The 54,163-nt window shown below is 61.8% G+C and carries 60 protein-coding genes and 1 pseudogene (2 of these 61 only partly in view); 31 read left to right on the top strand and 30 right to left on the bottom strand.

The window, feature by feature from the left end; translation table 11 throughout:
- Positions 1-20, top strand: partial view of an SCO family protein gene (locus AC1RQI_RS03460; protein ID WP_481903659.1) — the final stretch only. 580 nt of this gene lie to the left of the window's left edge; the window shows 20 of its 600 coding nt (coding positions 581-600); its start codon lies beyond the left edge, outside the window; it ends in the stop codon at positions 18-20.
- On the opposite strand, the gene AC1RQI_RS03455 is transcribed toward AC1RQI_RS03460, so the two are convergent.
- From AC1RQI_RS03455 to mqo, 3 genes are all read right to left on the bottom strand, one after another.
- Positions 5-286 carry a hypothetical protein gene (locus tag AC1RQI_RS03455; protein WP_481903658.1) on the bottom strand — a complete coding sequence of 94 codons (282 nt, stop codon included), beginning with the start codon at positions 284-286 and terminating at the stop codon, positions 5-7. The genes AC1RQI_RS03460 and AC1RQI_RS03455 overlap by 16 nt on opposite strands.
- Positions 283-1,203: an esterase/lipase family protein gene (locus AC1RQI_RS03450; RefSeq protein ID WP_481903657.1), complete on the bottom strand. Its 921-nt coding sequence runs from the start codon at positions 1,201-1,203 to the stop codon at positions 283-285. The genes AC1RQI_RS03455 and AC1RQI_RS03450 overlap by 4 nt, the downstream gene beginning before the upstream one ends.
- Before the next feature lie 80 nt (positions 1,204-1,283).
- Entirely contained in the window at positions 1,284-2,765 is a 1,482-nt protein-coding gene (mqo, locus tag AC1RQI_RS03445) for a malate dehydrogenase (quinone) (RefSeq protein ID WP_416632848.1), read from the bottom strand.
- A 238-nt stretch (positions 2,766-3,003) separates the two neighbouring features.
- On the opposite strand from mqo, the gene AC1RQI_RS03440 reads away from it, so the two are divergent.
- Positions 3,004-3,231, top strand: coding sequence for a hypothetical protein (locus AC1RQI_RS03440; protein WP_416632849.1), 228 nt, complete (start codon positions 3,004-3,006; stop codon positions 3,229-3,231).
- Positions 3,232-3,237: 6 nt separating this feature from the next.
- Here AC1RQI_RS03440 and gloA read toward each other — a convergent pair whose 3' ends face one another.
- Together gloA and AC1RQI_RS03430 are read right to left on the bottom strand one after the other, a co-directional pair.
- Positions 3,238-3,783 carry a lactoylglutathione lyase gene (gene gloA / locus AC1RQI_RS03435; protein ID WP_416632850.1) on the bottom strand — a complete coding sequence of 182 codons (546 nt, stop codon included), beginning with the start codon at positions 3,781-3,783 and terminating at the stop codon, positions 3,238-3,240.
- A gap of 130 nt (positions 3,784-3,913) precedes the next feature.
- Positions 3,914-5,038 carry a porin gene (locus tag AC1RQI_RS03430; protein ID WP_416632851.1) on the bottom strand — a complete coding sequence of 375 codons (1,125 nt, stop codon included), beginning with the start codon at positions 5,036-5,038 and terminating at the stop codon, positions 3,914-3,916.
- A 333-nt stretch (positions 5,039-5,371) separates the two neighbouring features.
- Here AC1RQI_RS03430 and AC1RQI_RS03425 point away from each other — a divergent pair, with 333 nt between their 5' ends.
- Positions 5,372-5,539, top strand: coding sequence for a hypothetical protein (locus AC1RQI_RS03425; RefSeq protein WP_416632852.1), 168 nt, complete (start codon positions 5,372-5,374; stop codon positions 5,537-5,539).
- A gap of 126 nt (positions 5,540-5,665) precedes the next feature.
- A complete protein-coding gene (locus tag AC1RQI_RS03420) occupies positions 5,666-7,021 on the top strand; it encodes an MATE family efflux transporter (protein WP_481903656.1) in 1,356 nt (451 codons plus the stop codon).
- On the opposite strand, the gene AC1RQI_RS03415 is transcribed toward AC1RQI_RS03420, so the two are convergent.
- Together AC1RQI_RS03415 and AC1RQI_RS03410 are read right to left on the bottom strand one after the other, a co-directional pair.
- Positions 6,975-7,808 carry a uroporphyrinogen-III synthase gene (locus AC1RQI_RS03415; RefSeq protein WP_416632854.1) on the bottom strand — a complete coding sequence of 278 codons (834 nt, stop codon included), beginning with the start codon at positions 7,806-7,808 and terminating at the stop codon, positions 6,975-6,977. The genes AC1RQI_RS03420 and AC1RQI_RS03415 overlap by 47 nt on opposite strands.
- Positions 7,809-7,810: 2 nt before the next feature.
- Positions 7,811-9,268, bottom strand: coding sequence for an NAD-dependent succinate-semialdehyde dehydrogenase (locus tag AC1RQI_RS03410; RefSeq protein ID WP_481903655.1), 1,458 nt, complete (start codon positions 9,266-9,268; stop codon positions 7,811-7,813).
- 215 nt (positions 9,269-9,483) lie between these two features.
- Between AC1RQI_RS03410 and AC1RQI_RS03405 the strand changes: the two genes are divergently transcribed.
- Both AC1RQI_RS03405 and AC1RQI_RS03400 read left to right on the top strand, forming a co-directional pair.
- Entirely contained in the window at positions 9,484-9,900 is a 417-nt protein-coding gene (locus AC1RQI_RS03405; RefSeq protein ID WP_416632856.1) for a universal stress protein, read from the top strand.
- A 53-nt stretch (positions 9,901-9,953) separates the two neighbouring features.
- Positions 9,954-11,615, top strand: coding sequence for a BCCT family transporter (locus tag AC1RQI_RS03400; RefSeq protein WP_481903654.1), 1,662 nt, complete (start codon positions 9,954-9,956; stop codon positions 11,613-11,615).
- Positions 11,616-11,673: 58 nt separating this feature from the next.
- Here the strand turns inward: AC1RQI_RS03400 and AC1RQI_RS03395 are convergent, their stop codons facing one another.
- The 3 genes from AC1RQI_RS03395 to AC1RQI_RS03385 form a co-directional block, all read right to left on the bottom strand.
- Positions 11,674-12,396: a 3'-5' exonuclease gene (locus tag AC1RQI_RS03395; protein ID WP_481903653.1), complete on the bottom strand. Its 723-nt coding sequence runs from the start codon at positions 12,394-12,396 to the stop codon at positions 11,674-11,676.
- Between the two features lie 9 nt (positions 12,397-12,405).
- A complete protein-coding gene (locus tag AC1RQI_RS03390; protein WP_481903652.1) occupies positions 12,406-14,298 on the bottom strand; it encodes a DUF294 nucleotidyltransferase-like domain-containing protein in 1,893 nt (630 codons plus the stop codon).
- A gap of 74 nt (positions 14,299-14,372) precedes the next feature.
- Entirely contained in the window at positions 14,373-15,032 is a 660-nt protein-coding gene (locus AC1RQI_RS03385; protein WP_481903651.1) for a hypothetical protein, read from the bottom strand.
- A gap of 144 nt (positions 15,033-15,176) precedes the next feature.
- On the opposite strand from AC1RQI_RS03385, the gene AC1RQI_RS03380 reads away from it, so the two are divergent.
- The 5 genes from AC1RQI_RS03380 to AC1RQI_RS03360 all read left to right on the top strand — a co-directional run bounded on the left by AC1RQI_RS03380 (position 15,177) and on the right by AC1RQI_RS03360 (position 18,176).
- Positions 15,177-15,728: a hypothetical protein gene (locus AC1RQI_RS03380; RefSeq protein WP_481903650.1), complete on the top strand. Its 552-nt coding sequence runs from the start codon at positions 15,177-15,179 to the stop codon at positions 15,726-15,728.
- A 133-nt stretch (positions 15,729-15,861) separates the two neighbouring features.
- Positions 15,862-16,605, top strand: a complete 744-nt coding sequence (locus AC1RQI_RS03375; protein WP_481903649.1) for a MotA/TolQ/ExbB proton channel family protein — start codon at positions 15,862-15,864, stop codon at positions 16,603-16,605.
- Entirely contained in the window at positions 16,592-16,996 is a 405-nt protein-coding gene (locus AC1RQI_RS03370) for an ExbD/TolR family protein (RefSeq protein WP_481903648.1), read from the top strand. Before AC1RQI_RS03375 ends, AC1RQI_RS03370 begins: the two co-directional genes overlap by 14 nt.
- Positions 16,993-17,409 (top strand): ExbD/TolR family protein, encoded by a 417-nt coding sequence (locus tag AC1RQI_RS03365; protein WP_481903647.1) that lies wholly within the window; start codon positions 16,993-16,995, stop codon positions 17,407-17,409. The genes AC1RQI_RS03370 and AC1RQI_RS03365 overlap by 4 nt, the downstream gene beginning before the upstream one ends.
- The gene (locus tag AC1RQI_RS03360) at positions 17,406-18,176 is read left to right on the top strand and encodes an energy transducer TonB (RefSeq protein WP_481903646.1); all 771 of its coding nucleotides are present in this window, start codon (positions 17,406-17,408) and stop codon (positions 18,174-18,176) included. The genes AC1RQI_RS03365 and AC1RQI_RS03360 overlap by 4 nt, the downstream gene beginning before the upstream one ends.
- A 30-nt stretch (positions 18,177-18,206) precedes the next feature.
- On the opposite strand, the gene AC1RQI_RS03355 is transcribed toward AC1RQI_RS03360, so the two are convergent.
- Complete coding sequence (locus tag AC1RQI_RS03355; RefSeq protein WP_481903645.1) at positions 18,207-18,932, bottom strand: SIR2 family NAD-dependent protein deacylase; 726 nt, start codon at positions 18,930-18,932, stop codon at positions 18,207-18,209.
- Between the two features lie 155 nt (positions 18,933-19,087).
- Here AC1RQI_RS03355 and AC1RQI_RS03350 point away from each other — a divergent pair, with 155 nt between their 5' ends.
- Entirely contained in the window at positions 19,088-20,674 is a 1,587-nt protein-coding gene (locus tag AC1RQI_RS03350) for a methyl-accepting chemotaxis protein (protein WP_481903644.1), read from the top strand.
- A gap of 72 nt (positions 20,675-20,746) precedes the next feature.
- Positions 20,747-21,286 carry a DUF4136 domain-containing protein gene (locus AC1RQI_RS03345; protein ID WP_481903643.1) on the top strand — a complete coding sequence of 180 codons (540 nt, stop codon included), beginning with the start codon at positions 20,747-20,749 and terminating at the stop codon, positions 21,284-21,286.
- Here the strand turns inward: AC1RQI_RS03345 and AC1RQI_RS03340 are convergent.
- On the bottom strand, positions 21,255-23,255 hold the full coding sequence (locus AC1RQI_RS03340; protein WP_481903642.1) for a putative bifunctional diguanylate cyclase/phosphodiesterase: 2,001 nt from the start codon (positions 23,253-23,255) through the stop codon (positions 21,255-21,257). The genes AC1RQI_RS03345 and AC1RQI_RS03340 overlap by 32 nt on opposite strands.
- A gap of 15 nt (positions 23,256-23,270) precedes the next feature.
- Positions 23,271-25,079, bottom strand: coding sequence for an ExeM/NucH family extracellular endonuclease (locus AC1RQI_RS03335; protein WP_481903641.1), 1,809 nt, complete (start codon positions 25,077-25,079; stop codon positions 23,271-23,273).
- Between the two features lie 189 nt (positions 25,080-25,268).
- Between AC1RQI_RS03335 and slyA the strand changes: the two genes are divergently transcribed.
- Positions 25,269-25,772: a transcriptional regulator SlyA gene (slyA, locus tag AC1RQI_RS03330; protein ID WP_481903640.1), complete on the top strand. Its 504-nt coding sequence runs from the start codon at positions 25,269-25,271 to the stop codon at positions 25,770-25,772.
- Entirely contained in the window at positions 25,714-26,718 is a 1,005-nt protein-coding gene (locus AC1RQI_RS03325) for a L,D-transpeptidase family protein (RefSeq protein ID WP_481903639.1), read from the top strand. Before slyA ends, AC1RQI_RS03325 begins: the two co-directional genes overlap by 59 nt.
- Here the strand turns inward: AC1RQI_RS03325 and yfbR are convergent.
- Complete coding sequence (yfbR, locus tag AC1RQI_RS03320) at positions 26,697-27,296, bottom strand: 5'-deoxynucleotidase (protein ID WP_481903638.1); 600 nt, start codon at positions 27,294-27,296, stop codon at positions 26,697-26,699. The genes AC1RQI_RS03325 and yfbR overlap by 22 nt on opposite strands.
- 128 nt (positions 27,297-27,424) lie before the next feature.
- On the opposite strand from yfbR, the gene pdxH reads away from it, so the two are divergent.
- The 7 genes from pdxH to AC1RQI_RS03285 all read left to right on the top strand — a co-directional run bounded on the left by pdxH (position 27,425) and on the right by AC1RQI_RS03285 (position 30,936).
- Positions 27,425-28,060 (top strand): pyridoxamine 5'-phosphate oxidase, encoded by a 636-nt coding sequence (pdxH, locus tag AC1RQI_RS03315; RefSeq protein ID WP_481903637.1) that lies wholly within the window; start codon positions 27,425-27,427, stop codon positions 28,058-28,060.
- Positions 28,033-28,740: a 4'-phosphopantetheinyl transferase family protein gene (locus AC1RQI_RS03310; protein ID WP_481903636.1), complete on the top strand. Its 708-nt coding sequence runs from the start codon at positions 28,033-28,035 to the stop codon at positions 28,738-28,740. The genes pdxH and AC1RQI_RS03310 overlap by 28 nt, the downstream gene beginning before the upstream one ends.
- Complete coding sequence (locus tag AC1RQI_RS03305; protein WP_481903635.1) at positions 28,737-29,345, top strand: DNA-3-methyladenine glycosylase I; 609 nt, start codon at positions 28,737-28,739, stop codon at positions 29,343-29,345. Before AC1RQI_RS03310 ends, AC1RQI_RS03305 begins: the two co-directional genes overlap by 4 nt.
- Positions 29,342-29,719 carry a fluoride efflux transporter FluC gene (locus AC1RQI_RS03300; protein WP_481903634.1) on the top strand — a complete coding sequence of 126 codons (378 nt, stop codon included), beginning with the start codon at positions 29,342-29,344 and terminating at the stop codon, positions 29,717-29,719. Before AC1RQI_RS03305 ends, AC1RQI_RS03300 begins: the two co-directional genes overlap by 4 nt.
- Positions 29,716-30,114 carry a fluoride efflux transporter FluC gene (locus tag AC1RQI_RS03295; RefSeq protein WP_481903633.1) on the top strand — a complete coding sequence of 133 codons (399 nt, stop codon included), beginning with the start codon at positions 29,716-29,718 and terminating at the stop codon, positions 30,112-30,114. Before AC1RQI_RS03300 ends, AC1RQI_RS03295 begins: the two co-directional genes overlap by 4 nt.
- 73 nt (positions 30,115-30,187) lie before the next feature.
- Positions 30,188-30,487, top strand: coding sequence for a DUF6482 family protein (locus AC1RQI_RS03290; RefSeq protein WP_481903632.1), 300 nt, complete (start codon positions 30,188-30,190; stop codon positions 30,485-30,487).
- Positions 30,487-30,936, top strand: a complete 450-nt coding sequence (locus AC1RQI_RS03285; protein ID WP_481903631.1) for a DUF3429 domain-containing protein — start codon at positions 30,487-30,489, stop codon at positions 30,934-30,936. The genes AC1RQI_RS03290 and AC1RQI_RS03285 overlap by 1 nt, the downstream gene beginning before the upstream one ends.
- A gap of 9 nt (positions 30,937-30,945) precedes the next feature.
- On the opposite strand, the gene AC1RQI_RS03280 is transcribed toward AC1RQI_RS03285, so the two are convergent.
- From AC1RQI_RS03280 to ectA, 3 genes are all read right to left on the bottom strand, one after another.
- Complete coding sequence (locus AC1RQI_RS03280) at positions 30,946-32,019, bottom strand: sigma-70 family RNA polymerase sigma factor (RefSeq protein WP_481903630.1); 1,074 nt, start codon at positions 32,017-32,019, stop codon at positions 30,946-30,948.
- A 163-nt stretch (positions 32,020-32,182) separates the two neighbouring features.
- A complete protein-coding gene (locus tag AC1RQI_RS03275; RefSeq protein WP_416632882.1) occupies positions 32,183-33,619 on the bottom strand; it encodes an aspartate kinase in 1,437 nt (478 codons plus the stop codon).
- Between the two features lie 92 nt (positions 33,620-33,711).
- On the bottom strand, positions 33,712-34,230 hold the full coding sequence (gene ectA, locus AC1RQI_RS03270) for a diaminobutyrate acetyltransferase (RefSeq protein ID WP_481903629.1): 519 nt from the start codon (positions 34,228-34,230) through the stop codon (positions 33,712-33,714).
- 612 nt (positions 34,231-34,842) lie between these two features.
- Here ectA and AC1RQI_RS03265 point away from each other — a divergent pair.
- The 4 genes from AC1RQI_RS03265 (at position 34,843) to AC1RQI_RS03250 (ending at position 37,535) form a co-directional block, all read left to right on the top strand.
- The gene (locus AC1RQI_RS03265) at positions 34,843-35,457 is read left to right on the top strand and encodes an RNA polymerase sigma factor (RefSeq protein WP_481903628.1); all 615 of its coding nucleotides are present in this window, start codon (positions 34,843-34,845) and stop codon (positions 35,455-35,457) included.
- Positions 35,451-36,293 carry a peroxidase-related enzyme gene (locus tag AC1RQI_RS03260; protein ID WP_481903627.1) on the top strand — a complete coding sequence of 281 codons (843 nt, stop codon included), beginning with the start codon at positions 35,451-35,453 and terminating at the stop codon, positions 36,291-36,293. Before AC1RQI_RS03265 ends, AC1RQI_RS03260 begins: the two co-directional genes overlap by 7 nt.
- Positions 36,294-36,368: 75 nt before the next feature.
- Entirely contained in the window at positions 36,369-36,620 is a 252-nt protein-coding gene (locus tag AC1RQI_RS03255; RefSeq protein WP_481903626.1) for an anti-sigma factor family protein, read from the top strand.
- Positions 36,621-36,728: 108 nt separating this feature from the next.
- Positions 36,729-37,535, top strand: a complete 807-nt coding sequence (locus AC1RQI_RS03250) for a nucleoside phosphorylase (RefSeq protein ID WP_481903625.1) — start codon at positions 36,729-36,731, stop codon at positions 37,533-37,535.
- An 86-nt stretch (positions 37,536-37,621) separates the two neighbouring features.
- Here the strand turns inward: AC1RQI_RS03250 and AC1RQI_RS03245 are convergent, their stop codons facing one another.
- Positions 37,622-39,772 (bottom strand): FAD-dependent oxidoreductase, encoded by a 2,151-nt coding sequence (locus AC1RQI_RS03245; protein ID WP_481903624.1) that lies wholly within the window; start codon positions 39,770-39,772, stop codon positions 37,622-37,624.
- A 268-nt stretch (positions 39,773-40,040) separates the two neighbouring features.
- On the opposite strand from AC1RQI_RS03245, the gene AC1RQI_RS03240 reads away from it, so the two are divergent.
- The gene (locus tag AC1RQI_RS03240; RefSeq protein ID WP_481903623.1) at positions 40,041-41,600 is read left to right on the top strand and encodes an ATP-binding protein; all 1,560 of its coding nucleotides are present in this window, start codon (positions 40,041-40,043) and stop codon (positions 41,598-41,600) included.
- Positions 41,601-41,635: 35 nt separating this feature from the next.
- On the opposite strand, the gene AC1RQI_RS03235 is transcribed toward AC1RQI_RS03240, so the two are convergent.
- The 5 genes and pseudogenes from AC1RQI_RS03235 to AC1RQI_RS03215 all read right to left on the bottom strand — a co-directional run bounded on the left by AC1RQI_RS03235 (position 41,636) and on the right by AC1RQI_RS03215 (position 47,006).
- Complete coding sequence (locus AC1RQI_RS03235) at positions 41,636-43,402, bottom strand: sensor histidine kinase (RefSeq protein WP_481903622.1); 1,767 nt, start codon at positions 43,400-43,402, stop codon at positions 41,636-41,638.
- A 23-nt stretch (positions 43,403-43,425) separates the two neighbouring features.
- A complete protein-coding gene (locus AC1RQI_RS03230; protein ID WP_481903679.1) occupies positions 43,426-43,656 on the bottom strand; it encodes a sensor histidine kinase in 231 nt (76 codons plus the stop codon).
- 191 nt (positions 43,657-43,847) lie between these two features.
- A pseudogene (locus AC1RQI_RS03225) lies at positions 43,848-44,960 on the bottom strand (GAF domain-containing protein); the annotation flags it as partial.
- Entirely contained in the window at positions 44,957-46,627 is a 1,671-nt protein-coding gene (locus AC1RQI_RS03220) for a diguanylate cyclase domain-containing protein (RefSeq protein ID WP_481903621.1), read from the bottom strand. The gene AC1RQI_RS03220 and the pseudogene AC1RQI_RS03225, both read right to left, overlap by 4 nt.
- Positions 46,620-47,006 carry a response regulator gene (locus AC1RQI_RS03215; protein WP_481903620.1) on the bottom strand — a complete coding sequence of 129 codons (387 nt, stop codon included), beginning with the start codon at positions 47,004-47,006 and terminating at the stop codon, positions 46,620-46,622. The genes AC1RQI_RS03220 and AC1RQI_RS03215 overlap by 8 nt, the downstream gene beginning before the upstream one ends.
- Before the next feature lie 458 nt (positions 47,007-47,464).
- On the opposite strand from AC1RQI_RS03215, the gene AC1RQI_RS03210 reads away from it, so the two are divergent.
- A complete protein-coding gene (locus tag AC1RQI_RS03210) occupies positions 47,465-47,968 on the top strand; it encodes a hypothetical protein (protein WP_481903619.1) in 504 nt (167 codons plus the stop codon).
- On the opposite strand, the gene AC1RQI_RS03205 is transcribed toward AC1RQI_RS03210, so the two are convergent.
- Both AC1RQI_RS03205 and AC1RQI_RS03200 read right to left on the bottom strand, forming a co-directional pair.
- Positions 47,958-48,494, bottom strand: coding sequence for a macro domain-containing protein (locus AC1RQI_RS03205; protein WP_416632900.1), 537 nt, complete (start codon positions 48,492-48,494; stop codon positions 47,958-47,960). The two genes, AC1RQI_RS03210 and AC1RQI_RS03205, sit on opposite strands and share 11 nt — an antisense overlap.
- Positions 48,495-48,568: 74 nt before the next feature.
- Positions 48,569-48,775: a DUF2905 domain-containing protein gene (locus tag AC1RQI_RS03200; protein WP_416632901.1), complete on the bottom strand. Its 207-nt coding sequence runs from the start codon at positions 48,773-48,775 to the stop codon at positions 48,569-48,571.
- A gap of 77 nt (positions 48,776-48,852) precedes the next feature.
- Between AC1RQI_RS03200 and bluB the strand changes: the two genes are divergently transcribed.
- Positions 48,853-49,512: a 5,6-dimethylbenzimidazole synthase gene (bluB, locus tag AC1RQI_RS03195; protein WP_481903618.1), complete on the top strand. Its 660-nt coding sequence runs from the start codon at positions 48,853-48,855 to the stop codon at positions 49,510-49,512.
- Positions 49,509-50,408 carry a haloalkane dehalogenase gene (locus AC1RQI_RS03190; protein WP_481903617.1) on the top strand — a complete coding sequence of 300 codons (900 nt, stop codon included), beginning with the start codon at positions 49,509-49,511 and terminating at the stop codon, positions 50,406-50,408. Before bluB ends, AC1RQI_RS03190 begins: the two co-directional genes overlap by 4 nt.
- 38 nt (positions 50,409-50,446) lie before the next feature.
- On the opposite strand, the gene AC1RQI_RS03185 is transcribed toward AC1RQI_RS03190, so the two are convergent.
- The gene (locus tag AC1RQI_RS03185) at positions 50,447-50,893 is read right to left on the bottom strand and encodes a thioesterase domain-containing protein (protein ID WP_481903616.1); all 447 of its coding nucleotides are present in this window, start codon (positions 50,891-50,893) and stop codon (positions 50,447-50,449) included.
- 203 nt (positions 50,894-51,096) lie between these two features.
- Between AC1RQI_RS03185 and AC1RQI_RS03180 the strand changes: the two genes are divergently transcribed.
- Positions 51,097-51,843 carry a substrate-binding periplasmic protein gene (locus tag AC1RQI_RS03180; protein ID WP_481903615.1) on the top strand — a complete coding sequence of 249 codons (747 nt, stop codon included), beginning with the start codon at positions 51,097-51,099 and terminating at the stop codon, positions 51,841-51,843.
- Here the strand turns inward: AC1RQI_RS03180 and AC1RQI_RS03175 are convergent.
- From AC1RQI_RS03175 to AC1RQI_RS03160, 4 genes are all read right to left on the bottom strand, one after another.
- Positions 51,833-52,270, bottom strand: coding sequence for an acyl-CoA thioesterase (locus AC1RQI_RS03175; RefSeq protein WP_416632906.1), 438 nt, complete (start codon positions 52,268-52,270; stop codon positions 51,833-51,835). The two genes, AC1RQI_RS03180 and AC1RQI_RS03175, sit on opposite strands and share 11 nt — an antisense overlap.
- A complete protein-coding gene (locus AC1RQI_RS03170) occupies positions 52,267-53,403 on the bottom strand; it encodes an iron-containing alcohol dehydrogenase (RefSeq protein WP_481903613.1) in 1,137 nt (378 codons plus the stop codon). Before AC1RQI_RS03170 ends, AC1RQI_RS03175 begins: the two co-directional genes overlap by 4 nt.
- On the bottom strand, positions 53,403-54,026 hold the full coding sequence (locus AC1RQI_RS03165) for a YbhB/YbcL family Raf kinase inhibitor-like protein (protein WP_416632908.1): 624 nt from the start codon (positions 54,024-54,026) through the stop codon (positions 53,403-53,405). The genes AC1RQI_RS03170 and AC1RQI_RS03165 overlap by 1 nt, the downstream gene beginning before the upstream one ends.
- Positions 54,027-54,149: 123 nt before the next feature.
- Positions 54,150-54,163 carry the end of a CobW family GTP-binding protein gene (locus AC1RQI_RS03160; RefSeq protein WP_481903612.1) on the bottom strand. It continues 964 nt past the right edge of the window, so 14 of the gene's 978 nt are visible here — the last part of the coding sequence; its start codon lies beyond the right edge, outside the window — the gene reads right to left on this strand; its stop codon occupies positions 54,150-54,152.

Raw genomic sequence — 54,163 nt, 5'->3', positions numbered from 1 at the left:
TGCGTCAGGGGCGCGACTGAAGCCCCAGTCCGGCCACCGCGTTAACACCACGCCCCGCAAACGCCACGCTCCGGTAGGAGAGGCGGCTGATCCCGTGGTGCATCAGCCGTACCGGCACGCTCACCGGGCGCACGACGGGGATGGCTTCCAGTATCCGGAACGTCTCGTCGGCAATGGATAGATGGATGCGTTCCAGACCCAGCGCTGCCTCCGCCACGCTGATGCCTGCCAGATCCGCCACGCCAAACCACCAGCGCGCGTTGGCTCGGGCTTGTTCGGTGGTCATGTCAGCCACTCCGTCAGTTGCCGGGCCACCTTGGGCTCATGGGCGAGCCGGACATGGTGGATCCCGGGAAAGTTCGCGACCCCTGTCAACGCCCAGCCGGAACGCTCATCGCCCCGGGCGCTGCCCTCCTGCACCAGGCCATCCCCGAAAAGCGCGTTCACCGGATGCGGCTGGTTGCGCGCCAACAGCCCGGAAACCACATAATGGGCCGCGCCTGGCAGCAACGGCGGCGCCTGTACGTCCGGTGGCGTCACCTCTCCACGGGAAAGGTTCCGTATTCCCTCACTGCGCAGGTCAATGAGCTCACCGGCCACCCGCAGGTAATCCTGTGGCATGGCCGTCAGGCGTTCGGCGGCCCAGTGGGCACCCCGCGCCAACCAGGAGCCGTCATGAGGAGAGCCAATGTACACGCAGCTGCCAACACTGTGGCACCACTGGTCCCCACGCTCGCGCCCCTGATGGCAGGCCGCACGCACCACAAGCCCCCCCATGCTGTGACCAACAAGAATCAGGTTGGCCACAGGCACCGGCCAGTTTGCCACCAGTGCCTCCAGCTCCTGGGCCAGAAGTTCGCCGTTGCGATGGATGGCTAGGCCGGTGTTGTAGCGCAGGGAAAGCGGGGTGGCGTCCAGCTCGCTCGCCAGTTCCGTTGCGTAGGTGCGCCGGGGGTCATCGCGATAACGCCAGACGGATTCCAGCTCCGTCAGGCCATGGACCAGGAGCACCACTGTGCTCGTGGCGCCCGGAACCTCAGGGGTGCTGGTATCCAGAAAACGCCCGCCCCAGCGCACCTGCATCGGCAACGCCAGCGGATGCGCCCGACTCTGGAGCCAGTCGCCGAGAAGGCCGGACGCAATGGCGGCGGCGTGTTCACGCCAGCCCGGCCCATTGGCTCTGGTGACCGTATCGCTCGTCATGATCCCCTAGTGTACAGACCGTGTCTTCCCGGCACCTGGCCCAGCAGCCTGGCCAGCGCCGGCGCCACAGTCACCCGCCGCTACTCGTTCAGCTTGAGGGTACTGAGGGTATAGGGGCGAACCTCGTTGAGAAGCCCCGCCTCATCCTTCAGCGACCGGCCATGGGAGGGAATCATCTCCTTCAGGCGGCGCGTCCACTCGCCATCCTCGGCCATCTGCCCCGGGAAGCAGCGCTCCAGCACGTCGATCATGGCCTTGGCGGCCGTGGAGGCGCCGGGCGAGGCGCCCAGAAGGGCCGCAAGAGTGCCATCACTGGCCGCGACCACTTCGGTGCCAAACTGCAGCACACCGCGGCCATTGGCATCCTTCTTGATCACCTGGACGCGCTTGCCGGCATGCTGGAGCGTCCAGTCATCGAAGCGGGCGCGGGGATAGAAATTACGCAGCGCCTCGACCCGTTCCTCCGGCGACTGGAAGACTTCACCAATCAGGTAGCGGGTCAGGTCCATATTGCTCATGCCCGCCCCCATCATCGAGGAGAAGTTGCTGCCACGCAGGGACGAGAACAGGTCGAAGAAGGAGCCTTCCTTCTGGAACTTGGTGGTAAAGCCGGCAAAGGGTCCGAACAACAGGGCAGGCTCGCCGTTGATGATGCGGGTATCCAGGTGCGGCACGGACATCGGTGGTGCGCCCACCGGCGCCTTGCCGTAAACCTTGGCGTCATGGCGGTGTACAACGTCCGGCTTGCGACACACCAGCCACTGGCCACTGACCGGAAATCCGCCATAGCCCTTACTCTCCTTGATGCCGGATTTCTGGAGCAGCGGCAGGGCGCCACCACCGGCGCCGATGAACACGAAATCCGCCTCCAGGCGCCGGCTGGCGCCAGTGTTGCGATCCCGGCAGGCCACCCGCCAACTGCCATCGTCTTCCTGATGCATGGCGGTGACCGGGTTATTGAGCAGGAGCTCGAAGTTGGGCTTGCTCTGCAGATAGCGGACCAGCGCCCGGGTCAGCGAGCCGAAATCCACGTCCGCGCCATGGCCCACCCGAGTGGCGGCCACTGGCTCCATGGGATCGCGGCCGTCAGTGATCAGCGGCATCCACTTTTCGACGACCCGTGGGTCCTCGGAGAATTCCATCTCCTGGAACAGATGGTGGGCGCTCATCAGTTCATGGCGCTTGCGCAGGAAATTCACATGATCCTTGCCCCATACGAAGCTGCAATGGGGCGTGGTATGGATGAACTCCTCGGGATTCAGCTCCCCCTTGCTCACCAGGTAGGACCACAGCTGGAGCGAAACCTCAAAGGCCGCATTAATATCCAGGGCACGGTCAATACTGATATTGCCCTGCTCATCCTCGGGCGTGTAGTTCAGCTCACAGTAGCCGGCATGGCCGGTTCCCGCGTTGTTCCAGCCGTCAGTACTTTCGTTGGCAACATGGTCGAGGCGCTCGACCAGCGTGATATTCAGGGAAGGATCAAGCTCCCGGAGGATCACCCCGAGAGTGGCACTCATTACGCCCCCGCCTACGAGGACGACATCCGTGGTGGTCGTCATGAACACACTACCTCAGCCTTTTGGGCGACACGGTGCCGCATGGTAACAGATGTTGACGGGTAATTTCCCGGCACCGCGCAAAGATTAACGGGAACCCCTGGGTTCGGGTATTCAACCTTCGTAGTAGAACGGCTGTGACACACGGACACATTCTGGTAACGAAAGCACCGTATAAGCAGGCAGTAACCCGCGCCAGAATGGATGAACAAAGGGTTGTCGCGATCAGCACGAGGTCGGTATGGCGGTCAACGAGGAAACACTGGAACGCATCCAGGGCTACAGCATCGTCCGCATCACTGAAACGGACGGCCAGGGCAAGCCGGGGCTGGAAACCTATGCCCTCCGGCATGAAGCCGGGGGGCAGCTGGATGAATTCGCGGACTACGTGGACGCGGTGAGAACGCTCAACCGGATCCTCTTTCCGCTACCGGGACTCCCGGAAACCAGCCTGCACCAGGCCGGCTGACGGGGTTCAGGCGCGGCCCATCTTCGCCAGCGAATCCGGCTGGAAAAGCTCCACCCAGTAACCATCCGGGTCCTTCACGAAGGCAATGCCTTTCATGCTGCCGTCATTGGGCCGCTTCTGGAAGGCCACGCCCAGCTGCTCCATGCGCTCGCAGGCGCGGTCCACATCCGGTACCGAGACCCCAATGTGCCCATAGCCCTTGGGCTCGTCGTTCCCGTTGTGGAACTGCTTCTCCGGGTCGTTCTCATCTCCCCAGTTATGGGTGAGTTCCAGCAGCGCCTCGCGCCCGAAGTTATAGGTGGTGCGCTCGCTGGGATCGGAAGGCACTTCGGACTCCGCCCCCTCCGGAAGGTAGCCCAGAAAGTAAAGACTGAAGGCCATATCCTCGAAGTCCAGCCGGCGGATCAGGCGCATGCCCAGGGCCCGCGTATAGAAATCCAGGCTCTTTTCCGGGTCCTTGATGCGGACCATGGTGTGGTTGAGCCGATACTGCTGTGTCTCGGCATCCGGCTCGTGGCACAGCCCCGGGGCGTCGTCGAAATGCTGTGGCATGGTGCACTCCTGTTGGTGGGTTTACGCAGAAGATGGGTACGATTGACGAGGATTCCAAGCCCACCGGGACTGCAACCAAAAACGGCACCCGAAGGGTGCCGTTTCAGCGCACTGCATTCTGACCGGGTGATCAGAAGTTGTGCTGCATACCAATCAGCGCCACCGTAACGCTGGAATCACCCGCGTTATCGTACTGGATGTTTTCCAGCTCAAGGCGGACGTTGGTGCGGTCAGACAGCGCCTGCTTGATGTAGCCGTAGCTGTTCAGGTCAATGTCTGGTGCATTCGTGTCATCAGAGGCTTGAGAGAAGCCGAGATGACCGGTCAAGCCATTGCCAAAGTCCATCATGGACGCAACCGCGATGCTGTCGACCGTGTCGTCAGCGGCATTGTCCAGATCAACCGTGGTGTAGTTGACGTCCAGTTCCAGAGCATCCGTCACGCTCCAGCGCGCCCCCACATTCATCAGCGTCGGCTCCTGGTTCAGAGCAGCTGCCGACGTTCCTCCCGAATAGTTGATATTACTCCGGTAGGAATTGAACTCCGTAGCATAAACCGCGTTAACACTGAACTGTTTGGCCATGCTGTACTGGAATGCTGCCTGCAGGGAAGTGATGCCTTCCTCATTCTGAACAGTATTACCAGCGCCAGAAGTGGCGGTACCTTCACCCACACCAAGGGTCACCTGAGCGGCGAAGGGGTCGGAATGGCCCCAGGCGCTGCCATACTCATAACTGATCGCACTGTCCTGGCGGAACCCGTATTGCTGGGAGTTACTCAGGTAACTGGTAGTACGGTAATAGGTACCATAGCCGTGAACGTCCGTACGATGGGTGTTCCAGCCACCGAATTCATACAGTGCCTGCCACTGTGAACCGACCTTGATCTTACCCCAGTCACCGCCAAGCGCGGCCCAGCCAAGGCGGGTAAAGGTGTCATTGCTGCCGTCATTGAGCACGTCAATGCCAAGCTCAATGTTGTAGGAGGCTGTCAACCCACCAACATCCAGGTCTTCGTTGCCACGCACACCGAGCCGCGAGTGCAGGCCGTTTACCAGCGCGAAATCGCGTTCATCGCTGTTACCGCCCACTGACTTGGCACCCGGGAATATCTCGGCAGCAATGCCGTCACTGTTGGAAAACTGCTCGATACCAATGTCCACAATGCCGTAAACTTCCGGTTTTGCCATGGCTCCCATCGGTGCAGCCGCGAGACCGCCGCTAACCGCCAGGGCCAGAATTTTCTTCTTCATCATCAATATCCTCTACTGGTTTCTTGGTCAACTTCCCGGTTGCGTTTTTCTTGTCCGCCCCCGGATTTTGCCTGCTCCTGCACTCACTTGGGCGAGTATGCTTAGAGCGTATATCAGGATTCGCCGTTAAGCAAAATTAATTGGGCATTAAACCAGCATCCCGTTAGTACGTCGCTAGCTAGGTACGTCTCCGTATTTTCCAATACGAAACAAAACGCCATGATAGGGACGTCGTCGGGGACAGTCAGTTTGGCGCCCTTATCAGACAGCGTCATTCTGTCCCAGTCGAATGACACGCCAATGACCATCAACCGGAAACCAGACAGGAGGCGATTCATGCGCACCAGGTTGATTCCATCCGCCACTCGCCGCCGTGGTACTGCGCCGGTTGAAGCGTCCCGTCGGGCTGAGGTTAATCGCCCCAATAACGAGCACATGACGCTCGAAGCCCTGACTCGCCCCGCTCAAACGCGCAGCCTCAAGGCGGCCATCCGCCGCAAATGACGGCGTCAAGGCAACCGCAGGGAAGGCCCCGGAAAGGACCTTCCCTGATCCCTGTGTGAATACCCCGCCATCTCCGCTAGCATATTGCGTTCTTCCACAGCGCCCGTGTGAGGTATTGCCATACCCATGAACAATACATCCGTGGACAGCGCAGGTCCCGGCCGCGAACTGTTCCATCTCACCTGGCCCATGCTGTTCGGTGTGCTTGCGCTGATGAGCTACCAGCTGGTGGACAGCGCCTTCATCGGCCAGCTTGGCGTCAAACCATTGGCCACGCTCGGTTTCACCGTGCCACTGCAGATGTTCATCATTGGCGTCCAGGTGGGCATCGGCATCGCCACCACCGCCGTCATCTCCCGGGTGCTTGGCGCCCATGATCCAGTGCGTGCACGCCGCCTGGGCGGACTCGTGGTGCTCTCCGGCGCGCTGCTGATTGCCGTCCTGGCGGCGGCCATCTGGCTGAGCCGCCACCTGATCCTGGCCATGCTCGGCGGCAGTGCCGAGCTGCAACCCCTGATCAACGTCTACTGGGCACCCTGGCTGCTCGCCGCCTGGCTGGGCGCGGTGCTCTATTTCGGTTACAGCCTGTGCCGCTCCCACGGCGATACCAAGCTCCCCGGCGCCATGATGGTGGTTACCAGCCTGATCAACGTCGCCCTGGACCCACTGTTCATCTTTACCTTCAACTGGGGCATTGCGGGGGCGGCCTGGGCCACGGTCGCGGCCTTCGGGACAGGGATCCTGGTGGTCTATTCCCGGCTGTTCGCGCGCCAGTGGCTGACCTTCCTCCTGTCGGATCTGGCCATAAGGCCGGCACTGGCACAGCTTGGCGCCACCGCCGGCCCAGCCATGCTGAGCCAGTTGATGCCGCCCATTGCAGCGATGCTGGCGACCGGGTTCGTGGCCACCTTCGGGGAAGCCGCCGTAGGGGCCTGGGGGCTGGGGTCACGGCTTGAGTTCTTCTCGCTGGTGGCGGTGCTGGCGCTGACCATGGCCATGCCGCCCATGATCGGGCGTTACGTGGGCGCCGGGCGCCCTGACCGGGTCGCGCTGCTGGTGTGGCTGGCGGTGCGGTTCGTGATCCTGCTGCAGCTGGGCATCGCCGCAGCCTGGCTGTTGCTGTCCGGCAGGGTAGCCCCGCTGCTGGCCAGTGACCCGGCAGTGCAGGCCCATCTCTGGGACTTCCTGCTTCGACTGCCGGTGAGCTGGAGCGGACTGGGCGTCTGCATGCTGATGGTCTCGGCCTGCAATGCCATGGGGCTGCCCATGCGGGCACTGGTCATCTCGGTGCTGCGGCTGTTCGCCTGCTTCCTACCACTGCTGTGGCTCGGTGGCCAGATCGGGGGCCTGACCGGGCTATTCACCGGCGCCATGGCCGGCAACATCGCCGCCGGCCTGACCGCATGGCTGCTTTACCGGCGCGGGATTGCCCAGCTCAGGCAGCAAGCCGGTCAATCAGGGCGCGCACCATCGGCTTCATGAACCAGGACTCTTCCGGCATCACATCAGGCTCAAGGCCGTATTGGGCGAGCTGGTCGGTCACCACTGGCCCCACGGAGACCACCAATAGCCGCTTCAGGGCCTGCACCACTTCATCCTGTTGGGCCATGCCCTGGGCAACGCTCATCAGCCGCTTGACCTGGGCCTGGCTGGTGAAGGCGATGGCATCCAGGTTGCCTCCGGTAAGCCCTTCAACAAGGCGGGCGACCGCTTCCCGGTTGCTCTCATCGGCGTACACATAGGGGGCGACGGGGTCCACATGGGCGCCTGAAGCCCGCAGGAAGTCCTGGAGGCGGTGATTGGGCTCCTCGCCATAGAGCTGCACGCCCACGCTCCGCCCGCCCAGATCCTGCTCCTGAAGAACCGCAATAACCCCTTCCGTGGTGGCCTCAGAGGCCGTCAGGTCGTTTTTCAGGCCCAGCTCCCGCAGGGCGTTCACCGGTTTGGGCCCACGGGTGACCTTCCGGACATTCTCCAGCGCCGCCACAAACGCCGCATGGCAGCCCTCGCGCTCGGCCGCGGCGGCCAGGCGACGCAGACCCTCGCCCGTGAGGAGGATCAGGTCATCCATGCCGCCCGTATTGAAGCGTTCCAGCCAGGCGCGCACGGCCTGTTGATCCGGCGTATCCAGGATCGAGACCAGCGGGCAGCGCCAGGTTTCGGCGCCCCGGCGCTCCACCATCTGGGCCAGTACATCCAGCTGGCGGGTCTCCGGAATCGCAATACTGAGCCCCGCCAGCGGTTCACCCTCAAGCACGTCATCCGTCATGCTCACTCACTCCTGGGGACGGTCTGTGGCTCAACAAACTCGAACAGCCCTTCCAGGCCCCCCTCGCGACCAATTCCGGATTGCTTCATGCCGCCGAAGGGGGCTTCCGGTGTGGGGCCGGTGCCGGTGTTCCACCCCACATGACCGAACCGCATGGCCGGAATCACCCGCTGCGCCCGGGCTGGATCCTGGGTGAACAGGTAGGACGCGAGACCATAGTCCGTATCATTGGCCGCAGCCAGCACTTCCTCTTCGGTGTCAAAGGTGACCATGGGCACAAAGGGCCCGAAGGTTTCCTCATCACAGCACTGCATCGCCGAGGTCACGTCCGTCACCAGGGTGGGGGGATAGAACAGACTGCCGGATTCGGGGAGCGTGTCCGGGTGCGGGCCGGCCTTGAGCTGGCCGCCCTTGTCCAGCGCATCCTTCACGTGGCGGCGCACCTTGTCGAAGCCGGCCTGGTTGATGAGCGGCCCGATGTCGGTGCCTTCCTGCATGCCATCGCCGACCGTCAGGGCTTCCACCTTCTCAGCCAGACGATCCGCAAAGGTGTCCGCAATACCGGACTGCACAAAGACGCGGTTGGCGCACACGCAGGTCTGGCCGCCGCCCCGGAACTTGTTGCCGATGAGCTGGGTGATGGCACTCTCAATATCCGCATCATCAAACACAATAAAAGGCGCGTTGCCGCCCAGCTCCAGCGCCAGTTTCTTAACCCTGCCGGCAGACTCGCGCATCAGGTGCTGGCCAACACCGGTGGAGCCGGTAAAGCTGATCATGGTCACCTCCGGATGTTGGCACAACGCATCACCAATGGGTTTCGGCGGCCCCATCACCAGGTTGATCATGCCTTTGGGAAGCACATTGCGATCATGGATCGCCCGGAAAGCGGCGATCATGGTCAGCGGCGTGTCCTCGGCCGGCTTGATCACGCTCGGGCAGCCACCGGCCAGTGCCGCGGAGAGCTTTTTGGCGATCATGCCAATCGGGAAGTTCCAGGGCGTGATCAGTCCCGCCACCCCGATGGGGCGATAATGAACGGTCCAGGTGCAGTCCTTGGGGGTTTCCGGGATGGTATGGGGCGCAAGGTGCTCAATATAGCGGGCGCAATGGTTGAAGAAACCCGCCGCATAGTCCACCTCCCCAACGGCTTCCTTCAGCGGCTTGCCATGCTCCAGACAGAGAATGCGACCGATTTCCTCGCGCTCCGCCTTGAGGGCATCCCGCACGCCCTCAAGCCAGCCCCGGCGCTGTTGCAGGGAGGCCGGCTCCTGAAGGTTCAGGGCGCGGGAGGCAGCAGTGACAGCTTCCTCGGTCTCTGCCGCCCCCAGGGCCGGAACCTGGGCCAGGGTCTCGCCAGTGGCCGGGTTGGTGACCTCCAGCGTGCCGCCGCTGCCCTTTCCAACCCACTGGCCTCCAATGTAGCCTTCCGCGCGCTCGAGCAGTGGTGATTCAATCATGCCGTATCCCCTGTTGTGCCGGTTGCCATGGTATGTCTTGACTATAACAGGGGTTCCGGAGAGGGGCATCCGTCGTTGCCGCAGTGACCCAGCACGCACTGCCACAACGCTGATGGGCCAGAGACCAGCCCCGGGTAGCATTAAAGGGCGCAACCTAGTAGCCTCACTTGCGCAGCATTAAATCTCTTTCACGAGCTAAGGAAGGAGCAAGACCGATGTATCGGAAAATCATGGTTCCCGTGGACTTGGCCCACGTGGAGGCGCTCAAGGGAGCGCTGACCGTGGCCGGCGATCTCGGGCAACACTACGAGACGGAAATCTGTTATGTCAGCGTCACTCATTCCTCCCCGGGCACGGTAGCCCACAGTCCGGAGGAATATGAAGAGAAGCTGGAAAGCTTTGCGCAACAGCAGGCCCAGCAGCACGGCAGGCCCGTGTCGACGGAGGTCATTGTCTCCGCCGATCCCGCAGTGGAGCTGGATGACCGACTGTTGCAGGCAGTGAAGGACGTGGGGGCCGATCTCATCGTGATGGCGACTCACCTGCCGCGCAAGCTCGACGCGATCATGCCCGCGAATGGGGGCAAGGTGGCCAAGGAGACGGACGCGTCCATCTTCCTGGTGCGCCCCTGAAAACCTGATCCCGGGATCTCCAAAACGTCAATTCATAAACGGAGTGTTTTCTAATGACGCAGGATCCGAAGCAATCCAGCGACAGCAGCGAGGGCGTCGACGGCGTACCCGCGCCGGAGGGAGCGGCGAACCTGATCGATACGGATTACCAGATCGGTCAGGATAACTTCTCCGGCAAGGTGACGCTCGACCTTGACCTTCACGGCAAGGTGTTCGGCATCTCGGCTGCCGTCATCCTGTTCTTCGTATTCATTACCCTGGCATTGCAGAGCCAGGTTGAGCCGGTCTACAACGCCGTCTTTGACTACCTGACAAAGAACCTCAGCTGGGTGTTTCTTTTGTCCGGCAACGTCTTCCTGGTTCTCACGATCGTCCTGATTTTCACGCCCCTGGCCAAAGTCAGGCTGGGCGGAGCCAAGGCCAGGCCGGACTTCTCCTACATGGGGTGGTTCTCCATGCTCTTCGCAGCCGGCATGGGCATCGGCCTGATGTTCTACGGCGTGTCCGAGCCGGTCACCCACTATGGCACTGCCATGGGCGGCACAACGGTAGAGGACGGCGCAAGAACCGACTGGGCCCCGTTGGGTGCAGCGGAAGGTGATCAGCAGGCAGCCCAGCGCCTGAGCATGTCGGCCACGATCTTCCACTGGGGTCTGCACCCCTGGGCGATCTATTCGGTGGTCGCGCTCGCACTGGCGCTGTTCTCGTTCAACAAGGGGCTGCCACTGACCATCCGCTCCATCTTCTACCCACTTCTGGGTGAGCGGGTCTGGGGTTGGCCGGGTCATATCATCGATATCCTGGCGGTTTTTGCGACCCTTTTCGGCCTTGCGACGTCTCTGGGCCTCGGCGCCACACAGGCCACAGCCGGGTTGGAGCATCTGTTCGGTATCCCGAACGTGGATGCCACCCGTATTGTGCTGATCATGTGCATCACGGCCGTGGCCCTGGCCTCCATACTGCTGGGTGTGGATAAGGGCGTACGGCGCCTGTCGGAGATCAACCTGGTTCTCGCCGCTATTCTGCTGCTCTTCGTGATCCTGGTGGGCCCCACCATCGCGATTGCCGTTGGCTTTTTCGAGAACCTGGGCGCCTACCTGGTGAACCTGCCGGCCCTGTCCAATCCCTTCGCCCGTGAAGACGCGAACTTCAGCCAGGGCTGGACCGCCTTTTACTGGAGCTGGTGGATTGCCTGGTCGCCCTTTGTGGGGATGTTCATCGCCCGGGTCAGCCGCGGCCGGACCGTGCGGGAATTCCTGATCGCCGTGCTGCTGATTCCCTCCACGGTCTCCGTCCTCTGGATGACCGCTCTGGGCGGCACCGCGCTGGATCAGTACCTGAACCACGGTGTGGAGGCGATTGCGGACGCCGATCTGGACCTGCAGATGTTTGTCATGCTGGAACAGCTGCCGCTGGCGGCGATCACCTCCTTCGTCGCGATCACGCTGGTGATTGTGTTCTTCGTGACCTCGTCGGACTCCGGTTCGCTGGTCCTGGACACCATCACCGCAGGCGGCAAGGTGGACGCGCCCAAGCCCCAGCGGATCTTCTGGGCCGTTACCGAGGGGGCCATCGCCATCGCGCTGCTGCTTGGCGGCGGTCTGCAGGCGCTGCAGACCATGGCGGTCTCCATGGGCCTGCCGTTCGCGGTGGTCCTGCTGGTTGGGTGCTTCGCCATCGTGAAGGGCCTTATGAGCGAACCCCGCGCCCAGTAACAGGTGGTTCGGGATTCGTTTTACAGAGAGCGGCCTGCGGGCCGCTCTTTTTTTGTACTCACACCCAGAGGTTTCTAACGGGGGTATCCGGCGAGAACCGGTGGGCTATCTGAGCCTGCAGCAGCTCGGCTGTCGCCAGGGCATCCGTAAGCGCATGATGCCCCCGATAGAAGGGCAGATTGTAGCGGGCCCGGCTCTCGTGAAGCCGTATTGAAAGCGGCTGCCCTCCCACCCATCGGCGCATGCGCGCCCGCAGCGACTGCCGGCACCAGCGGGACTCCAGCACCATGGTGTCGATCATGGGACACATCAGACCCTCGCCAAGGCGTACCCGCACGGACTCGTCCAGAAACCGCCGTTCGATCGGATGGTAGTGCACCACCGGCAGATACCCCGCCATCCGGTTAAGCAGTTCCGGCAGTACGTCAGCAAGGTCAGGCGCATTGGCCACCTCGGAGTGGGTGATGTGGTGCACCACCACCGATTCCTCCCGCAGCATCCGCCGCGGCCTGACAATGCGGTACCAGCGTTGCCCAGTGTGGATCCGGTCCAGCGTGAAGGGCAGCATACCGATGCTGACGATGCCATGACGGGTCACATCCATCCCCGTGGTTTCCAGGTCCAGCCCCATCATGGGGACCTGGCTGATGGGGGTGTCCGGATCCAGCTGGCTGTGTTCAAAAAAGTGCGCCAACTCCGGAGATCGAGCCCTGCGGGCCCGGTCCGCCATGTACTCGCACCACCCCGGTTGGGTCGCCGTGAGGTTGCGGAATGACAGCATCTTATGGCCTCAGGGCTTGGGGTAGCGGAACTGGAGGAAGCTCTGGGCGTTGCTCAGCACCTGGAAGGCATCCTTGAGATTATGGCGCTCACTATTGGAAACGTTCTCCGGCTCGATATTGTTGTCCGGCTCACTGCCCGCCTCCACATCGTAGAGGTGGTGCCAGATGCGGGCCATATACATGAACTCCAGCGCGTAACGGATCTTTTCCACCGCTTTCGGGGTGAGCAGCTGGGTTTTGGCGATGTCGTCGAGGCGGTCGAAGGAATTCTGGGCGCGCGAGCCGCAGGCCAGGGCATGGATCCGGATCAGGTCCACCATGGGCGCGGTACCACGGCGCTTGATGTTGATTGAGCGGTTCTCGTGCCCGTTCTTCTCCATCACAAAGGTCCGGAAGAACCCCAGCGGCGGCGTCCTGTTGAGCGCATTGCGGGCCATGGCGGCCAGGAATCGGTCCGCCAGCGGCGCCTTGTTGGCGATCAATCCCTGTAACTCCTCAACAAAGCGTTCTTCGCCGTGCACACAGTCCAGGTCGAAGAAGATGTTGCAATGCAGCAATGCTTCCGGGGTGGGGTTATCAATCCACTCGGTGAAGGTGCGCCGCCAGGTCCCCAGCGGCTTCCGCCACTCCGGGTTGGTCGCCATGATATCGCCCTTGCAGTAGGCGTAACCGCAGGCGGCCAGCCCGTCCGATGCCCGCTTGGCGAGGGTTTCGAAGTACTCGCCGTGCTGCTCCGGGTCATAGTCGTCGCTGAGGATCATGGCGTTGTCCTGGTCCGTAACCACCGTCTGTTCATCACGGGCCATGGAGCCCAGAACCATGAAGGCGTAGGGCACCGGGGGCGGACCCAGCTCCGCCTCAGCCAGTTCCAGAATGCGCCGGGCGAAACTGCGGCCAATGGCGGCCAGCGCCGTACCGATCACCTTGGAATCCGAGCCATCCCGCACCATGCGTGTGAAGGCAATGGACACCTCATGCCGAAGCCCGGCCAGACCGCGCAGGGTGGTCTGGTTGAGGATGCTGCCGACCAGGTAAAGGCTGCTCTGGGTCTCATAGCGGATGATATCGGACAGGTGCAGCAACCCGATGGGGCGGCGCCGGTGCAGAACGGGCAGGTGCTGGACATTGTTGCGCAGGATGCTGAGCATGGCCTCCTGCACGGTTTCATCCGACTGGATCGAGATCAGGGCGCCGCTGTGCAGCCGGGCCACGGGTGTGGTGGTGGCCAGGCCCTCGGCAATCAGCCGCACCCTCAGGTCCGCATCCGTGAGGATCCCCCGCAGTGCCCATTGGCGCCCATCCGCCCCGGTGTAGATGACGGCATCCGCGTCGACAGCGGGTTCCACCACCAACGCTGCCGAGACGTTCTCCTCCGTCATCCGGGCGGCCGCGCCCTGGGCCGTGGCATCCGCCTCAATCAACAGCGGCAGGCGGTTCACCAGCTTGCGCACCCGGGTGCTCATCAGGTCGTTGCTCTTGTGCTGAGCCTCAACAGTGGCCTGAAGACGCGGCTTTTCCACTTCCACGAACTCGGCAAAGGCATCGTCGGCCTCACACAGCTGGTAGAACACCGAATCCGGGATAAAGTAGATCAGGGTGTCTTCCATGGCGCGCGCGGGGAAACGCACGCGATTGTTCCGGAGAAGATTGAAATGCCCGAAGATATCGCCCTCGCCCAGGCGATTGTAGAGATCGTTGTTACGGCGATAGATTTCCACCGCACCACTGCGGATGTAGCACAGGTCGTGGATCTCCCGGTCGGCCTCAAGGATCATGCTGCCAGCCTTGAAATAGGCCACCTCAATGGCACTGGCCACCTCATCGATCAGCGCGTCATCCAGGCCGTCAAACGGCGGAAAGCGGGCCATATGATCCCGGATCTCGAGCAGCTCGGTGTTCATGGGGGCCTCGTCGGAAGGAGAACACCCTCAGCATGGTGCAGCCCCGGGCTGGGCGCAATCCGCGTCGGCCGCAATCAGGCCTCCAGGGTAGCGTCTGTGGGAACCTGTTCATCCTGAGCGATGGGCTGATTCACAGCCTCCGCCTCTGCTGCCAGCGGCCGCTCCATACGGGCGTTCCCAGGCGCCACTTTGAGTCGCAATCGCTGCTCCCGGGGGGCACCGTCGACAGTGGCGCGGATCACCAGCGTCCAGTAGTGATGGCAGCACCACTGATCTTCGCTCAATGCCGGGCGTGTCTCAGTACCCGGCAGTGACGCCGGTGGCTCGAATCGAAACGCCACCCCTTGCGCTTGCGCGAACGCCCGGCGGGTCTCCCACCAGACCCATTCCCGCCGATGGGCAACGCTCTGGTGGTCGGCTTTTTCGCACAGGCGGGCACAAACCAGCGTCACCTCGATATCATCCGGTATCACGGTGGCCTCCCGCGGATGCAGGCGCCCGCCCACATCCCCTCCCAGTGCGCCCGGCAGCGGATCCGGTTCAAGCCGGAAAGAAAACGGCGCGGGCGCGCCAGGGCGGGCCAGCCAGGCGCGCCACCAGCAGAATCCGCCCAGCGCCAGAGTCGCAATTGCAGGGAATGGGTTGTATGCCAGTGCCACAACCCCCATAACAGTAACCAGCAGGGCCATCACCAGCCAGGTGTGGTAAAGACGCTGCTCGGGGGTGTGCGACAAGGCTTGATCTCCTGGGCCAGATAACACAGCGTCACTATGCCATACCCGCCGATAGCACCGAACGGGTCGAGATTCCCGTCCAAAGCGTCTATTCTGGGGGAAAGGCCCCGCCCAACAACCTGACCCATTAAGAGGGAGGTGCCCGTGACCGATCTCATGCACGACGCCATCACCATCGCCCATGCCGGCATACTGGGGGAATACGATGTTCCACCGACAGCCGTGGTGCTGGGCGATGGCAACAATGTACAGCTCGTGCTCGGCGGCCTGCCGGAAGAGGCAGAAAGCGAAGAATGGCAGAACGCCCTGCGCACCGTGCGCGAAGAAATGGACGCACCAGCCGTTATGCTGTATTTCTCCGCCTGGACCACCATCCAGCGCAATGGCGAGGAAGAGTCCATGGATACCCTGATTGTCCAGGTGGGAACACCTGGTTGTCTGTACTTCCGGGCCTACGAACAGATCCGGGAGCCACGGCTGGGCGTGGTAACCGGGCTGCAGGAACTGCCCCACCTGCGCGACGAGGCGGATCCCGGCAAGGACACGCCCATGCAGCCGAGCCTGGGCGACGTTTTCGCACCGGCGACGGATTCGTTCCGTGAATCCAGCACCTACCTCGATATCATCGACACGGTGACGGAAAAGCGCGACGAACAGGCGCCGCTGGGGGGCGATAACCGCTCTCACCTCCACTAACCACAGCGCTGTCTGCATCTGGCGTCTGACCGCGGGTGCAGACTTTCGACCCCATGGCCCTTCACTTTTCGAATGATAATCTTTATCATCCGGGGTTGATTAGCGGATTTCCCCAGAGAGCTGTACAACGCTTATGAGTCTTTCCACACCCGCTTCCGAGAACCTGTTTGCACCGGTGGCCGAGCTCCTGGCCATGGGTGGCCCGGTGATGGGCGTATTGCTGACCATCTCGGTGCTCGGCTTGGGTACTGTTTTGTATACGCTGGTTATCAGTCTTTTTCAGGCCCCCCGGCTCAACCGCGCCATCCGGGCGGGCGTGGACCAGTGGTGTGACGGTGATGACGAAGCCGCACGGCGCAGCCTCGGCGGTCAACGCAACCCACTGGCGGAGCTTCTGGCGTTCATCATGCACCGGCGCAGCCAGGGCGAAACCGAAGATAGCCTGCGCGATGAAGTGGGTCGGCGGGCCCAGCGGCTGCTGCAGCCCTTTGAATCCCCGCTTAAGATTCTGGAAGTGATTGCCGCGCTGGCACCGCTGATTGGCCTGCTCGGTACCGTGATGGGCATGATGAGTGCCTTTGACGCCATGGCGAACGCCCAGGGACAGGCGGACCCCGCCGAACTCAGTGGCGGCATCTATGAGGCCCTTTCAACGACCGCCACCGGGCTGGCCATTGCCATTCCCTTTGCCGCCATCGCTGCCTGGATGGAATTCCGCATGCGCCGCATGCAGCAGCAGATCAATGACCTGCTCGTCCGGATCTTCCGGCGCGAGGTTCCGGGGGACCGGCCCCGCGAAGCAGCCGCCACCTCCGAAACCCAGCAGCGCAGCGACGACCACGAGCCCGAACCCGCCCAGCGCCATGCAATGGCTTGAGCCGCGGCCCAGCCGGCGGGTGCCCATCCGGCTCACGCCGCTGATCGATGTGGTCTTCATCCTGTTGCTGTTCTTCATGCTGACCTCCCGCATGGAGCCCATAGGCCTGTTGCAGCTGGACACGCCCTCACCGGAGGCCGGCGGCCAGGCCTCGGACGATCCTCCCGCCAGACTGCACCTGACGGCAGAGGCGCTGCAGTGGAACGGCGAGGCGCTGGAAAAACCGCAACTGCGGGACAGAATCCGCGGCTACAACGGCAAACGCATCGAGATCAGTACTGAGGAGGGCGTCGCCCTGGGGCGCTTCACCCACTGGCTCGGGGTCGTGGATGAGGCCGGCGTCAGCGTCAGCTGGGAGCGCGACGGTCCGAAGGGGGCGGACACACCATGACACAGCACCAGCCCTTTTTCCCCGAGTCCGGCAATGACCCATCGCTGACCGAAAAACTGGAGGAAGGCCTGCTGCCACTGATCAATGTGGTCTTCCTGTTGCTGATGTTCTTCCTGATTGCCGGCATCGTGATGCGTGACCAGATGCCGAATCTGCCGGATGCCGCCAGCAGTCAGGACGAGCGCCGCCCCAGGGTGGATCTGGTGGTGGAAGCAGACGGCAGCCTCCGCTACAACGGTAACCCCATCAAACGCGGCGCGCTCTCCGAGCGCCTGCCGGAATACGACGAATCCGACCGGCTTCGGCTGGGGGCGGACAAAGAGCTCTCGATGGCAAAGCTGGAACGCCTCTTCAAGACCCTGGACGAAGCCGGTCATCCCCAGGTCATCCTGCTAACGGACCCCGGCGAATGACACCGGATCGCATACGCTCCCTCGCTGCCATCATCTCTATCGGCCTCGCCGTGATCCTGCACCTGGCGGTGCTGTTCCGTTGGCCGGTGGACAGGCCTGAAATGCCCGGCCCGGAGACCGGCAAACGGGGCATTGTCGTCAACACCCAGGCGCCTCCAGCCCAACAGAAAACCGAAGCGCCGGCCTCCAAGCCGCAACCGCGACCGGAGCCCAAACCAGAGCCCAAACCAGAGCTCAAACCAGAGCCCAAACCAGAGCCCAAACCAAAGCCAGAGCCTGAGCCTGAGCCTGAGCCTGAGCCTGAGCCTGAGCCTGAGCCTGAGCCTGAGCCTGAGCCTGAGCCTGAGCCTGAGAAGACGGTTGAGCCTGTTGAGCCGCCGGACAACCCTGCGCCGCAGGAACAGAGCTCAAAGAATGGGCGCACCAAGGATGCCCGCCAGGAAACCCAGAACGTCACCATCGGCGGTGGCGATAAGGCAGAGGAGGATGCCTATCTGGCCAAGCTCCAGCGCCACCTGGCCAAGCACTATGAATACCCCAGGCGCGCCCAGCGCCTGGGCCAGGAAGGCACGGTCAGCCTGACCATCAACTTCGCCCGTGACGGCTCGCTCAACCGCACCAAGCTGGCGGATAAGAGCGGTTACGGCATCCTGGACGACGCCGCCGTGGAAATGCTGGAACGGGCGGAGCCCTTGCCCAGGGTTCCGGACGCCATCAAGGGCGACACCTTCCGGCTGCAGCTTCCCATCCGCTTCCAGATGCGCTGACGCAGAGCCGTAACACCACCGCGGGGTCCGTCAGATGCTGAAAGCGGCCCGGAAGCTGCTGACCCACTCGGGCACCCCTTCGCTTGCCGGCTTCTGGATGACCCTGGCGCCGGGCAGGTGCAGTCGCGCGTCCGGGTCCACAACACTCACTGGCACGCCTGGCGCAACGAACTCAACCAGCGAAGCGGCGGGATAGACATTCAGCGACGAGCCCACCACCAGCAGGTGATCCGCCCGGCTGACCAGGGCCGCAGCCTCCTCCATAGCCGGCACGGCCTCCCCGAACCAGACCACGTTCGGGCGCATGGGATGCCCCCGGCTGCAGGTCAGATCCGGCGTTAGATCCCGTTCGCCCAGGGTGATTACGTCATCGGCATTCACCGGACTGCGAGCCTCCATGATGCTGCCGTGGAGGTGCAGGACATGCGAGGAACCGGCACGCTCATGGAGGTCGTCCACGTTCTGGGTCACCACACTCACCCGGCAACGGTTTTCGAGATTCACCAGCGCCTCATGCCCGGCGTTCGGGCTGGCCGCCAGCACCTGGTGGCGCCTGCGGTTGTAGAAATCGCGCACCAGCTCCGGATTGCGCTGCCAGGCCTCAGGCGTGGCCACATCCTCAAGATCAACCTGTTCCCAGAGCCCGCCCGCGTCCCGGAAAGTGGACAGCCCACTCTCCGCGCTGATGCCAGCCCCCGTGAGCACGACCACATGCTCGTTCAGCTGGAAGGATGAGTCAGAGCGTCTGCGCCACATTCAGGCCTCCTGATGGTATTGAATGCCGTTGCTACTGTGCCCAATGATGCCTGAGCCGGCACGCCGGTAAAGCCCTGTCACGGCCAACTCGAATGGGGAAACAACGGATTTCATGCTATTTTGATGTGTATCAAGTCTCAGCATAGGTGTTCCGGATGCGGCGCAACCTCCCAGTTACCGATAAAGAAGTTCCGGTAAGGGACGATCAGCCCCTGATCTCGGCCACGAACGAACGCGGCGTGATCGAATACGTCAATAAGGCGTTTATTGACGTCAGCGGATTCGCGGAAAGCGAACTGATCGGCCAACCGCATAACCTCATCCGGCACCCGGACATGCCACCAATGGTGTTCGAGCACATGTGGGGCCACCTCAAGGCGGGCAAGCCCTGGATGGGCATGGTCAAGAACCGTTGCAAGAACGGCGATTTCTACTGGGTCAGCGCCTACGTAACACCCATCCGGCGCGACGGCCGCATCGTTGGCTACGAATCGGTGCGCGCCAAGCCGAAACGGGAATGGGTCCAACAGGCCAGCAAGGTCTACGCCCGGCTCAATGCGGGCAAACGCGCCGCCCCCCTCAGCCTTGAGATCAAGGCGCTGGCCATGCAGAACCTGCCGCTGGCGTTGGTGGCCGGCGCGGCACTGGTCCCACTGGCCCTGGGCCTGAGCCCGGCAGTGGTGGCCGGCACCACCCTGGTGGGACTGGCCGGTGGTGGCGTCTGGAACCGCCAGCGGCTGCAGCAGCGGCTGCAGCAAACCCTGGCCCTGCGGCCGGACGCCTTTACCGACTCCCTTGTGGCCACCACCTATTCGCCACGGGGCAGTGGCCTGCGTGAGCTGGACATGCTGATGATCAGTGAAAAGGCACGCCTGGTGACGGTGCTTGAGCGCATGGAAAACCTGGCCAGCCAACTCTCCGCCAAGGCTGCCGAAGGTCACCAGCTGATGCAGACCAGCCGCGACCAGATCCGCAACCAGCGCAGCGAGACCGACCAGACCGCTTCCGCCATCAACGAGATGACCGCCTCGATCAGCGAGGTCTCCCAGAGCGTGGGCCAGGCGGCCCAACAAGCGGATGAAGCCAATACAGCAACCGGGGAGATCACGCGCATTGCAGGCGAGAACTCCCGCGTTATCGAAGAACTCACCGGCAGCGTCGACAACGTAGCCCAGACGGTGAACCAGCTGGGTGAGGCCACCGATGAAATCGGATCGGCCGCCCAGCTGATCACCGACATCGCGGACCAGACCAACCTGCTGGCGCTGAACGCCGCCATCGAAGCCGCACGCGCGGGTGAAGCTGGCCGGGGGTTCGCCGTCGTTGCCGATGAAGTGCGCAACCTGGCCAGCCGAACCCGCGAATCCACGGACCGCATCCACCAGATCATCGAGAACTTCAAGCAGCAGGTCCAGGCCTCGCTGGAGGCCACGCAGAACAGCCGCTCCCAGGCCCAGCAGGGGCTGAACGCGGTCCAGGAAACCGAGACCAAGGTCCAGGAGGTGGCGGGCTACATCGACACCATTGCCTCCCAGACCATGCAGATGGCCTCCGCCGTGGAACAGCAGAGCCAGGTGGCGGACCAGATCAACCAGCAGATTACCCGTATCGCGGAGCTGGCGGACCAGACCACCGGCCAGGCCGACCAGACAGCCGAGGTCAGCTCTGGCGTCGAGTCACTTGCTGAAGACCTGTACGTGCTGGTGGACCGGTTCCGGTCCGGGCAGGACTCAGGGCGCTAGCCCCCGCCGGAACCGGTTCCCTGAAACACAGTATGGGCTCATAATGGATGCGTTAGGTAGGAGGCTGAGCCAATGGCAAGGGTATTGAAAACGGCCACGCTACTCTTGATGCTGGCGACGCTGGCTGGCTGTGCGCGCTATGCCATCATCGATTACGACAGCAGCGCCGGCTTCGAGCGCTACAGCACCTACCGTTTCGCCGAACGCGACGACGACACCGTCCAGGACCTGGATGCCGCGCGCATTGAGCGGGCCCTGAAGCAGGCATTGGCCGATGAAGGCCTGACCCGGGCGGAACGGGAGCCGGATCTCCGGGTCCGGTACCGCATCGAAGAGGCGATCCGGACCGAATCACGGGGACCAACCCTGGGTCTGGGCTTCGGGTTCGGGCGTGGCCCCTTTACGTTTGGTATGGCGAATACCCCGGTGGAAACCCGGACAATCCGCGAGGGACGGTTGGTGGTGGCGATGGTTGATCCGGCTATAGACCAGGTGATCTGGGAAGGCCGTGCCCGGCGCTACCTCAGCGACTCCCACAACACAAAGGAGCGAACCGAACTCATCAAGCGCATCATCAGGGCTATGTTTGAGCAATATCCGCCTGGGCCCTGAGCATTCCCATCCGTACCATCAGGCTCTCGTGGCCACTCAGTGGCATAGGATGGCCGAGCAGGAATCCCTGGACCCAATCGCAGCCTGCTTGCTCAAGAATCGCCCGTTGTGCCTCAGTCTCCACCCCTTCGCTGATCACACCAATGCCGAGGTTGTGCGCCAGCTGGACGATACTTTCCACTAGAAGGCGGTCTTTTTCGGCCTCCGCCACAGGGTCTACAAAGCTCTTGTCGATCTTGAGAATATCCGGGGCGAATTCGCGCAGATAGTTCAAGCTTGAATAGCGCACTCCAAAATCATCAATGGCGATCTTGGCGCCAATGCGACGCAGGCCTTCGAAGAGTCGGCGTGCATAGGCCGGTTCCTCCATCAAGGAACTCTCAGTCAGTTCCAGCTCCAGAATCCCCTCTGGCACGTTGTAGGCTTCGATCAACCGCTGGGTTTCCGTCAACAGGTTTTCATTCCTCAGCTGCCGGGGAGACACGTTGACCGCCACCGAAAAGGTCTGGGGCAGGCCACGGGCACGCCAGCGAGCCACACACTGACAGGCCTGCTCGATCACCCTTACCCCTACCTCCACAATCAGCCCGGTTTCTTCCAGCAACGGGATAAACTCACCAGGCGAGATCATGCCATGCTCAGGGTGGCGCCAGCGCAACAAGCACTCGGTTCCCACCAAGCGCGTGCCGTGAACATCAAACTGGGGCTGGTAATACAATTCGAACTCGTGGTTCTCCACAGCCCGATGAATATCCGCCTCCAACCGCAGGCGCTCCGTACTGGCGGGGTTATCGCTTTCCCGGAAATAGGACCAGTGATTACGGCCATGGTGCTTGGCACTGTACATGGCCACATCCGCGCTTCGGGTGAGGGTCTCGGCATCGCGCCCATCCAGGGGAAAGAGGGCGACACCGAGGCTGACCGTTACAAAGGAATGCTCGCCCTGCAGCTGGTAGGGTTGCGAAAGATGAGCAATAAGCTCGCGCACCAGGGACTCCCGGTGATCCATATCCTCACGCCGGGAAAGCAGGATCGCAAACTCGTCGCCCCCCATCCGGGCCAGGAAGCCCCGGCCCTGAACCACCCGTTGAAGCCGCCTCGCCACCTGGCGCAGCAATTCGTCACCCGCACTGTGCCCGAGCGAGTCATTCACATACTTGAATCGATCCAGGTCGAGAAACAGCAGGGCAAACCCCTCCTCGTTCTGGTTGGCCGCATGGCACTGCTGCTCCAGTCGTTCATGGAAGAAATAGCGGTTGGCGAGCCCGGTCAGGCGATCGTAATGGGCGGCTTCATCAAGCGCTTCCTGCTGGTGGTGCTGCTGGGTGATGTCCTCGGTCACTCCCACCACCCGGACAAGCTCACCCTGCTCATCAAAGACCGGATGGGCACGATCCTCAATCCATAACCAAGCCCCATCGGCGCGCTGGACGCGGTATTGCTGGGTAACACTCTGCTGGTTGCGGGTCATGGTATCCAGAAAGCAGGCGATCCGCTCACTGTCCTGTGGGTGCACGGTCCGCGACCATAGTCCCTTGTCCTCAAGCAGGTGCTCCGAGGGGAATCCCCATAAGGACTCAGCGGCGGGGGAAACGTAGCTCAGTCCCTTCCGCGCCGGGTCCCAGATCCAGAACACTTCGGGCACCTGTTCTGCCATCTCCTGAAACCGCGCTTCCCGCGCCACCGCCTCACGGCTGATCCCTGCAATCGCCGAATAGAGACGGCGCATCGCGAAATACAACAGCAAACCGGTTGCCCCAATGAAGAAAAACCCTTTCCAGGCCTGCAAGCGCACAACCGTCTGTGCATCATCAGTCATCCGCGCCAGCCACAGGTCGCTGAACGCAATCCAGCTGGCTCCAAAAAGGACATAAAGGATCACGATCAGCAATGGCCCCCTTTGCAACAGAAGAGGCCAGTAATGACGGATGTCGTGATTCCGGATGGACGTTCTGAGCTGTTTCGCCATTAACGCGCTCCCGCGTCATTCATCGCCAACAATTGCGGGCTTCAGATCCACCCAGGTCGGGTCATGATCCGAAGCTCGCCAAGGTTTCTTGCCGGCAAGGGTCAGGGAGGCTGGCAACTCAATGCGATCATCCCTGCTGTAGTGCAGTAAGGGCGGTTCATCGGCGTTGATGGCCCGGATCCCTGCTGCTTCGATCGCCCGATCAAGGGCCCCTGAGGCTAAAATATAGTCAAGTGTACCGGACTGTGCGTGGTAAATGTAACTGCTGGCCGGGCGTGGATGCCGGCCACTGAGGGCATTCCGGTAGCCAGCCTGCTTAAGCCTTGCTACCGGCGCTTCCCGGGCATAGGCGTTAAGGTCACCCACCAGCAGCACTCTGGACGCCTCCCCAGCATCGTTCAGCTGCTTCAGCCATTGCAACAAGCGCCGGGTGGCCGCATTGCGATGGGCGCTCCAGCAGCCCGCGCCATCCCCCTGCGCGGCATTGGGGCCACTGGCACTGCCGCAATGCTTGCTCTTGAAGTGATTAACCACCACGCGGAAGACGGTGCCGGATTCCAGGTGGCGAAAGCGCTGGGTTACGGGCGGGCGACTGCCATTGTTGAACGGTGGCGCCCGCAGCACCTGAGCCTCCCCCACGGGCTCAACCCGGTTCCTGCGCCAGACCAGGCCTACGGCAATGGCATCATCACCAGGGCGGCGTGCCGGCCGGACGTAGTCCCAGTCGCCCTCCAGATCCGCCGTCAGCGACGCAATGGCACTGTCCGGGTCGGTGCCGTCATTCTCCAGTTCCACCAACCCAATGATGTCCGCCGCCAAGCCATTCAGGGCGGTGGTCAGGCGCCGGTGCTGGGTCCGCCAGTCAGCTGCCGTTTCCGCGCCACGGCTGGTGGGAAACCCTTCCCCCCTGCCATTGCCATTGAAATAGTTCTTCAGATTGAAGCCCGCAACCCGGACCAATCCCTCCGCCGGGCGCTCCAGCGCCTCCGGGGGTGGATTCCGGACCTCAACCTCAGGCGGGGCCGTGGGCTGGATCCGCCAGGCTTCATACCGGTAGTCCAGTACACCCACGACCTGGGTGAGACCATCCCCCACCCTGAGACGCCGACCGGATTCATAATGCTGGCTCACCCAAGGGGGTAAACCCGGAAACTGGTCTCGAGCCCCATCGTCCAGAGCGAGCCGGCGTTGCTCATTGCGCTCGGCCACCTTGCGCGCCGGCTCTCCAGGGCGAGCGATCTGGGTGGGCTGGAAAAGGCGCTCGTCCGCCAGCGTGACCACGCCATAACGCCCCAGTTCATAGAGGCCGGTAATGGTGGCACCCCCCTGGAGCCGCACCCGCATGCCTTCAACAGACTCCTTTTGCGGTTCGCCAGCAGGCAGGGCCAGTGACCGGGGCCTGGGCAGTGCCGCTGTGCCACATCGGGCTTCAATCCGGGCCTCGGAGAGCTGGGTCATGCCGTGGTATTCACCCGCCTCACCACGCACCCTCAGACGCTCCCCCGACGACACGCGCGCTTGCGGGGCGTACACGAAGAGCCCGCTGGAGCCGTTTGGCGCCGGCGCTGCCGGTTTCTGGATGAAAAAGCCCCCCAGCTCACTGCGATCGGTAAAATCCGCCGTAACCACGCCCTCAGTCACTACCGTGCGGCCATCCAGCGGCGTAACCGCGCCCGTGCCCTGGATTCGGGTAACAGGGGTAGTCTCCCCGTAACAGGCGGATTTGCCTGGTTTCGGCATGGGCCAGAGCCAGTAGCTGAGGCCGAACCAGAGCCCAACGACCACCAGCACCAGCCATGTCGGCACCCGCCTGAGGCTCTTCATCAATGCGTATTCCCTCCGCTCCAGACTGTGGACAACCCCTATGGGGTAAGCCGCTTTCCCCCATTAGACTACCAGAAGGTCATTCAGGGTTGTCGTAGCGGACCTTGGTCCCCTAAGGCACAATGGACCGAATCGGCACTAACGGAACAACCCAGTAATACACCGGAAGGCAGAGCAATGGATGGTAGGATGGCTGATAGCCAGCCCAAACAGAGTTCCGAAACGATGAATCGACGCCAGTTCCCCTTCAGTGTGGCCCGTATCGCCCGTCGCTGGCGCAAGCTTCTCGACGAGCGCCTCAAGGATCTTGGCGTAACGCAGGCGCGCTGGAGCACCATGGTGGCGTTGCACCGGGGCGGCGAAGGGGTTACCCAACGGGAACTGGCGGAACTGATGTCCATCGAGAATCCCACCCTGGTGCGGCTGCTCGATAACCTTGAGAACCAGGGTTTGATCCAGCGCCGCCCCTGTGAACAGGATCGCCGCGCACGCCGTCTGCACCTGACCGAGCTTGGCGAGTCCTTCATCCAGAGGCTGGATGAGCGCGCCGAGGGCCTGCGTGAACAGCTTCTCAATGGCGTCAGTGACGAGGAGCTGGCAACATGCCAGGATGTTTTCGAGCGCATCCTGGCCAATGCGGAAGCTGCAAGTACCGAGCAACAGACCCCCTCTGATCCAGACCCGGATCTTTAGGCTCCCCACAGTACTGGGCGTACTCTGGTTCTGGGCGCTTGCCACGGCTGCTTCAGCCGGTGGGCAGGTGTATCAATGGCAACCGGGACAAACGGTTGTCGGAGCCGCTGAGTGGACCACCACGGCCTACGAGGACACCTTCGCCGGCATCGGGGAAAGGCGCGGTTTTGGCTTTCTTGAAATGGTGCGCGCCAACCCGGAAATCGATCCCTGGCTGCCGGGAGAGGGCACCCGCATCAGGCTGCCATCGCGGCGGCTTCTGCCTTCTCGCCCCCACGAGGACATCGTGATCAACCTTGCCGAGTTCCGGCTCTATCATTTCCGGGATGGCGAAGTGGCCACCTATCCTGTCGGCATCGGTAACGCCAGTACGCCCTCACCACTGACCAACACCAGGGTTCAAATGCGCCTGGAATCGCCAGCCTGGTATCCGCCGGAGTCCATCCGCCAGGAAGCGGCCGAAAAGGGCAAGACGCTTCCGGCAGAAATCCCCCCTGGCCCCTCCAACCCGCTTGGCCCGTACGCACTCCAGCTGGCGGAAGATGGTTACCTGATCCACGGGACCAACAAGCGCTTTGGCGTGGGCCAGCGGGTCAGCCATGGCTGTATCCGCATGTTCAATGACGACATTGAGCAACTGTTCTGGGCCACGCCCAAGGGCAGTGGTGTCCGGATTGTGGAGGAGCCCGTCAAGGCAGCTGTTGAGAGCAACACCATCTGGCTGCAGGTTCACGGACAGAAGGAAACCCTCACCAAGGCGGACCATGACCGACTCTGGCGGGAAGCCGGCAAGGCCCTGAAGCGCATCCGGGAGACCCGGAGTGGCGTTGAGATCCACCGCGCGCGCGTTGAGGAGGCCGTGGAACAGGCCAGCGGCATTGCAGTGCGTGTTGGCAGGGTCACGGGCGCGGCATCAGGATGGCGCTATTGGCGTTCCAGCAAATAGTCAAGGCTGGCGCCGTAATCCGGTGCAAACACCTCCAGAAAGTACGCGACCTCCGGCAGCGCCTCGGATTCCAGCCGTGACCGGATCTGCTGTGCCGCCTTCTCGAATTCACGATTGCCCGCGCGCAGTTCCGCCTCACACTTGAGCAGTGCGGCCAGCCGGTCCGCCGCCTTGATCAGTTCCGCCGTGCTGTCGCTCCAACTGCTCTCCTGCAGGTAGGGCGCCAGCGCCGGACGCAACGCCTCCGGCAGCAGGGCCAGCAGCTCCTTCTGCGCGCGGTGCTCCACATCCGCAAAGGCCTCGCGCATAACGCTGGAATAATACTTCACCGGGGTGGGCATATCCCCCGTAATCACCTCGGATGCATCGTGATAGAGGGCGGCCGCGGCAATGGCATCCGCGTTCACGTTGCCGTCATAGTGCGTGTTTCGGATGGTGGCCAGGGCGTGGGCCAGAACGGACACTTCCCAGGAGTGGGTGGCCACATCCTCCTCGATGGCATTACGCATCAGCCCCCAGCGGCGGATCCAGCGCAGGCGGCCAAGATAGGCGAAAAAGGGGCTGGTACGGCGTGCCATGGTCCGGTAACTCCTCTCATCAGGTCAACGCGCTTCACGATGGTGGCATTATACGGCCAGGCGGCTACCTCCGGGCAATGCAGGCGGTAACATGTTAGTGTTCCGTCCTCGGGAAGAGGAGATGAAGCATGGACATTGGCGACATGCGCCGGGAATTCGAAAGCGAGGGACTGGAACGGGACCAGCTGGATGAATGCCCGTTCCGGCAATTCGAGCACTGGTTTGCCCAGGCCCAGGAAGCGGGGATCGAGGATCCCAATGCCCTGACACTGGCAACGGCGGATGCCGAAGGCTGGCCCACCGCCCGCACTGTGTTGCTCAAGTACTTCGATACCCAGGGCTTCGTGTTCTACACCAACTATGGCAGCCGCAAGGCCAAGGCCCTGGCGGCCAATCCCCGGGCGGCCATGCTGTTCCCGTGGGTGGCGCTCAACCGGCAGGTCACGATCGAGGGCCATGTCACCAGGGTCAGCCGCCAGGAATCACTGACGTATTTCACCTCCCGCCCCGAGGGCAGCCAGCTGGGAGCCTGGGTCTCACAGCAGAGCGCGGCGATTGAGTCCCGCCAGGCGCTGGAAGCCAAGCTCCAGAGCATGAAGGAACGCTTTCGCCAGGGGCGGATTCCGCTTCCGGATTTCTGGGGCGGCTACCGGGTAATCCCCGAGCGCATCGAGTTCTGGCAGGGCCGGCCCAGCCGCCTGCATGACCGCTTTGAATACCGCCGGGAAGGTGAGGGATGGCGGATCCAGCGCCTGCAGCCGTAACGCCGCCGCACTTGTTCAGCACCGCCCCGGGCCCAGCCGGCGAGTCGGCATTGTCTCTCAACAAGGCCGAGCAGGCCCGGGCTGCCGCCATGGCGGACGACCAGCGCCGGGCCACCTATGAGTCCGCGCGCATGCTGTGGCGCCAGGGAGCCCGGGCCTTTACCCAGGCCCAGGGGATGGAGTGCCCTGATTTCAGCCAGCTTCCTGCCCATGGCGCCATTACGCCGCACGATGGCGCTTTCTGCAGCAGCCTCTGCCACACAGACAGCCTTGTTCTGGTCGCCTTCAGCAAGGGCGCCATCGGTGTGGACGCGGAACCGGTCACCCGCACTCCCCCCTGGGAAGCACTGGCCCGGCGCTGGTTCACCCCCAGCGAAACCGACTGGCTGCGTCATCAGAACCAGCCGCGAGACACCTTCCTGACGCTCTGGACGCTGAAGGAAGCCTGGATCAAGGCGACAGGGCGGGGCATTGCCGGCAACCTTCAGGCCCTGTTTTTCAGCCCCGAACGCAACCGGCTGGTCCTGGACCAACCGGATCCGTCCTGGTGTGTGGCCACCACCACGAGCCAGGGCCACCGGATCGGCGTGATCTGGCAGGGCGGGGCCTCCCCTGAATGGTGGCATGACGGGAACGCTTGTAACGTCCACTGGCACCGCCACGAGGCTGATGAACCATGAAGAACGTGACGCAACGCAGTGACGGGCGCTGCCCCTGGTGCGGCGATGCCCCGGATTACATTGAGTACCACGACCGGGTCTGGGGACGGCCCGTAACGGCACGCGACGAGCTGTTTGAAAAACTCTGCCTGGACGGTCAGCAGGCCGGGCTGAGCTGGTTGACCATCCTGCGCAAGCAGTCGGGCTACCGGCAGCGGTTCGAGGGATTCAGCCCGGAACGGCTGAGTGCCTGGGACGAGGAGGCGATTGAAGCCGCCCTGCGGGACCCGGGGATTGTGCGCAACCGTCGCAAGGTGGAAGCCATTGTCGGCAACGCCCGGGCGCTTCTGGCAATGGAGGAGGCCGGCGAGGACTTCAGTGACTTCCTGTGGTCGTTCGTGAACCACCAAACGATCATCAACGAGTTCCAGGACGTGCGCGACATCCCGGACGAGACCGCCGAATCCCGCGCCATGTCGCGGGCGCTCAAGAAACGGGGCTTCCGCTTCGTGGGCCCCACCATCTGCTACGCCTTCATGCAGGCGGTGGGTATGGTGAACGACCATCTGCTGGGCTGCCCTGTACGGGAGGAGACCCTGGCACTGAGCCGGGAGGCGGTACAGTGATTGGCGAGCTGGCCGCAGTGGCAACCGGCAGCGCACTGGGCGGCCTCTGCCGGTTCCACCTGACAGCCTGGATCGACCGTCAGGCCCCAACGCCGTTCCCTCTCGCCACCCTGGCCGTGAACATCCTGGGCACCTTCCTTCTTGGGCTTCTGGCCGGGGTAGTGGGCAGCGCCGTTGATCAACCGGTCATTGCCTCCCTGGCGATGACCGGTTTCTGCGGCAGCGTGACGACCGTTTCGTCCTGGTCGCTCCAGACCCTGACCCTGGCCCGTTCAGGCCGATTGGTCGCGGCCCTGCTCAACCTGGCCATTACGGTGGCGGCCGGCCTGGGCGCGCTGATGCTGGGCATGACGATGACGGGAGCAACGCCATGAACCACGCCACCGTCAGCCTCTGGATGGCCCTGGGCACAGCGACAGGGGGGATGCTGCGGTACGGGGTGGCTCAATCCATCGCCACCGGTGACGCTTTCCCCTGGAGCACACTGATCGTGAACGCGCTGGGCTCGCTGTTGATCGGTTGGATTGCCGGACGCGCCACCGATCCCGGGTCCAGGCTGGCCCACGCCCACATCCATGCTTTCTGGGTGCCGGGATTCTGCGCCGGGCTTACCACCTTTTCGGTGTTCAGCCAGGACACAATGAGGCTATTACAATCAGGCGCCACAGGTGCCGGCATTGCCAATATCACCACCACCCTGCTGCTCATGCTGGCAGCCACTGCCCTTGGATTGGCAATGGCGCCGAAGTGGTCCGGGCACAGAGACTGAACGCAGCAGCAAACCAGATCCCGCCCACCCATCGTATCTTTAACAACATCCAAGGGCAGGGTGGGAGCCCATCATGCGTATTGCCTTTTCCGCACTCCGGAACGCCGCCAGGCGCATCGAGCATACGGAGATCCGTTCGCTCGAAGGACAGACCTATATCGTCAGGGTACTTCTGGACGGGCAACACTGGCTCCTGTCGGACGACAATAACGAAACAATCCGTTTTCCAAGCCTTCCCAGCGCCAATGAGCTGCTGGATGAGGTCGGAGTCCTCACCCGTGAGCTGGTTCACGACTCCGCCTACGATGAGATGGTGGGTCTGGAGAACAGCGGTACCCACTCCCTGCGCATCCCCACCGGGAGAGACCGCTGATGCTCGCGATCCGTCCACTTGCCGTCACTTTCGGGCTCGCGGGGTTGATTCCCTTCCTGGCCACCCTGAGCGTCATGGTATTGGGCGCTCACCATGACCTGCTCGCCACGCAGCTGTTCTACCTTTACAGCGCGGGCATACTGGCGTTTCTCAGTGGTGTCTATTGGCCCATCAGCATGCAGATCGGCGAGCACAGCTATCCGCTGTCTCCCATTCATGCCATGTTTCTGAGCCAGTTCTTCTTTATTTCGGCGGGTCTCACCCTTCTGTTGGACTGGCACCTCCAGGCGCTCATCTTCCCTGTCCTCTACCTTCTGCTGTGCCTGACGGATTGTTTTGCCATGCCAGGCTTCTGGCCCAGCTGGTATCTCCGTCTCCGCCTCTTCCTTACGGCCAGCGTCGTCGCTTGCCAGGCGGCGGCCGCCGCCTGGCTCTACCTCACGCACTAGCTGCGCGGTTCAGTTCCCGGCCACATCCGCGAAGTGGGTGGCATGTTCACGCAACTTGCGCAGTGCGCCCTTTTCAATCTGGCGCACACGTTCCCGACTGATGCCCAGCTCTTCCGAGATGAGCTGCAGGGTTTCGGGCTCGTCCCGGTTAATGCCAAAACGCCGGCCAAGGATGTCGGCCTCGCGCTCCCGCAGCAGATGGAACAGGTCCTTCAGAAGGCGCGCCTGATCCCGTTCCATAAGGGGAGACTCCCCGAGATCGCCACTGTCGTCAGCAAGCGTATCCCCGAGTTCCAGATCGCCTTCACTGGAGATGGGCGTGGCGGTTGAAACCTCGGGGCGGGCAAACCCAAGCAGCTCATCAACCCGATCCGGCGTTGTCTCGGCTGCCCTGGCCAGTTGGTAGCGGTCCGGCTGTTCCCCGGACTCGCGCTGCAGCCGACCTTCCACGGCCTGAAGACGACGAATCTCATCCACGACATGGTCAGGCGTGCGTACCACCCGCCGGCCCCGCTTAATGGCCCTTTTGACCTCTTCCGAAATCCACCAGTAGGCGTAGGTGGAAAACTTGAACCCACGGGTCGGGTCAAACCGCTCCACCGCCTTGATCAAGCCAAGGTTGGCTTCCTGGATCAGATCCGGCAGCGGCAGACCGCGGTTCTGCTGACCACGGGCAATGTACACCGCCAGCCGCAGGTTGCTCTGGATGAGCTTGCGTCGCCAACGCCGGAGATCAGCCAGGTGCTGGCGTGCATGGTCGCTCAGGGTACCCGTGTGGGCCTCGACCCGCGCGAGCACTTCCCGGATGGTCAGTGCCTCGGGCTCTGGTTCGGCCACTTCACAGAGCAGCCCGCGCAACGTCGTTTCCAGCGACGCACCGAGGTCACGCTCCTCCTCTTTGCCAAGGAGCGAGAATCGATGCGCATCACGAAAGTAATGACCAACGACGGAGGCAGGCTCCTGATCGTCCAGCGCTTCCGGCTCGGCTGACGCCGGTTCCTTCCAGTTCTCCGTCGTTTCGGCCCTGACGTCGTCAACCAGCTCACGGTCACGCTGTTCCATTGGGTCCAACAGCGTATCCATAGTATTCCCCTGGTTGATGGTTGTATTGATATATACTTTATGCGGTTGTATGTGGATGACTCAATGCACTGGCGAGTGTTACAGGGAAAGGGAACGAAAGCCCCTGGCGCACAGGGGCTCAGCGCCAATAGTGCGGTTTCATCAATGGCATTGAGCCAGCCAATCAGGCCGCCACGATGGCGTACTCGTGCTTGTGTGGCTCAATCAGCTTGCCGTGCAGGGTGGCGATGGCACGCTCGTAGTCACTCTCTTCCACCACGAACTGCATATCCACCTGCCGCATGCACTGGTGCATGGCCAGGACCGGGATTTCAGCCTCCTGAAGGGCGTTGACGGCGGTCGCCAGAAGGCCCGGCACCTGCATGTCGCTGCCAATCGCCGATACGATGGCCACCTTGCGGGTGGAAATCTCCGCGGACGGAAAGACCTCTTCCAGCGCTTTCACCAGCCGTTTGACGTTGCGCAGCGACGTATCCACATAGTGCGTGATGGTGTTGGCGTTGGTGTCCTTGCTGAGGAAGTGCACCTTGAAGCGGGACAGGATCTCCAGGAACTTACGGTCCGCTCCGGGCTCCCCCAGCATGTCCTGGTCGAACACCTCAATGCCGAAGACATGCTTCATGCCAGCCACGATCTCCACCTGTGGCTTCTCGCTGACATAATCGCGGGTGATCAGAGTACCTGTATGCTCAGGCTCAAAGGTATTCTTCAGCCGCAGTGGGATATCCGCCTGGCGCATGCCCTTGGCCGCGCGCGGGTGGATCGCCTCCATGCCCAGGTTGGCCAGCTGGTCACCCACGTCGTAGTTGGTGCGGCCCAGCGGCACCACCTTCTCCGCATCCACAATCTTCGGATCGGCGGAACTCAGGTGGTATTCCTTGTGGATCACCGCTTCCTTGGCCTCGGTCATACAGGCAATGCGGGAGAACGTCATCTCACTGTAGCCCCGGTCAAAGGTGCGCATCAGCCCTTCCTGGCACTGGGCGTAGCCGGTCACGATGGCCAGTTCACGACTGAGATCAATCTTGTCGAACGCCTGGGCAAGCTTTTCGTCCAGGGGAAGTGTCTCGGTATCGCGCCAGCCGGTGAGATCCACCAGCCGGGCGTTGTAGCCCTCGTTCTGCAGCAACAGGGTGGTATTGAACGCACTGTGGGCCTCGCCGATGCCGGCGAGCATCTCACGCACCGTCAACAGGTGGTCCTCCAGCTGGAAATGCCCGTAGGAGCACAGGCGCTGGAGATCCAGGAGGCAGTTGCGGACACCCTCGATGCGTTCGGCAATGAACTGGTCGGCCTGCTGGCTCAGCAGCTCGTCGCCAAACAGCTCCTCGTTGATCTCGCACAGATACTTTGAAAGCTTGGTCAGCTCATCCCCCCAGGCCCAGTCGGAGTCCGACTGGGAGAACAGCGCATAGACCCCAGCATCGCCGGTTTTCTTGTGTTCCAGAAGCCGGTCCGTGACGCCGCCGTAGGCGGAGACCACAAAGATGCGGTTGTAGACGTCCCCTTCCTCGCGGTTCGCAAGAATGATGTTGTCGCGAACGGCGGCATAATCCGACATGGACGTACCACCGATTTTCTCTACCGTATGATCTGCCATAGTACCGTTCTTGCCTTGATTCTGACTTTGCGCCCGGTACCGACCGGTCTTTCTGCCGACCAGTATAGCCGGGACGATAACCGTATGCTGTTTCAGTGACCGTTCACGTTGAAGGGGCCAATCCGCAGCAGGATCTCGGAATCATGGTGGCCGCCGAAGTGAATGTCACTGTCGAAGAAGGTTGCCCGCTGTGTCTCCGCCCCCACCTCCCGCGCGAAGGACAGGAACAGCCCCCAGGACGCCTCGTTGTCCTCGGTGATGGTGGTGTCCATGAAACGCACGTTGCCGCAGGCCGGGCGCTGGGTGACGAACCGCAGCATGCGTTTGCCCAGGCCCGTGCCTCGGGCTTTTTCATGCACCGCCACCTGCCACACAAAAACCGTTTCCGGCTTGTCGGGCGGAATATAGGCGGAAATGAAACCCACCAGTTCACCGTCAAGCTCAGCCGCCACGCCGGTGGGCGCAAAATGGGTGCACTGGAGCAGGTTGCAATAGATGGAATTGGGATCGAGGGGGGGGCATTCAGCAATCAGCCGGTGCAGCCGGTAGCCATCGGTGTCCTTCGGCTGCCTGAGCTCGATTGCCTCCGCCCTGGAGGTCTCGCTGGTCATTCGGTCTCGAGTTCACCCAGCCATCGGAGCTGTGCCCGCTGTTCTGACTGAGTGCCTTTGCCGTTGATTTTGAGGGCCTTTCCCCAGCCCTGTATGGGGTAATACTTACGCCATTATAAAGGGTGGCTGGTGAAAAGGGAACCAAGTGCTCAAACACCACCTCTTCACCCCTGGGTTGGCCGCTTTCGCCAGGTACTGTCTTGTTGCTGTTGCTCATAGGTAACCACTTCCGGGTCATCGCTGGCTCATTGCCGTAAAGACACGCTCAAAGATGATCCGTTACAGAAGCTTTTGCAGATCAGCCGGCTGCATGAGCGCCGATCATATCGTCCGGCCTGGAGGCAGCCTGGGTGCAACGCGATTCGGAAACCACCTTCGATCCCTGGGGAATTGAGCCCAGTCTCGTGACCCAGAACCTGGAGGAACTGGCTGACCGGCTTCCAGCTTAAAGGCCACCAATCAATACGGAGACGCCTCCAGATCGTGCGGCACCAACAGCGGGTGGTAACGATTCGAACACGCAAAAGTCCAAATATAAAGAATCGGATTTTTACCCAGACAGTAATAGGCCGTTATGATTACAAGCCATAGAAAACCCTGATGGATGCGGGCATGGACGGGGCAGTGACGGACGAGCAACAGTTGGTGGAGCGCCTCCGCCAGCGGGACACCCAGGCCTACCACGAGGCCGTCCAGCGGTTCTCAGGGGCGATGCTGGCAACTGCACGGAGCATGCTCGACCCGGCCACGGCCGAGGATGTGGTGCAGGAGACGTGGGTTACGGTCGTGGATGCCATCGATGGCTTCGAAGGCCGATCCGCCCTCAAGACCTGGCTCTGCACCATTACCGCCAACCGTGCCCGTAACCGGCTTCGCCGAAGCAAACGCGAAACACTGACGGATTTCCAGGCCCCTCTGGATCCGGCACTCGAGGCCCGATTCAACGAGGGCGGGAGCTGGGCCCAGCCAACACGGCCCTGGGGCTCGGAGTCCGCGGAAGAGCTGCTGTCCAACGAGGCACTGCAGGACTGCCTGGAGAAACACTATGACGCCCTGCCTGAAACCCAGCGCGCCGTACTGATGATGCGCGATATCCAGCAGATGGAAGCCGAAGAGGTCTGTCGCATACTGGGGTTATCCGGATCCAATCTGAGGGTCACGCTGCATCGCGCGCGCCAGAAACTGTTCACCATGATTGAGGGCTTCCGGGAGACAGGCGAATGCTGAAATGTCATGACGTCACCGCCATGGCCAGTGACTGGCTGGATGGCCAGCTGACCGTCGGAGAGCGTTTACGCCTGCGGACCCATCTATGGATGTGCCAGCACTGCCGGAATTTCGTAGACGGCCTGGCGGCCACCCAGAGAGCCCTGCGCCACCATGTCCCGGCTGAGGCCGGAGTCACGCCGGACTTTGAACAACGGCTCCAGAAACAGCTCGCTGAGCGCCTTTCGGCAGCACCGGCAGAGCCTGGCGCCACGGATTCACCGGCACAGGCGCACCCCCATGCCTGTAATGACGCGGTTTTCCTACCCGTCGAGGATGAGGGTGACGCACGGGTCCAGGCAGTCTTCGCGGAAATCCGTGAGCGCGAGGGCTATGTTCCCAACCTGTTCCGGAGCTATGCCCACCACCCGGAACAGCTGGAACAGGTCTGGGGTCGTGTGCGCAGCCTGATGTTCGGAGGCCAGCTCTCATCCCGGCTCAAGCACACCATCGCTGTGTTGGTGTCCCATGACAACGAGTGTCATTACTGCGTCGTCCACCATCGTCGCTTCCTGCGCCAGCTGGGCGTAAGCTCACATCAACTGAAACAGCTGCTCACAACCGCAGAGGCAAACTTCCTGACCTCCAGTGAAAAGGCTCTTCTGAAACTGGTCCGGGAGGCCAACCGCAACCCCCACCATGTACCTCCGGAGCTTTTGGAAGCGGTACACCAGGCCGGCGCGAGTGACAGCGATATTATTGAGGCCATGAGCACCATGGAGCTCTATTCCGGCATCAACCGCATGCTCGATACACTCCATGTTCCCCTGGAACCCGGGATCACCGCCGAATCCTGATCCGGCTGTAACGCCCTGACGCCTGACGTGTCCCACCCTGAGCAATGCTCATTTTGGGAAGTAACCGGGGCGCCCATGCTCAGATGCCGTGATATCACCCTCATGGCCAGCGATTACGTCGATGGCCGCCTGCGCTGGCGCAAACGTGTCTCGCTGGTTGTGCACCTGCTCATGTGCCCGCACTGCCGCCGCTTCATCAGCCAGTTCCGGGCCGTAATCCGGGTGATCCGCGGGTTCGAACCGATGCCACCGGATACCGAAGCGCTCAACCGGTTCGAACATGCCATCGACGAAACAATCGAGCGCGATTCCTCCAAGCAACAGTGACCGAAGAAAACGGATGCCGGACGACGCCTCTCCAGTCGCACTTGCAGCATTAAGCCACTATTCTTTAACGCAACGCCGTTACTGAAGACCAGGCCAGAACAGAGGTTGATGATGACAGACGCCAGCGGAATCCCCCCGATTCTTCGTGACAAGGATTGGCATGAACCCTCCGCCTTTACCCCTGAAAGCCTGCTGCGCGAAGCGCGACGCCAGAAGCAGGCATCAACCTCCCCGGTGCCGGAAGTGTGCCTGCTGGATCCGGACGGGGACATCGTGCGCAGCAAGCGGGCCGAAGGGCTGGCCCGGCCCCACACCGACTGGGTCTGCTACCACACCGAGCTCGACGTTATATCGCTGGGAGACAGGGAGCTGGGCATCGTCGGATGTGCTGTGGGGTCCGCCTTCGCCGTACTGGTCGCGGAGGAGCTCTTCGCCTGTGGCTGCCAGCTCCTGTTGAGCCTGACCTCGGCGGGCCATCTCACGCCCGTTCAGCAACCGCCTTATTTTGTCCTCATCGACCAAGCACTCCGGGATGAAGGCACCAGCTATCACTACTGCCCTCCCTCGGACTACAGCCATGCCCCCGCCGAGCTGGTGGCGGCCTTTGAGGCTGACCCGGCATCGCTTCCCGCGCCCGTGGTCACCGGAGCGAGCTGGACCACGGATGCCCCTTTCCGTGAAACCGAGACCGCCATTGAACGCCACCGGGCGCAGGGCCTGCTGACCGTGGAGATGGAAGCAGCCGCACTCTATGCGTTTGCCCAGGCACGCGCACGGCCCGTATTGTGCTTTGCGCATGTGACCAACCAGATGGGTCAGGAAGGGGATTTCGAGAAAGGCGATGGCAATGGCGTGAGCGATGCGCTGGCCCTGATCCGGTATGCGGCGGAGCGCCTTCTTCCCCTGCCAGCATGAACGCCACCGGAGGCCGGACCCGGAGGCGCTCATGAGGCCTCCAGGTTCAGGTGCCTACCCACCCAGAGGCCTCCAGGTTCAGGTGCCTACCCACCCAGGCGCCGGCGGTGATACCGCCCCAGCCACTGGATCACCTTCTGTGGCGCGTGGGCCTTCTTCCACTCGCCCGCCGCGAACTTCACGCTTTCGTTCCAGGTCGGGTAGGGGTGGATGGTGCCCAGGATCTTGTTCAGGCCGATCCCGTGTTTCATGGCCAGGATGAACTCGGTGAGCAGCTCGCCGCCGTGTTCCCCGGCCACAGTCGCGCCCAGGATCCGGTCCTTGCCACGGGGGGTGATGACCTTGATGAAGCCGTGGTCCTCGCTCTCGGCAATGGCCCGGTCCAGGTCGTCCAGGCCGTAAGTGGTGACCTCGTAGTCGATCCCCTGTTCCCGGGCTTCCGCCTCATTGAGCCCGACACGGCCCACTTCCGGCGAGGTGAAGGTTACCCAGGGCGTGACCGAGTAATCCACGCGGAAGCGCTTGAACTGGCCAAATAGGGCGTTCACCGCCGCATGCCAGGCCTGGTGCGCCGCCATGTGGGTGAACTGGTAGGGCCCAGCCACATCACCGCAGGCATAGATGTTGGGATAGACAACACTCAGGTCCTCGTTGGTGGGGAGGGTGCCCTGGGGGCCGGGCGCCACGTTCAGCGCCTCAAGCCCCAGGTCATCGGTATTGCCCTTGCGGCCAACGGCCACCAGGACCCGGTCGAACGGAATCCGTACGGTCCCCCCGGCATGCTCGCAGTAGACCACACGCTCGCCGTCCTCGACCGCAAAGCGGCTGGCCTTGTGCCCCAGACGCACGTCCACGCCCTCCTCGCGGAAGCGCTTGAGAACCAGCTCGGAAACATCGGTATCCTCGCGCGGCAGCAACCGGTCTCCTTGCTCAATCTGCGTCACCTGCGTGCCCAGGCGCGCAAACGCCTGGCTAAGCTCGGAGCCGATGGGGCCACCGCCAAGTACCACCAGGCGCCCCGGCTGCTCCTCGATTTCCCAGAGGTTTTCCGAGGTCAGCGGCGCGACGTCCTCCACACCGGGGATGGGCGGCACAAACGGCTTGCCACCGGTCGCAATGACCACGGTCCGGGTGGTGATGCGACGTTTGCTGCCCTCTTCGTCCAGTTCAATCTCCCAGGGCGTCACGAAACGCGCCGAGCCCTGGACGCAGTCCACACCCAGGCTGGTGAACCGTTCCACGGAATCATTAGGCTCAATGGTCCGGATAATGCCGTGGATCCGCTTCATCACACTGGCGAAGGGCACCTTCGGCTCACTCGCCTCCAGTCCGTAGCGGTCCGCCTGGCGCATCATCTGGGCCACCTTGCCCGAGCGGATCAGCGCCTTGGAAGGCACGCAGCCGGTATTGAGGCAGTCGCCGCCCATTTTCCCACGCTCGACCAGCGCCACCTTCGCATTAACCGTGGCCCCGATGTAGGCGGAGACCAGTCCGGCGCTGCCCCCGCCAATCACCACCATGTTGTAGTCAAAGCGCTCGGGCTTGTCATAACTGGAATAGAGCCGCTTTTTCTGGATGCGGCCCACCACAAACTTGGCAATCAACGGGAAGACGCCCAGTAACACGAACGACAGCAGCAGTTCCGGCGAGACGATGTCGCCCATGCGTTCAATCTGGGCCAGCTGGGTGCCCGCGTTCACGTAGACGGCGGTGCCCGGCAGCATGGCGAGCTGGCTCACCCAGTAGAAAGTCCAGGTGCGCATCCCGGTCAGCCCCAGGACAATGTTGATCACGAAGAACGGAAATACCGGAATCAGGCGCAGAGTGGCGAGGTAGAAGGCGCCATCGCGCTGTATGCCATCATCGATCTTTTTCAGGTAGCTCGCGTAGCGTTTCCTCAGGGTGTCCCGGAACAGGAAGCGCGCCACCAGAAACGCCAGTGTGGCGCCAATGGTGGAGGCGAACGAGATCACCAGCAGCCCCCACCCAAACCCCAGAAGCGCCCCGCCGGCAAGCGTCATGACCGCCGCGCCGGGCAGAGACAGGGCGGTAACGACGACATACACGGCAAAGAACAGCGCCAGGCTGAAAAGCAGATTGTTCCCGATCCACGCCTGCAGACTGGCCTGGTGTTCCTTGAGCACAGCCAGCTCCAGGAAACGTCCCAGATCGAACACAAAGAAGGCGGTGATCAACAGTGCGATCACGCCAAGGACGACTTTCTTGCCGTTACTCATTCGTTTGAACCTTCTCCGTAATGAATGGGTGCTGCCATTCAGACATCACCGGGACGGATACGTTACAGACCGGGATGGGGTTTGGATATCCTCATTCATCGGCGTAACCGGCCACCCCATGCCCCGTCCCAACCTTTCAAAAGTTTGGGAGAGGACCTAACTTTAGGGAACCGTCGCATCAGACAAACGCATGGCCGGCGTACGCAGGTGCCACCCTCAGGGTGGGGTGCCATCATTTTCGGGTATCAGGACCTTGGAAAAACACGCAATGCCCCGATCAGTGATACGCAAGTGGCTGACAACGGTTCTGGTGTTCACCTTACTGATCGCGAGTGCTGAACTGATCGTCTGGCAGTTCTGGGAAAACCAGCGAGCCGATATGGGCAGGACATTGGTGTCCCAGAGCAGTGACGCCAGGGCTTTGCTGGAGGCGGAGATCAGTGAAGGCATCTACATCACTGTCGGGCTTGAGAGTTTCATCCAGGGTTACGGAGGTAACCCCGAGTTTTCAGCTCTTCAGCGCTGGATGGCAGCCCTTTTTGACCATACCGATCACCTGCGCAACATCGGCATCGCACCCGATAACCGGATCACGGCCGTTTTCCCCAAAGAAGGGAACGAAGCGGTCCTCGGCGTGCACTACCGCGACCTGCCGGAACAGTGGCCGGCAGTGAAACGGATTATGAAGGAAGGCAAAGCAACCTTCGTTGGCCCGCTCGAACTGGCTCAGGGGGGCACCGGCCTGATCTACCGGCGACCGGTGTCAGTGGATGGCAGCTACTGGGGGCTCATCAGCACGGTCATGGAACTCGACTCCATACTGGCCGTCCTTGAACAATTCGATCAGCAACACGAGAGCAAACTACTGATCGAGAACAGAGTGCCGGCACAGCCCGAAACCATCACTGGCCAGTTAGCCACGGGCCCCCGGGTCAGCCGGTCCCAGACGATCAGCTTCACGGATAATTTCCGCTGGCGGCTGACGCTGAGCCAAACCGTCGAGACCTGGCCTTTCTGGCTGATGCGGGCCGGTATCTGGACCCTGGGGCTGGTCATCTGGTTTGCCATCTGGCAATGGTTTCGGTATCAAAGACTCACCCGCGATATGGAAATGCGCAAGGCGCGGGAAAAGATCGATTTCATGCACAGTGTCAGCCACGAATTGCGTACCCCCCTGACGTCTGTCTCCGGCGCGGTCTCACTTCTGGAACGCACCCAGGCTCAACACGACCCCAAGGCCAGTCACCTTCTAGACCTGGCGGCACGCAACCTCAAGCGCATGCAGCACCTGCTTGATGACGTATTGGACCTTGCACGACTGGATTCCTCGCGGATGACTTTCGATCCCGAGAAGGTCGCCCTGTCCCCTCTGATCCGACAGGCGATCGAAAACAACCAGTTCCCGGCAACCACGGATGACATCAACCTGACGTATTCAGAACCGGAATCCGGGGAGCAGATCATGGTCTGGGTTGACCAGAAGCGCTTCATGCAGGTAATGGACAACCTTTTGTCCAACGCCATCAAGTTCTCGGATCCAGGCCAGACTGTTCAGGTCGCCGCAGCCTCCGAAGGGAATCAGGTCGCCATTCATGTTCAGGACGAAGGCGCCGGTATTCCCGATGACTTTCAGAACCGGCTGTTTGAACGCTTTACCCGCGCTGATGAGACCGACAAACGCCGCCACCAGAGCGGCACCGGGCTGGGGCTGAGCATCGCCCTGGAGCTCGTTTCGCGCATGGGGGGTGAGATCCACGTCAGCTCCCGGGAGGGTATGGGAAGCTGTTTTACCGTCAAGCTGCCCCGCGCCGGGATGGGGCCCTCATAGAGGGGCAAGCCGCGGGCGATCACTCAAAGGCTGGGTCAGCCCCCAGGCGTGGCCTGGGGCAGTGTCAGCCAGAAGTGGGCGCCGTGGTCATTGAAGAAACCGATCTCACCGTTCATTTCATGGACAAGTCCCCTTGAAATGGCCAGTCCAAGCCCGGTCCCGGTTCCCGAGCGCGTCGTCCCCCGCTCCGCCTGGGCAAAGCGCTGGAAGATGCGATTCGTGAATGCCTCCGGAACACCGTCACCCTGATCACTGACGGTGATCGTCACCATGCCCGACCGGCCGGCCTCTGCCGCGACACGGACAATTCCCATGGCAGGAGAGTGCTTGATCGCATTGCTGATCAGGTTATCCAGCACCTGGCGCAGGGCCGTGGCATCCGCGGCAACCCAGAGCGTTGGCGCGGCCTCCATCTGGAGGCTGACCTGATACATTGACGCCATGGCCCCGTTACCCTCAAGCGCCTGATTGATGGCATGCGCCGCATTACAGGGCTCGAAATCAAAAGTCCTTTGTCCGCTGGCCAGTTTGTTGAAATCCAGAAGGTCGCGGATCAGGCCATTGAGCTGTTCGCTGTTACGAAGCGCGATTTCCGCCATGGACTGAGACTTCACGGGAAGTGAGCCGCCCACTCCCGCCACCATCATTTTAAGCCCGCCCTCAATGGACGTGAGTGGCGTTCGCAGCTCATGGCTGACACTGGCGATAAAGTCGTTTTTCAGTTCATCCAGCTGCTGACGCTCCCCCGTCAGATGATTGAAGGCCCGGGCCAGGTCCCGGATTTCCCGCGGCCCACGCTCGGAAACCGACGCACCTTCCTCAGGCGTTTCAGCCATGGTATTGATCTGGCGCGTTACGCGTGTCAGGGGGTTTGTCAGCGAGCGGGCCACAAGCCACGCCAGCACCAGCAGCAAGACCGTGACACCCGCGACAATCACAAGAAACTGGCGGAAGGACGATGTGAGCGGTGTCATGGCCTGTTGATAGGGAATCGCGCGCACGAAGGTCCAGTTCAGTTCTTCAACGGCATCAGTCGCCACCAGATACCTTTGATGCTTAAACACTGTCTCGCTATCGCTGTCCGAGATCCCCAAAGCCGTATCAATGAGCGGGTTCTCGCCGGGTTCTGGCAGCGGGTTAAGGCGCTCCTCGGGGTTGGCACCCGGCGACTCGATATAAAGCCTGTTCTCAGTGTCCAGGATGGCGGTGATCACCCGTTCATTCTGCCCGGAAACAGACCGGGCAGGGAGTATGGAACCTTCACCCAGCTTGATGATGCCACCGATCATGCCCAGAAACGCCCCCTCCTGCTTGACGGGAACCAGGAAAGACAGCAGCGGCACACCGGTAGTGCGGCCCATGATGGGTTCCGAGATGACTGTCTCGTGGGTTTCAAGGATCCGCTTGAAGTGATCCCGGTCCGCGTAATTGGTCCCCAGCCTGCCGGGTACATGGGTGTTCTCGGCAATGGCGGTGCCGTTGGCGTCGAAAACAAGGACACCGTCTGGAAAAAACCGGTTCAGGTAAGGCTGCTGTTTGATGATCGCTTCCAGTTCATCCGGTGATCTGAGTTGCCCATCCTGAATCAGCAGCGACCGCGCCGCCGATAGGACCACCACCCGTTTACGCAGATTCTGGTTCACCTTCTCGGTCAGGCGCCGGGTTTCAAGCACCTCCTGTTGGACGATCATGGCCCGGAAATCATCAAACAGCGACTGGTAGGTCGTCGCCATGACGGCCAGCACGGTAAGCAGGCTTGTGAAAGTGACCACCAGCACTACACGGGTGCGAATCGAATTCATCAGAGTCATGCCACCGGGAGCCATCAGTCATCATCTCCTGCCAGGGGAAGGGTCAGCATAAAGATGGAACCACCGCCACTGCTGTATTGATAGGTCACCTCGCCGTGCATTTGGTGCATCAACTCCCGGGTGATGGTCAGCCCAAGGCCGGTCCCGGGTTTTTTCTTATCCGAAGCATCCGCCTGGGCAAACCGGTCAAAGAGCATGCTTTCAAAGGACGGAGAAACACCTGGCCCCTTGTCCTCAACGTCAATCCGAACGTGGTCACGGCCTGGATGAGCCTCTGACGGTCGACCCTGGCAACGACCTCGTCTTCCGGCTGGACATAATCAATCGTCACCCCCCGCTCGCCCCCGACCTCCCAAAGGCTTTCCACAGCCTCCTGGATAATCGGGGTCAGTGGCTGACTTTCCAGGGTTACGGTCAGTTTTCCGGAAACAATCTTCTCCATATCCAGAAGATCGCCGATCAGCTCCGCCAGACGCTCGCCATTACTCTGGGCCCTTTGCAGTAACCTTTCGGCTTTGGCGGGGATCGCGCCCACCGCGCCGCCGTTGACCAGCTTCAGTGCCCCCAGAATGGAGGTCAGGGGCGTATGCAACCTCTGGCCAAAAGGCTGACGCGGCCACGGCGAGCTGAAGTTGATGGTGCCCACCGCACCCTGTTCGTCTTCCAGGCGCGCCCCGATGTAAGCCTCCAGTTGGAACATGCCATAACAGGGGTGGGCCCGCTCGTCGGACTGGCCCATGTGGTGGATGGCCACCTCCCTGTCATGGCTCATGACCAGATCGCAGTAGGTATCGCCAAGCCGGAATTCCCGGCCCGGATACAGCTCCACACCAACCGGCGCCTTACACCACTTGACCGTGTACAGCTCACCGACAATGTCACTGACGATCGCAATATCCAGTTCCAGGAACTCCAGTCCCAGTGATAGGGCCCTCTGGACCTGCTCATCCAGAGGGCCCTGCATATCAAACGCAATCTCATTGAGCAGGCCAAGGGCCCGATTGTGACGTTGGAGTTCATCTTCCCGGTGTTTCTGGGCTTCCGCCACGGAACGACGCTGAACCTGATCCTGCTGGATCACGCTTTCAACGGTTTGGGCCAGGTGGCTGAGACAGCGGTACTGGCCGTTATCCAGTTGCCTTGGGCCAGTGTCCATGACACAGAGCGTGCCCAGCGCATGTCCCTGATCGTCATGGATAGGGATGCCTGCGTAAAAGCCGATATACGGGGGACCGGTTACGAGGGGGTTGTCGGAAAAGCGGTGGTCTTGGGCCACATCATTAACGACCAATGGCATATCCCGATAAACCGCATGCCCGCAGAAGGAGACCTTCCGGCCCGTTTCCGCCATATCCAGTCCCTGGCTGGACTTGAAACGCTGCCGATCACTGTCAATCAAAGTCACGAGCGCGATGGGAACACCCAGACTGTACGTCGCGATCTCTGTAATACGGTCCAGCCGCTCATCCGGAACAGAGCTCGCCAGGCAGATCTGGTCCAGCGCGCTCTGGCGCTGTTGCTCATCCGTCGGCCAGGGAGGCTGCTTCATGGCGGTTTGGCTTGAGAAAACGCGCGGGACACACAATTCCGCCCAGCCTGTTTCGAACGATATAGCGCCATGTCCGCTTGTTTCAGCAGCTGCTCTCCGTCCCGACCCGAACTCGTCTCGGTATCGGCAATACCGGCTGACAGCGTGCAGGAAAAACCAGTGGTGTCATCAAAGAAGCTGATCTCTGAGAAAGCATCGCGCAGGGTATTGATCAGCCGCTCAGCCTCTGCCACATCACAATTGGGCAATACCGCCACGAACTCTTCGCCACCGTATCGCCCGACCCGGTCCGAACGACGGAAATGCTCGGCCATGAGGGTGCCAACGGTACTGATCACCACGTCACCCAAAGCATGGCCATAGGTATCATTAACCTGCTTGAAATGGTCAATGTCCAGCATTACCACAGAAAGCGGATTGCCACTGCGCCTGGCTCCCTGAAGTTCCGTCTCCAGCGCCTCCTTGATGTTGGCATGCCTTAGAAGGCCAGTGAGCCCATCAAGCGCGACTGCCTGTTCCATGGTCCGCAAGCGCCGCACACGGCTCCGGCACGTCTTGATGAGGTATTCATCACTAACCGGTTTATTGATGAAATCATCACCGCCCCGGATCAGGGCGTCAATACGCTGTTGCTGCTCCTGTTCCTGTGACAGGTAAAGAATCGCAAGGTTGCTCCATTGGTCGAACTGTCTCAACATCGCAGCCAGTTCATCCCCGGAAACTTCCGGCATGTGGAGGTCCATGAGCACCAGCTCGGGCCGGAAATCCGAGGTGCGATCCAGTAGCGCCTCAGAATGGCAGAGCGTTTCGACAACCATACCGGCGTGGGTTAGAACTGTCGCCAGGTGTTCCAGAAGCGCCTCATCGTCATCGACGATCAGCACCCGCTCCTCGCCCTGGCGACGATCCTGAATGGTCCGCGATATCCTCGCGGCGATTTTCGGAATATCCAAGGGTTTCACAAAATAGCTGTCCGCACCGGCACGTACGGCCTCAAGCCGGGCCCAGAAGTCCTCATGGCCCCCCATGAAAATGACCGGGCATTCGATATCGCCAAGCAACGATTGCCAGTAATCGGTGGGCGTAGGGTGATGTTCCGCCACCCCGGCACGGTCATCAACGAGGAGCAGATCGGGAGCGGGTTCATCACCGGCAAGAAACGCTTGGGGATCACGATAGTGCTGAATCCGGTAGCCGAAACTTTCAAGCTGATGGGCGATATAGTCGGCCAGGATCTGATCCCGTTCGATCAGGCCGATATAGGGAACGTCTGGCCCCGATCTTGCGCCAGCGGCTTCAACTCCCACGTTGGCCGTCAGGTTTTCATCCGCATTGAGGCTTTCAGCGAGCTGGTCGACCTGCCGACGGGCTTGCTCCAGAGCCCGGCGCTGCCCATCTGCACTCTGGGCTAGAGCGGCCTGCAGGTTCTGTTCCAGGGTACGCGCGCTCTTTCCCAGCTGATGGAAGCCGAATGTGCCAGCAGAGCCTGCCAGCTTGTGAAGCCGGTGTCTGAGCGACGCCACCGTACGGGCGACATCCTCATCATGCTCCTGGGGTTCAGCATAAGCACGAATCGCGCCGAGTTCCTGGGTAAGACGCTCGCGATAGGCTGAGCGCAGCTTGTTCAGCTTTGAATCCAGCGATTGGCCGTCAGCGTCATCACTCATGAAAACGCTCCCACATCTGGGCAATGTCCTCCGACACCGTCATGGGATCAAAAGGCTTTGGAATGACATCAAACACACCCAACTGACGGTATCGGGCCATCTCTTCCGGATGCACCTTGGCCGTCATCAGGATAACCGGAACCCCTGTAAGCGCCCCTTTGCGGTGCAGTGCATTGAAGGTTTCGATCCCGTCCATATCAGGCATCATGACATCCAGAAGGATCAGTTGCGGACCGAATTCATCAACCGCCTCGATCGCTTCACGACCGGAGCCACAGAGCCTGACCTCGTAGCCACCCACCTCCTCAAGGGCCATTTCGGCAACCTGACGGATATCGTCATCATCCTCCACGTACATGATGCGGTTCAGTGTTGGCATAACAGGCTCTTCCTGAATCGAACGCGTGTGCCCTAACTATAGAATGGTCCTGGCGCCTTTGCAGGCCCAGGCTTCGCAATCCATCCTTCTGGTGCGATACGCAGAGCATGTCGGCCAGGATGAAGACCATCTGTGCCGCAACCACGGGAGTCAGTCGCATACCAACATGCAACGCACTACCATGGAGCACAAGGTCATTACAGCCACCGCAAAGGGGATCGACGTGCCTGCGCGAGGCCTGCTCCACGTACTGCTTATTGCCATTGCCTTCAACACGGTTTTGAGCAGCCATGCCGAGGCTGGCGAAGGGGAGAGCCCTGTCCTCAAGGGCGCCTACATCGAATTTCCACCTCTGAGCTACACCACTAACCAGGGCACGCCGGCAGGCCGCCATCTCAACGCGGCCAACCGTCTCGCCCGCGCAGCTGGCTACGAGATTGAATGGCGGGGGTTGCCCATTGACCGGATCTACCTGTACCTGCGGGAAGGGCGGCTGGAACCTGTGGCTGGGCTCGAAAGGCGTGCCCACCCTTGCCGAGTGGACCCTGGAACCGGCTTTTTCGTTACCGCCGGTCCACCTGAACGCCTACCACATGCGGGGAACCCAACCGGTATCGGACATCACGGATCTGAAAGGCAAGCACCTGATCCTGATCCGGGGATACACCTACAGGGAACGATTGGAGCCCGCCACCCAGGCCGAAACAACCCAGGTGGATCACGCCTCAACGCACAGGGCCGGCCTGCGCATGCTGAAGGCGGGCCGGGGGGATTACCTGCTGGATTTCGAGGCGCCGGTTACACAGGCCCTGCAGGTGGTTTCGGTGCCGGGGATCACACAGAGCCCCCTCACCCAATGGGGCACCACCCTCGTGTTCTCTCGGAAAACAAGGGCGGTTCAGGCCATCGTTCGGGATTTCGAGCAAACCTGGTCGCAGAAAGCGCATTCGCTCACGCGTTGAGCACCGACTCAAACACCTGCTCGTGCCGCATGCGATCATCCTCGTTGAACAGGACCCAGCGCATACGCCGGACCGACTGCAGGTTTGCTGAACGGGCCAGGACCGTACGCGAGGCCACCTCCGCCGCCTGTTCCATGGGAAAGCCAAAGGCGCCCGTGGAAATCGCGGGGAAAGCGATGGATTCCAGGCCAGCCCCCTCGGCCAGCTCAAGCGCTCTCTGGTAGCAACTGGCAAGCAGTGTGGAAGCCGATTCATCCACACCGTAAACCGGCCCCAAACAGTGGATGATCTGCTTGTTGGGCAGGTTCGGCGCCGACGTCATCACTGCCTCGCCCGGGTTGATTGGTGCCAGCGGCTGGGTTTCCTCTTCCAGCTCAGGCCCAGCGGCGCGGTGAATGGCACCGGCAACCCCGCCGCCCATCCTGAGCTCTGCATTGGCGGCGTTCACGATCGCATCCATATCCGGCTGGTTCGTGATATCGCCCTGAACCACCTCAACCTCAATCCCGTTGGCCTGGAACCCCATAGACTCTGCCTCCTCTGATCCATTGTTATTTCATTATTGGAGCGTCCAGCCCACGCGTAAAGGGCAGCCCGGAGCTAGCGGGAGAAGAGATTAAGCACCAGCGTCAGGATCAGGCTCACAAGGAGCATGGAGGTCAGCGGGATAAACACCCGCGTCTGGCCGCTTTCGTAACGAAGATCGCCGGGCAGACGGCCAAACCAGTTGAGCAGCCACGGCATGGTCTGTAGCACCACGCCGATCACCACAAGCACAATGCCGGCGATGATGAACCAGCGCGCCATTCCACCCCCTCGGTAATCACTGAAAGACAGCGTCTTGTGGGTTATCCTGCGACTTTTGCCAACAGTGTTCAACGCCTATGGATCCGGAGCACGCCTTCAGTGACGAGGAGCGCCATGCGCTCTACCGATGCATTGCCGAGCGCCGCGACATGCGCCATTTCCGCCCTGAGCCGATCCCGGAAGCAGTGCTGATGCGGCTGCTTCAGGCAGCTCATCAGGCGCCCAGTGTCGGGCTCATGCAGCCCTGGCACTTCATCCGCGTGACGGACCCGCAGCTGCGTGAACGCATCCATCAGCTGGTGAACAGGGAACGTGAGCGTACCGCTGAGGCGTTGGGCGAACGGGGCAATGAGTTCATGAAACTCAAGGTGGAAGGCATCCGGGATTGTGGGGAGCTGCTGGTCGTGACGCTGCGCGACGGCCGCGAAAAGCACATCTTTGGCCGCCGGACCCTGCCTGAGATGGATCTGGCCTCCGCCTCCTGCGCCATCCAGAACCTGTGGCTGGCCGCCCGTGCCGAGGGCCTGGGCATGGGGTGGGTATCCCTGTTCGATCCACGCGCACTGGCCGAACTTCTATCCATTCCCGAGGAAGGCCACCCCATGGCCATCCTCTGCCTCGGGCATGTGGAAGCATTCTATGAGCGGCCGATGCTGGAGATCGAAGGCTGGACCGAGGGTCTATCCATGGACCATTTTCTGTCCGAGAACCATTACCGCACGGGAGAGGAATCATGAACAGGGCCATACTGCGCACTCCGGAATCCCGCTTCGAGCGCCTGCTGGATTACCCCTTTGAGCCCCACTACCGGGATGTGGACGGGCTCCGGATGCATTTTCTGGATGAAGGCCCAGCGGATGCGGCGCCCGTGCTCATGCTCCATGGCGAGCCGAGCTGGTCCTACCTGTACCGCCACATGATCCCCATCTGCGCCGCGGCCGGGCACCGGGTCATCGCCCCGGACCTGATTGGTTTCGGCAAATCCGACAAGCCAGCCCGGATCGAGGATTACAGCTACCAGGCCCATATGGACTGGCTGGGCGGGCTGATCGAACAGCTCGACCTTACCGGGATCACGCTCGTCTGCCAGGATTGGGGCTCACTGCTGGGTCTGCGTTACGCAGCGGAAAACCCCGAGCGCTTCCGCGCGATCGTGGTGGGTAACGGCATGCTTCCCACCGGCGACCAGACCATGCCCAGAGCCTTCCAGCTCTGGAAGGCGTTCGCGCTCTATTCTCCTGTATTGCCACCCGGACGCATCGTGGACCTGGGCAGTTTCCGTCGCCTCAGCCGCGACGAACGCCGGGCCTATGAGGCGCCTTTCCCGTCACGCCATTACAAGGCGGGCGCACGGGCCTTCCCGGCACTGGTGCCAGCGTCGCCGGAGGATCCGGCCACCCCCGCCAACCGGCGGGCCTGGGAGACGCTCACCCAATGGGACAAACCCTTCCTGACCACCTTCAGCAACGGCGATCCCGTCACCCGCGGCGGCGACCGCTACATGCAGGAACGCATTCCCGGCGCTCAGGGCCAGCCCCATGTCACGCTCAAGGGCGGCCACTTCCTTCAGGAGGACTCGCCCGTCCCCTTCGCCCGGGCCATTAATGACCTGATCGCCCGCCTGGAGCACTGAACGGCCGGAACCGCGCCTGTGCCTGTTCGAGCCAGGCGCTATTCCTGAGTAAGCGCCACGAACTCGCCCGTGAGACGGCCCGCCGGCTCGTCGGCAAACGTCAGCACCGATTCCACACGGATGCGGGCCCGCCCCCGCCTCGCCAGCGTCTTGCGAAAGCGCTCCCAGCGCTCTGGTTCCGCCAACCTGGCCTCGGCGGTAAAAGCCCCGTGAATCGGCCGCTCATAGTCCATGGCATTGCGCTGGATGACCAGCTGGGCATCCAGGCCGGCATCGCGCACACGCAGGTGCAGCAGGGACCACGCAGCCAGGATCGCCACCGCCGAGGCACTGCCTCCAAAGACAGTAGCCCGATGGTTGATATTGGGCGCCAGCGGTGCCTCAACGCGAACCGATTCGGGCGAGGCAACAAGAACGGAGACATCCATGGCCTGGGAAATCGGGATGTGTTCGTGAAGGTACTGCTGCAATTCGGATGGGGACATGCATTACTCCAGCGTGACGTTCAAAACGGGAACCTGAACCGCAAGAATACCGCCCAAAGTCCGCCACAGGAATGGGACAGGGATTTACGGATGGCAATGAAACGCGATGTTACATCCCGTAGCGTAATGCGATTTGATCCCAGGTTCCCTTTCTTTATCCTTATGACTCTGATTATTACGGAATCATTACCCAGGAGACTGACATGAAATCATTACGCTTGGTTGCTGCCCTGATCTGCGCGGGTCTGTTCTCGCTGCCAGTACAGGCTGAAACCGTTCAACTGACCTCGCTGGAGTGGCCTCCCTATACCGGCTCAGAGCTGCCACAGCAGGGCGCCTCCATGGCGGTGGTCGAGGCCGCCTTTGAAGCCATGGGCCATGATCTTGAAGTCCAGTTCCTCCCCTGGCAACGAGCCGTGGACAAGGCCCGGCAAAGCACGGCAATCGCCGGCTACTTCCCGGAATACTATGCCGAATCTCTGGAAGAGGATTTCATCTTTTCCGACAGCATCGGCAAGGGCCCACTAGGGTTGGCGGAACAGGCGGGTAACCCGATTGAATGGTCCAGCCTTGGGGACCTGACGGACTACACCATCGGTACCGTATCCGGCTACGTCAACACCGCTGAGTTTGACGCCATGGCAGAACGTGGCGAGCTTGAGGTGGAGCCTGTTACCGACGACGCCACCAACCTGCGCAAGGTCGCGGGCGGCCGTATCCCGCTCGCCGTCATCGACAGCAACGTTTTCGAATACCTGCTGTCCGATGAAATGAGCGACCTCCAGGGCCAGCTTCAGATGAACGATAAGCTGCTGGAACAGAAAGAGCTCTACATTGCGTTTGCCCGGAACGACAAGGGAGAGCGCATGGCCAGGATCCTCAATCAAGGTCTTGAGAAGATCGACCAACAAGCCATCATGAAGGATGCCCTGAAGCGCATCATGAACTGAGGCGCTCGATGGCCTCCCGTAGTGGCCCCGGGATGGGCGTGGGCTCATCCGTGGCACGGGTGACGAACACGTGCACGAAACGTCCCTGGGCCAGGGGACGGCCATCACGCCCTCCGAAAATACCGACGCCCCAGGTCACGGAACTGCTTCCAAGCCGTTCCACCCGCAACCCCACTTCCACCGGCTCAGGATAGGCCACGGCGCGGTAATACTCGCAACTCGAACTCACCACATAGGCGATCACTGGCCCATTGTGGATATCCAGCCCCCCGTCCTCGATAAGGAACCGGTTAACGGCGGTATCAAACCAGGCGTAGTAGGTTACATTGTTCACATGACCGTAGAGGTCATTGTCGTGCCAGCGTGTGGTAATGGTCTGGAAGGCATCAAAGGCGCCGCGTGGCAACGGCTCGTCGCCGGCCCTCACAAGGCCTCCCGGTAGATCGCCAAAGCGTCCGCCTCGGTCACCTCGCGCGGATTATTCACAAGCAGCCGCTGCTGTTGCATGGCATCAGCCGCCAGGGTCGGCAGCCAATCCTCGCCAATGCCCAGCTCGCTTAATGTATTGGGCAACGCCACCTCCTCCACCAGCACGGTCATACGGCTCACCAGATCGCCGTGGCCGCCATTGCGCACCAGTGGCGCCAGCTCCTCGTACAAGGCGCCCGCCACGGGTTGGTTAAAACGCAGAACCTGGGGCAGCACCAGGGCATTGCTGAGCCCGTGCGGAATGTGGAAATGGCCGCCAAGGGGGTACGCCAGGGCGTGCACGGCCGCCACCGGCGCATTGGCAAATGCCTGGCCCGCCTGCATGGCGCCCAGCAGCATCCCGGCACGCGCCTGTCGATTCTCACCGTTGTGCACCGCCTCAACGATATTGGTGGACAGATGTCCCAGGGCCTCCTTTGCCAGGGCATCGGATACCGGGTTCTTGCGGTAAGCGCTGGTGTAGGCCTCAATGGCATGCACCATGGCATCAATGCCTGTCGCCGCCGTAACCTGAGGCGGCAGCCCCAGCGTCAGGTCTGGGTCCAGCAGTGCCAGATCCGGCAACAGTAACGGCGAGACGATGCCGGATTTGGTACTGGCCCCCGTGGTGATAATGGCGATGGGCGTTACTTCCGAGCCAGTGCCAGCGGTTGTCGGCACCTGGATCAGAGGCAGACGGCGTCCGCCCGCCATGTCCACCCCGTAAAGGTCCTCCAGGGTCTGGTCGCAGTGCCCCGAAGCCAACAACGCAACCACCTTGGCGACGTCCATGGAGCTGCCACCACCGAAGCCCACCACCAGATCCGCTCCGCAGTCACGGGCACGCTCGGTGGCCGCTCTGATGATGTTGGCCGGTGGGTCCGCTTCCACCTCGCTGAACCAGTCCACTGCCAGCCCTTCATCGACCAGCCCTGCCTGGGCCTCATCCAGCAGCCCCGCCTTGATGACGCCGGGGTCCGTAACAAGGAACACGGAGCTGGCACCCCGCTCACGACAATACGCAGCGAGGTTGGCAGCGCCCCCGCTCGCCATGGCGACCGAGGGTGTGGTTCTGAAGGCGAAATCACGCATCAGCGCAGATCCGGATTCAGGGTATAGGTAGCCGTTACCGATGCCTCATCCAGAATGTGGCCCGCCATCGCTTTCTCCACATCAGGCCCGCGGAACTCATCTCCCAGATCCAGATGCTCCACGTCGAGCGCGAACACCGTGAAGATATAGCGGTGCACGATTTCATCGTTCCAGGGCGGGCAGGGGCCGTCATAGCCAGCATAGGTGCCAGCCAGTTCGGGGTCGCCAGCCAGAAAGTCCGTGTAGTCATTAATGCCACGCTTACCCAGCGCATCCTTGGATGGCGCCTTTCCCTTGGGCACGACCCCATTGGACTCCTGGCCCTCTTCGATGCGGGCCACGGTCGGTGGCACGTCCACCAGCAACCAGTGGTAGAAGTCCACACGCGGAATCTTCTTGGACACCGTCTTGCCTTCCTGGTTCACATCGTCGGCTTCACTCGGCACATCCGGGTCCTTGATCATGACCACGAAACTGCGGGTACCCTCGGGCACATCACTCCAGGTGACTTCCGGATTCAGGTTGCGGCCCAGCGCCATATGGTTATCCGGATCGTACACGCCAAAAGCGAAATGCTCCGGTACGGGCTGCCCCTCTTTGATATCTTTCACATTGATTTCCATGTACACCTCCTCAAACGGGATGGATTACTGCTGCCATTGAGCCTCGCCAGGGGCTTGCTGTGCAACCCCCGTCCTCCTGTATGTGGCCTTTCCATCCTGAGCGCGGTTGCAGGCGAGCGCCTGTTAATGGTCAACCA

Source organism: Salicola sp. AFF1 (assembly GCF_056783195.1).
This window is presented reverse-complemented; position numbering and strand designations above follow the sequence as displayed.

Excerpts from the sequence above, each read along its gene's own strand:
- AC1RQI_RS03325 (WP_481903639.1), top strand. The coding sequence starts at position 25,714 with ATGCGGAAGCTGCAAGTACCGAGCAACAGACCCCCTCTGATCCAGACC.
- AC1RQI_RS03190 (WP_481903617.1), top strand. The coding sequence starts at position 49,509 with ATGAACAGGGCCATACTGCGCACTCCGGAATCCCGCTTCGAGCGCCTG.
- AC1RQI_RS03275 (WP_416632882.1), bottom strand. The coding sequence starts at position 33,619 with ATGGCAGATCATACGGTAGAGAAAATCGGTGGTACGTCCATGTCGGAT.
- AC1RQI_RS03205 (WP_416632900.1), bottom strand. The coding sequence starts at position 48,494 with ATGGGGTTCCAGGCCAACGGGATTGAGGTTGAGGTGGTTCAGGGCGAT.
- AC1RQI_RS03255 (WP_481903626.1), top strand. The coding sequence starts at position 36,369 with ATGCTCAGATGCCGTGATATCACCCTCATGGCCAGCGATTACGTCGAT.
- AC1RQI_RS03365 (WP_481903647.1), top strand. The coding sequence starts at position 16,993 with ATGACACAGCACCAGCCCTTTTTCCCCGAGTCCGGCAATGACCCATCG.
- AC1RQI_RS03455 (WP_481903658.1), bottom strand. The coding sequence starts at position 286 with ATGACCACCGAACAAGCCCGAGCCAACGCGCGCTGGTGGTTTGGCGTG.
- AC1RQI_RS03250 (WP_481903625.1), top strand. The coding sequence starts at position 36,729 with ATGATGACAGACGCCAGCGGAATCCCCCCGATTCTTCGTGACAAGGAT.
- AC1RQI_RS03235 (WP_481903622.1), bottom strand. The coding sequence starts at position 43,402 with ATGAATTCGATTCGCACCCGTGTAGTGCTGGTGGTCACTTTCACAAGC.
- AC1RQI_RS03180 (WP_481903615.1), top strand. The coding sequence starts at position 51,097 with ATGAAATCATTACGCTTGGTTGCTGCCCTGATCTGCGCGGGTCTGTTC.
- AC1RQI_RS03295 (WP_481903633.1), top strand. The coding sequence starts at position 29,716 with ATGAACCACGCCACCGTCAGCCTCTGGATGGCCCTGGGCACAGCGACA.
- AC1RQI_RS03335 (WP_481903641.1), bottom strand. The coding sequence starts at position 25,079 with ATGAAGAGCCTCAGGCGGGTGCCGACATGGCTGGTGCTGGTGGTCGTT.
- AC1RQI_RS03355 (WP_481903645.1), bottom strand. The coding sequence starts at position 18,932 with ATGTGGCGCAGACGCTCTGACTCATCCTTCCAGCTGAACGAGCATGTG.
- AC1RQI_RS03245 (WP_481903624.1), bottom strand. The coding sequence starts at position 39,772 with ATGAGTAACGGCAAGAAAGTCGTCCTTGGCGTGATCGCACTGTTGATC.
- AC1RQI_RS03450 (WP_481903657.1), bottom strand. The coding sequence starts at position 1,203 with ATGACGAGCGATACGGTCACCAGAGCCAATGGGCCGGGCTGGCGTGAA.
- AC1RQI_RS03440 (WP_416632849.1), top strand. The coding sequence starts at position 3,004 with ATGGCGGTCAACGAGGAAACACTGGAACGCATCCAGGGCTACAGCATC.
- AC1RQI_RS03305 (WP_481903635.1), top strand. The coding sequence starts at position 28,737 with ATGAAGAACGTGACGCAACGCAGTGACGGGCGCTGCCCCTGGTGCGGC.
- AC1RQI_RS03260 (WP_481903627.1), top strand. The coding sequence starts at position 35,451 with ATGCTGAAATGTCATGACGTCACCGCCATGGCCAGTGACTGGCTGGAT.
- slyA (WP_481903640.1), top strand. The coding sequence starts at position 25,269 with ATGGCTGATAGCCAGCCCAAACAGAGTTCCGAAACGATGAATCGACGC.
- AC1RQI_RS03350 (WP_481903644.1), top strand. The coding sequence starts at position 19,088 with ATGCGGCGCAACCTCCCAGTTACCGATAAAGAAGTTCCGGTAAGGGAC.
- AC1RQI_RS03370 (WP_481903648.1), top strand. The coding sequence starts at position 16,592 with ATGCAATGGCTTGAGCCGCGGCCCAGCCGGCGGGTGCCCATCCGGCTC.
- AC1RQI_RS03415 (WP_416632854.1), bottom strand. The coding sequence starts at position 7,808 with ATGACGGATGACGTGCTTGAGGGTGAACCGCTGGCGGGGCTCAGTATT.
- AC1RQI_RS03400 (WP_481903654.1), top strand. The coding sequence starts at position 9,954 with ATGACGCAGGATCCGAAGCAATCCAGCGACAGCAGCGAGGGCGTCGAC.
- AC1RQI_RS03280 (WP_481903630.1), bottom strand. The coding sequence starts at position 32,019 with ATGGATACGCTGTTGGACCCAATGGAACAGCGTGACCGTGAGCTGGTT.
- AC1RQI_RS03265 (WP_481903628.1), top strand. The coding sequence starts at position 34,843 with ATGGACGGGGCAGTGACGGACGAGCAACAGTTGGTGGAGCGCCTCCGC.
- AC1RQI_RS03290 (WP_481903632.1), top strand. The coding sequence starts at position 30,188 with ATGCGTATTGCCTTTTCCGCACTCCGGAACGCCGCCAGGCGCATCGAG.
- AC1RQI_RS03240 (WP_481903623.1), top strand. The coding sequence starts at position 40,041 with ATGCCCCGATCAGTGATACGCAAGTGGCTGACAACGGTTCTGGTGTTC.
- AC1RQI_RS03430 (WP_416632851.1), bottom strand. The coding sequence starts at position 5,038 with ATGATGAAGAAGAAAATTCTGGCCCTGGCGGTTAGCGGCGGTCTCGCG.
- AC1RQI_RS03340 (WP_481903642.1), bottom strand. The coding sequence starts at position 23,255 with ATGGCGAAACAGCTCAGAACGTCCATCCGGAATCACGACATCCGTCAT.
- yfbR (WP_481903638.1), bottom strand. The coding sequence starts at position 27,296 with ATGGCACGCCGTACCAGCCCCTTTTTCGCCTATCTTGGCCGCCTGCGC.
- AC1RQI_RS03200 (WP_416632901.1), bottom strand. The coding sequence starts at position 48,775 with ATGGCGCGCTGGTTCATCATCGCCGGCATTGTGCTTGTGGTGATCGGC.
- AC1RQI_RS03405 (WP_416632856.1), top strand. The coding sequence starts at position 9,484 with ATGTATCGGAAAATCATGGTTCCCGTGGACTTGGCCCACGTGGAGGCG.
- AC1RQI_RS03165 (WP_416632908.1), bottom strand. The coding sequence starts at position 54,026 with ATGGAAATCAATGTGAAAGATATCAAAGAGGGGCAGCCCGTACCGGAG.
- AC1RQI_RS03345 (WP_481903643.1), top strand. The coding sequence starts at position 20,747 with ATGGCAAGGGTATTGAAAACGGCCACGCTACTCTTGATGCTGGCGACG.
- AC1RQI_RS03375 (WP_481903649.1), top strand. The coding sequence starts at position 15,862 with ATGAGTCTTTCCACACCCGCTTCCGAGAACCTGTTTGCACCGGTGGCC.
- AC1RQI_RS03360 (WP_481903646.1), top strand. The coding sequence starts at position 17,406 with ATGACACCGGATCGCATACGCTCCCTCGCTGCCATCATCTCTATCGGC.
- AC1RQI_RS03390 (WP_481903652.1), bottom strand. The coding sequence starts at position 14,298 with ATGAACACCGAGCTGCTCGAGATCCGGGATCATATGGCCCGCTTTCCG.
- AC1RQI_RS03310 (WP_481903636.1), top strand. The coding sequence starts at position 28,033 with ATGGCGGATCCAGCGCCTGCAGCCGTAACGCCGCCGCACTTGTTCAGC.
- pdxH (WP_481903637.1), top strand. The coding sequence starts at position 27,425 with ATGGACATTGGCGACATGCGCCGGGAATTCGAAAGCGAGGGACTGGAA.
- AC1RQI_RS03215 (WP_481903620.1), bottom strand. The coding sequence starts at position 47,006 with ATGCCAACACTGAACCGCATCATGTACGTGGAGGATGATGACGATATC.
- AC1RQI_RS03420 (WP_481903656.1), top strand. The coding sequence starts at position 5,666 with ATGAACAATACATCCGTGGACAGCGCAGGTCCCGGCCGCGAACTGTTC.
- ectA (WP_481903629.1), bottom strand. The coding sequence starts at position 34,230 with ATGACCAGCGAGACCTCCAGGGCGGAGGCAATCGAGCTCAGGCAGCCG.
- AC1RQI_RS03170 (WP_481903613.1), bottom strand. The coding sequence starts at position 53,403 with ATGCGTGATTTCGCCTTCAGAACCACACCCTCGGTCGCCATGGCGAGC.
- gloA (WP_416632850.1), bottom strand. The coding sequence starts at position 3,783 with ATGCCACAGCATTTCGACGACGCCCCGGGGCTGTGCCACGAGCCGGAT.
- AC1RQI_RS03285 (WP_481903631.1), top strand. The coding sequence starts at position 30,487 with ATGCTCGCGATCCGTCCACTTGCCGTCACTTTCGGGCTCGCGGGGTTG.
- AC1RQI_RS03410 (WP_481903655.1), bottom strand. The coding sequence starts at position 9,268 with ATGATTGAATCACCACTGCTCGAGCGCGCGGAAGGCTACATTGGAGGC.
- AC1RQI_RS03185 (WP_481903616.1), bottom strand. The coding sequence starts at position 50,893 with ATGTCCCCATCCGAATTGCAGCAGTACCTTCACGAACACATCCCGATT.
- mqo (WP_416632848.1), bottom strand. The coding sequence starts at position 2,765 with ATGACGACCACCACGGATGTCGTCCTCGTAGGCGGGGGCGTAATGAGT.
- AC1RQI_RS03220 (WP_481903621.1), bottom strand. The coding sequence starts at position 46,627 with ATGAGTGATGACGCTGACGGCCAATCGCTGGATTCAAAGCTGAACAAG.
- AC1RQI_RS03425 (WP_416632852.1), top strand. The coding sequence starts at position 5,372 with ATGCGCACCAGGTTGATTCCATCCGCCACTCGCCGCCGTGGTACTGCG.
- bluB (WP_481903618.1), top strand. The coding sequence starts at position 48,853 with ATGGATCCGGAGCACGCCTTCAGTGACGAGGAGCGCCATGCGCTCTAC.
- AC1RQI_RS03395 (WP_481903653.1), bottom strand. The coding sequence starts at position 12,396 with ATGCTGTCATTCCGCAACCTCACGGCGACCCAACCGGGGTGGTGCGAG.